Genomic DNA, 53,628 nt, shown 5'->3' with positions numbered 1-53,628 from the left:
TTTGCGCTGCAGAACCTTGAGGAAGCCGTGGGTCTCAAGTGCAAGGTTGAAGGCGCGGGCGGTGCTGGCGATGGCGTGCTCTTTGATAAGGGCGGTGATTGCCTTGGTGGGCATCGAAGAGCCCCCAGCAGCGTCAGAGGCGGCATCAACGGCGTAGCCTGGGAGGAATTTGGCGTCCAGACCGTTGTTGGCGGCGATCTTGGCCAGCATCATCATCTTGCTGGAGTTCGCAGGCTTCAGCAGACGATCAAAGCATTCCAGGATGGCGAGCTCGCCGACGATCTTGGAGTTGTTCGGGCCCTGTGTGGAAAAGGTGCCGCTTTTGCGAATGCTCGGCAGGACCTGGCCCACCACCCACTCTTCAAACTTCTCGGCGGCCGACAGCTTGGACTTCATCACCAGCCGGTAAAGATCGCGCTCAGGAATGATGGTCATGAAACCACCACCCTGTTTCGGGGTAGTGGTCGCGGCCTTACAGTGGCGGGCCACAGCATTCTCCGGCTTGGAGTAACCGAGGGCGTCAGCGACATCGCGGGCGACAAACCACGGATCGCCGAGCTTGTCGGTGATGACCCGGATTGCGGCGCCGTCGAAGTCGAACGGAATCACTGAGGAATTGCGCGCCACGTTTTCAGATTGCGAAAAACGTGGCGCGAGATTGGTAGTGCTATTGATATGTGGCGGGGTTTGCATATAATCGGCCTCACAAAGTGTTATCGAATTAGCCGACCTCGACCGTCGGCTTTTTTGTGCCTGGGTTTCAGATCCGCTTAATTCATAGTGCGAACCCGATGGGCACCGATTTCCGCGCATGCGCGGGAAATCAGGAAACAGATTTCAAATTTCGCTGGACCGAAGCGAGCAACTGCTCGGCACGGCGCCCCAGCTCCCCCGCCTTCGCTTCAACCTGGCGGCACTGCTTGGCGAATGCCGGTAGGTGCGGCAGATCCAGTTCGCACATCACTTGGTCGTCGAACACTTCGCTGCCGGTGTCGATCACATCGCCCAGGGCGCGGATCAGCGCGCCGAAACTTTTGTTCGCGCATTGGTCGCTGGTCATTTGGCGGGCACCGGTCAGACCGTGGCGGCTTGCCAGCTCGTTTACGCAGTGGTCTCGAAATTCAGGCTCAAGGGCGTTGACCCACGACTCTTCCAGCCAGGACGGCATTTCCTGATCGCCAGACAGCCATCGCTGAACACGCTTGAGCCAGCGGCCTGTCGCCTTCACAAAGTCGGACACGTCGTTCTGCAAGGTCAGTGCGGCGAAGTCCGGCACCTCTTTGGCGACGGCCTTCTCTGGGCAGGACAGATGCAGCTCGCGGCTCAACGCCTGGGCGAAATCGTCCTGGCTCAAGCTGGTGCGCGCGACCTGGTTTGCAGCGTGGGCGACCAGCACCTGATCACGGGTTTGTACGGTGTGTCTGGAACTGGACGTTTGCATGGGGACTGCTCTCTTCTAATCTGGCTTCAATGGAACGGCGGATAGGGATGTCGCTTAGGCGGCCTGCGGTCTTTTCACCCTTGGTGGGTAAAGATCAGGCCGAAGCTCAGAGCGATGAACCCCAGTTAATTTCTCGATCTCCAGCACTCGCTCAGCAGGAACGCGCCCGGTGGCGCACATCTTCTGCACTGCTTGTGGCGTGACCTTCAGAGACCGAGCTAAGGCGGATTGACCGCCGGCAGCTTTCGCGGCCTTTTGGATTGCTGACTGCGTCATACGCACCTCAAAGTTACAGCTACAACCTAAGGTTAACCCATGCATGTATTTATCTACAACTCAAATTCGCAATTACATCTACAACCGTTGTTTGTATGATTCGGCGATGAAAAATATCGGTGAGCGCATCGCGCAAAAAAGAGAGTCGGCAGGCCTTAGCCAGTCGGAACTGGCCCGCCGTTTGGGGCTGAGCCCGCAGGCTGTCCAGAAGTGGGAGGCAGGTGTTTCCACGCCGCGAAATAGCAAGCTGGGCGACCTGGCCGAGGTGCTTGGGACGTCGATGGGCTATTTAATAGATGGTGGACCCAGCGAAGCGGTCCGAGCAGCGCCGGATTCAAATGCCAGCCCACTTAAGCCCATCTCGGGCTGGGACGAGAAAACGCCGCTCGACGATGATGAAGTTGAGGTACCGTTTCTCCGTGAGGTCGAACTGGCCGCAGGGTCAGGCCGCTTTGTCATTCAAGAAGACGAAGGCGAGACCCTGCGCTTCCGCAAAAAGAACCTTCGCGAAAACGGCGTCCAGTTCAGCAACGCCAAGTGCGTGACAGTCCGGGGCAACAGCATGAACCCGGTTTTGCGCGATGGTGCGACCGTGGGCATAAACTTGGGCAAGACAAGCCTGGGCGACATCGTTGACGGCGACCTCTACGCGATCAATCACAACGGCCAGATGCGCGTTAAGCAGGTGTTCAGGCTTCCATCGGGCATCAGGCTGCGAAGCTTCAATCGCGACGATCACCCGGACGAGGACTACAGCTTCCAGCAGATGCAGGATGAGCAGATCGGCATCCTGGGGCACGTTTTCTGGTGGGGTATGTACGCCCGCTAACCAAAAGGAGCCGGCTATGTCCCTGACCAAGCCAAATCAAGAACTCAAGCGCGACCTGCAAGGCGTCGCCTCCGACCTCAAGTGGTCAGCCGTAGAGCTGAGAGGATTGCGGAGCGGCTGAGCCTGGCGGGGAATGAGGCGGACGCCCAGGCCGTGCTGAAGATGTGCACGGTGTTTCATGCGGACGAGGATCGGCTGGCTGGGTATGCGGATGAGGTGAAGGCGGGGCAAATAGTCCGGAGCAAGTCCGAATAGGCGCATGGTTCGATGCGGCGAGATGTTGTAATAGTAAACTTATTTCTTATAGCTTTTCGCACAAGAAGGGAATCATAGTGGTCGATACAGTTGAGGAAAGTTTGCCTGATGAGTTGCAAGTTGCTGACGAGCCAGCAGAACACAAAGCTTTGAAGGTGCCCAAAGATGCTTTTGAGGGGTTTCTTGAGCGGATGAGGCCTGGGAGGACGTGCTCATTCTGCTCCTCCGGTAAATATCAGGTTGCACCATCTCCGACAGGGGAAACTGCTGGTGTGGTTGCGACTCCTGTTCCTAATTTACCTAAAATTGGGGTCTGGTTTTTCGCCGCTAGCTGCGATTTTTGCGGCGATACAAGATTTTTCCACACGGGGATATCCTTTAAAGCTATGTCGAGTGACCACCCATGAGCGCTGTTATGGAGTCATCTAGATATTTTGATTTGGTGGAAACTGAAATTCCTACTCAGGGGAAGGTCTCCTTTGCGCATGGTTTTTTCATGACTGTTGAAAACATAGAGGTTTCTCATACAATTAGGTTTTCGCCAGTTGATGAGCGGTTTCGCATGTACACTGAGTGGGTAGCACCCAACGCAGCTATGGAGCGAAAGAAGATGATTAAAGCCTTGCTTCACATTGACTTGATTGATATCCCTGTGATGATTGGGTCGGCTTTTTTCTTCAGCTCGGTGGCCGGTGTCTGCTGGAGCGTTGCGTCAGCGGTGCCGTCTCCAGTCGGCTTGGGAATCGCTGCATCCATCTGTGGCTTAGCGATAGGTAAGTATGTTTCTGCGAAAGCAAGGAATGCTTGATGACCGTTTTTGAAGCCGCGGACATTGTTTTTAAGAATCTACAACCAATAAATTCAGCTGTGGGCTTCTTAGCTGGAATGATCCTGTTCGGCTGCTATAAATGCGATACGTCGCGCGCCTTTGAATGCGTGGCAAAGGCATTCACTTTCACGACTCTGCCAAGCGGTTTCGCATTTGTATTCACCTCTGGCTATCCAGCTTACGTTTCCAAGATTCCAGACGTAACAGCTGCTTTCTTTGTTGGCGGGTGCGCACTGGTCATAATGCCGTTTGTTGTCAGTAAGAAAATTTCCGAGGCAATGAATCGCACCCGATGAAATAGCCTGTTTTTTCTGGAAATGCCCGGCTAAGCGCCGGGCTTCTTGTTTCTACACTTCGTCGTGCCACCATTGAGCTGGCAATCCGCGTGAATGCAGACTGGCAACGCTGAAGGATTGGCAGCCCCAGGTGTTATAGAGAGCCCGCCATCGTGCGGGCTTTTTGTTGTCTGCACGCCCCGCCCCTTTGATGGTGGCTGTACGCCACGAATGGTAAAGTGCGCAATCCATTCAACGGATCAGGTTTTACGATATGGATAGCGGGAGTGCTTGGGCCGGCTTCGTTCTTCTGGTGGCTGGCTTTTTTATATATTTCTTGCCGACGTTTGTTGCTTCGAGTCGCAAGCACGTCAACTTCACCTCGATCTTCCTGGTGAACCTGCTCCTAGGGTGGACATTCCTAGGCTGGGTTGCAGCCTTGGTGTGGGCGTCCTCAGCAAACACAGAAAAACCAGCAGAAAAAAGTGCGCAGGGCCTTGTCGTATCCGGTGATCGCGCCTGCCCTTACTGTGCCGAGACGATCAAATGTGCGGCCATCAAATGCAAGCACTGTGGCGCTGATGTTGAGCCAGTAGCCGCCCCGCGCCTTAAAAATGGATGGGTTGCATCAACTGCCTGCCGTGACGAAGAAGAACAGCAGCGAACCATTGAGGCAATTACCAGCACCGGACTTCCAGTTGTTCCAATGATTGGCCTGGCAGTGGGTGCCGGTCCATTTGAAACGAAGGAAGAGGCAAAGCAGGCCCTGGTCACGATGCGCGACGGCCCAAGGCTGTTCAGCGAGATCATCTATAGAGACTCGGTAAGCGGAAAGTATCCACCCATTACCGACTGACAGCCGATAGTCACCAGAGCCCGCCAAGTGCGGGCTTTTTCATGCCTGCGATTCGGACCTACAACCATGGCGAAACTCATCGACAACTTTAAATCGAAAAATCTACAACCGAAAAGCTTGCATGCTGTAACTTTTGGTTGTAGATTTAATCCATCGCAGCGACACACAGCCACTGCGAAGGGCCTCAGCCCGCCGCTCTTTGGTTTCACCCCTTGCCGGATCACCACCGGCCCAGATTCAAAGGCAGCGATGAACCGGCCTAAACGGTTCAGAGGGTTGGCAACTGACCCGGGCGTGCAGCGTAAAGCGCCAAGAACAGTTATCCAGCGGGAGAACAAGCCGAAAGGCCCGCGGCTGGAAGAACATTTGATTCAAGCCGGTGACCGACGCCAGTAGCGGGTCACGGCGCCACAGATTTACTGATGCCGCTTCTATGAGGCGGCATTGGAAATCAACGGAGGACACCGAAATGCCGAAGTACATGCTCGATTACATCCGGCTTTGCCGGGAGTGCAGCCTGGATCTGCGCACGATCGGCAACATGATCAGCATCGTGATTCCAACTCTGCAGCGTGAGGCAGCCGGGCTGCGCAGCGCGGTGAGCGAATTTGCGGGGGAATTCCCTGAGCTTGAGCAAGACGCCGAACTGCTGGAATCAGCCATACGCGCCGGGCTCCAGCGCTGCACGCCTCAGCCTCACCAGCAAGAGCTGTTCGCAGCATGACGGGCCTTTTCACTGATGCCCATCCAGAGCGGTGGGTATCGGGAAACAACCGGAGCATGACCATGAACAAAGTCATTCACATCACTCTGCGCGGCGAGCTGCAGGTATTTGCCGAAGACAGCCTGGCCGCCTGCATCCAGGAGGCAAACAGGCTCAATGCTGAGCGTGGATACACCAACGGCGTTCACGTCGTTGAATGCGAAGACGGTCATCGAATGACGGCGGCGGATTGCAAGTCCTGCTTAGATATTCCCGTCTAGGGAGTAGATAAGAGGGGCAGTGATCGTAATTGGGCCGTCTTTCATTAAATCGGCTGGTGGTTTTGGCAGTGGCTGGGCTCGACGGATTAATTCTAGAGTGGCCGCGTCCAAGTCCACATTGCCTGAACTTTGTACCAGCTCATAAGAAACGACATTTCCGTCGCCATCTATCGTAAAGCGCAGTTGGTTTGTCCCTTCAATCCCGGCCAATTGCGAGGCGATCGGGTAATTCTTGAATTTATTCAAATGCGCCACGAGCCCGGCGCTCAGTGTTTTTTCTTGTTCGGCAGTGGAAGAGCAACCAGAGATTACGCCGAGAAAAACAAAGGCAAAAATAGTGGTTAGAAAAAATCTGAACATACAAAGGTCTCGCTATTTGGCGGTGCGATTCTCGCACATGGCTGTTTTTAGCCTATCAGTTCACTCAACTGCCCAGCAATAAAAGCGCCGCTTCAACGAAGTTGGATGACCTGTCCTCCCTTCCCCGCCTCTACCCGTCAGCACTCCTCCCCCGCGCCCATCGGCAACCAGCGGGAGACATGAGTGTTGACGAATACAGGTGAACCAACGAATGGAGCTCCCGAAATGCCAAAGATTTTGGATGTGATCAAAACCAAGCAGGGTCAGCTCTTCCTGCTGCTGGATGAAATGCCGCGCCGTGTATACGAGCGCACCGGCAATCTTCTTGTTTCGAGCCACGATGGCTTCTTCGACTTCATGAAGATTGAGCCGGGCACCCGTGATGCGTTTGCGGGCCGTACTTTCACCATCAATCTCGCTGACGGCTCGACACTGGAGTGCAAAGGCCAGGTCTGGGATTGCGGCGGCGATCCTGGTGTCCCCACGCTTCATGCCGGCATTGGCACCCGTGAATCATTGGAAAGTTGCTACGTGTTCAGTGGCACCACCGTCGCGAGGTCGCTGGTAGAGGCTTGGCTTTCCGAGAACAAGCCGAGCAGCCGGTACTACAAGTACGACAAGCGCGAGACCGTCGAGTACTGGGAAGCCATTTACCGCACCGAGGGATGGGGGAATCAAATTTCTCCGGCACGGGCCCGGAAGCTCCGCAAGCGTGGCGCGACCATCTGGCGCGTAGATGGCAGGCCAACCTGGAGCACTCGCTTCGAGAAGCGCAAAGCTCAAATCCTCGCGGACATTGCCTCAGACGCCTAACCCCAAACACTGGAGGTCGCCATGGCTACTCAACTTAGAAGGTCGCACCGACTCAGCAAGCCAAGACTGAAACTTGTCCTGGGCCGCTGGGAGGTGTTTTACGGCTATATCAGCAACATGGCGCTTGTTGACCAAGCTGAGAAGTGGTGCTCGGAGATGAACAGCGGTACGCGCGCACTGACCAGAGCTATGACCAAGATCGCTGCCCAACCCACCGAATAGCACCACCCTGGAGGCAACCATGAACGCAGCATTGAAGATATGCCAAGAGCGTTACGACGCCCAGTTGCCTCCAGAGGTCAGCGAGAGCGATGAGGTGACTGAATGGCTTGAGCATTCGGCGGAGCGCCTGGTGTGCGGCGTCGACATCAAGTGGAAGCGCCGCTACGGCCAGCCGCAGGTTGTGACGTTCGACCGGTTCTGCACTGTCCTGCAAGGCCACCTGAATCAGCGCCAGATCGACGGCCTGGACCAGCGTGATTCGTTTGCCCGACTGCTGCTGTCGGCAATGCTCGGCAGCCAGAGCGATGCCCGCGCCCACGCTGCCGATTTGCTGGGCCAGCAGCGTCCGATTGAGGCGGTCGAGAAGATCGCTGTGGCGCTGCTGAGACCCTATGCCGAAGACGCTGTAGCGGCGGAACGGGAAGAGCGCGAAGACGATGTGGATGCCGACCTATGAGCCCGCACATCCTTATCGATGAGGCACTGGAGGCACTGGAGCATCCCAGCAGTGAACCAGGCGCCCAAGCCGTCGTGGCGCGGATGATCACGAGCATGCTCACCGGCGACGCAATCACCGTCGAAGAATTCAACCACTACTGCCAGCGCCTCCTGAAAGTCACCAGGCAGCGCAAGGAGGCTGCATGACCACCGCACCGGTTAAATCACTGATCGACGAGCAGCTCGACGACGTTGAGTCGAAGCTGATCATGCTGGGCTTCGGCATCCCCTTCAATGAAGTGATTGGCCAACCGCGTGAGCGTGCAGTGGCCACCTTGCCGAAGCGCCTGGCGGCGACCATGAAGGGCGGGCGCATTGCGGTGAGGGTTCGGCCGTGACCACCCGCCAGCGTAACCGGCGTCTACTCATCTGGCGCGGCTCCTTCCCTGCCCTCGCCCTCTTCACCTTCCTGGTGTTGCTCAGCGCCCTCGCTGACCGAATCACTCAATAAATAACACTTTCAATCGCTGCGAGCATCGCGGCAAGGATTCCCCATGTCCGCAGTAATGAAGCAGGACGACAACACGCCTGCGATGTCGGAGGCCGCACTCGTTGAAGTGCTGAGCAGCAGCCTCTACCCCGGCGCAGAAAAGAACTCTGTTGTGATGGTGTTGGCTTACTGCCAGGCCGCGCACCTGGACCCGATGTTGAAGCCGGTGCACATCGTTCCTATCTGGAACTCAAAGACGAAAAAGATGCAGGACACAGTGATGCCCGGCATCGGCCTGTACCGCATCCAGGCTGCGCGCACCGGCCAGTACGCAGGTATCAGCGAGCCTGAATATGGCCCTCCAGTAACTGCGAAGCTGAGCGGCGTAGAGGTCACTTATCCCGAATGGTGTCGTGTGACCGTCAAGCGGCAGATGAGTAACGGCCTGGTTGCCGAATACACAGCCAATGAACGCTGGCTCGAAAACTACGCGACGTCGAGCAAGGACACCGCGGCGCCCAACGCCATGTGGAAGCGTCGAGCATTTGCCCAGCTCGCCAAATGCGCCGAAGCCCAGGCCCTGCGCAAAGCTTTCCCTGAAGTTGGATCGGCGCCAACGGCCGACGAGATGGAAGGCAAAGCATTCGAGGAGCCGGCGCGCGATGTCAGCCCACGACAGCACGCCCAGCCTGAACCGGAAGCGCTGCCCGCCTACTCCGACGAACTGCTGACCGAGAACATCGTGAGGTGGCAGCCATTGATCGACTCGAACCGCACCAGCCCCGAACACCTCATTGCGACCATCAGCAGCAAGTACACGCTGAGCCCGGCGCAGATTGAAAAAATCACCAACCTCAAAGCCCTCGATGGAGATTCAGCATGAAAATTCACAACGTAGCTCAAGGCTCCGCCGAGTGGCTTACCCTTCGCGCTAAGTTCCGCACCGCCTCCGAAGCCCCGGCAATGATGGGCGCCTCGAAGTACCAAACCCGCACAGACCTGCTGGCAGCCAAAAAGACCGGCATCACGCCCGATGTCACGCCGTCTCAGCAGTTCATCTTCGACAAGGGCCACGCTACTGAAGCCCTGGCCCGCCCACTGACTGAAGCGTTGATCGGCGAAGAGTTGTATCCGATCGTCGCGACCGAGGGCAACCTGCTGGCTTCCATGGACGGCGCCACGATGCTCGGCGAGACCCTGTTCGAACACAAGCTGTGGAATGAGTCGGTTGTGGCCCAGGTGAAAGCCGGCGAACTGGCTCCGCACTACTACTGGCAGCTTGAGCAGCAACTCTTGGTCAGCGGCGCTGAGCGGGTGATCTTTGTTTGCTCGGACGGCACGCCGGAGAACTTCGTGCACATGGAGTACCGGCCCGTCGCCGGCCGCGCGGCCCAGTTGATCGAAGGATGGAAACAGTTCGAGGCAGACCTGGCCAACTTCGAGATGGCCGACGCTCCTTCAATCGTCGTCGGCAAGGCACCTGATGAGCTGCCAGCCCTACGCATCGAGCTGACCGGCATGGTCACTGCCAGCAACCTGAAGGTATTTGAAGACTCGGCCCTGGCCGTCATCGATTCGGTGAAAACCACACTCTCCACCGACCAGGACTTCGCTGATGCGAAGAAGGCAGTCAAATGGTGCGGCGATGTTGAAGAGGCTGTCGCCGTCGCCAAGAAACAGGCCCTGTCGCAAACCCAAAGCATCGATGAGTTGTTTTCATCGCTGGATCGCATCAGTGCCCATGCTCGCGAGACTCGCCTGAAAGTCGACAAGCTGGTGAAGGCTCAAGAGCTGCTGGTGAAGACCAACATCAAGCAAAAGGCCGAACTGGCACTGGCAGATCACATCGCTGCAATCAACAAGACGCTGGGCCAAGTCACACTGCCTCATGTTGTTTCGGACTTCGCCGGCGCCATGAAGAACAAGCGCACCATCGCCAGCCTTCAGGACGCGGTAGATACCGAGCTGGCCCGGGCGAAGATCGATGCAAGTCAGGCAGCGGACAGTATTCGCTTGAACCTGACCAGTCTGGCGGAGCTCGCCGTTGATTACGCCTTCCTGTTCAACGACGTGCAGCAGCTGGTGACCAAGGCCAATGATGACCTGGTGACGCTGATCAAATTCCGAATCTCCGAACACCAGAAGGCGGAGAAGATAAAGGCCGAAGCGAAGCGCATCGCCGAAGAGCAGGAAGCCCAGCGGCTGGCAACCATCAAGCCAGAGCCTGTCGTGGAGAAGGTGGCGACACCAGAGCCTGTCCGCACCGCTCCGGTCAAGGCGGCGCCCGTCGGCCAGGCCACAAAGCCTGTGCCGAGCAACACGGTGGAGCAGGTAGCGCTGCAGGCCAACGTGACGGACTTCGAGGCACTGATAAAAGCGGTGGCATATGGTCAGGCGCCGATCACGCTGCTTCTGGTGAACTGGGAAGCGCTCGACTCGATGGTCGCAGCGCAGGGTGCAAACTTCAGCATGGCTGGGGTGACACTCGGCAAGGCGGCAGCATGATCAGCAACCTCAGATCAGATATCGAGTTCCGGCGCGAGAAGGCGCTGGAGCTTTCCAGTCAGGTTCGCCGGCACTTGGCCGCCGGCGGGAAGATCACAATCGGCGAGAGCCCGGCGATCAATCCAGATCCGGCAAAGCGTTCGGAATTCATCGACCCGACAACCATCCTCAAGCGTCGCAAGCCCCCCATCACGCGGGACGAGCGTAAGGCGCTGCGCAAACTTGCGGAGGCTTTATGAGCAAGCGCAAACCCCACAACCTCAAAGCCCGCATTGACCGGTCCTGCCGGTCGCTGCTGGCCGCTAACCACGTCGCAGTGGTCAACATCGACCCCAGTGGCCGCCAGGGCATGATCAATTACAAGTCGCTGAAAAACATCGCGCCGGGGAAGATTGGCCAGGCTGTCTGCGGCATTCCCCACAGGTGGACGATCTACCTCAGCGCCCTCTGCATCGACGCCCGCGGCGACCGATACAGCAAGTCGGTGGAGGTGGCGCCCGATGGCGTTTACCTCTCCGACCACCTGGAAGACGTGATCGAGCATTGCTACAAGAAGCTGCGCGACGAGGCCAACCAGAGCCAGATGGTGGCTTCGGGCTGGATCGCCATACCTGAAGCGATATCGCTGGACGAGGCGCACGCCGCACCGATATTCGAAGCGGTCGGCGCCTGGCGCCAGGTAAAGGTCGACTCATGCGCCGCATAGCCCGCACCCAGCAACGCAAACGTCAAACCTGGCTCGCACTGCCGGCCAGCGGAATTAAAGCCAACCCGGAGAAACAACCATGTCAGTTGCAACCGATACAGCCGAGTTCCTTGAAGAGCTCAACGGTGGCGCCTTCGCCAGCCAGATCGGCCACGCCCTTTCCGAAGTAGCCGCTGGGGTTGTTGACCACGGCAAGGCCGGGAAGGTGGTGATTACCCTGGACTTCAGCCAGATCGGTGAATCGCACCAGGTGAAGATCAAGCACAAGCTCGATTACAAGGTGCCGACCAAGCGCGGTACCCGTAGTGAGAACACCAGCCTCGACACACCGATGCACGTGGGCACCGGTGGCCGCGTGACCCTCTTCGCCGAGAAGCATGACCAGCTTTTCAGTCGCGACGACGCGCCGATTCCTAAGCGCACCTGATCTACCCTGCTCACCCTCCCCCCGCAATCCAAGGAATTATCCAATGTCACTCACCAAAGACGCACTCCAGCTCATCAACGCCAATGCCCTGGACGCCGCCGGAAAGAAGCTTGATACGCTAATCCCTACGGTGGTCCTGTCGGAAGAAGCCAAGATCGTCGATCTGGAGAAGTTCCAGGCCGGCCGTAGCCGCTTCCGTGGCACCTACAGCACCCATTCGCTGGCAGATTTTGGCACCTATATTGTTGAACGCGCAGAACCAGGCGCACGCGGCTTCATTGACCAAGACGCAATGAGCTGTGTTCTGCTGTTCAACCTGGGCACCACCGGCGAACCAGGCCACGCCGATGACCGTGCCGTCCTCAAGCTGAAGCCAACCGCGGGCTACACCGCAGCCCAACAAATCGGCGGACGCGGCATCAGCCAGAAGGACTTAAGCGACTGGATCGAAGACTGGCACCAGTACCTCACGCCGGTTGATGAGGAAGGTAAAGCTATCCCCGTGGCCAAGGCTATTGCAGCCGTTCGAACCATCACGATTAAGGCTTCCAGCGAATCGGAAAGCACGGTAGGCGAGACCAGCGCCAGCCGCAGCGCCATGGATCAAATCGAGGCGCGCAGTAAGGAAACCCTGCCGGTATCTCTGCAATTCAGCACGATCCCGTTCGAAGGCCTGACCGAGCAAGTGATCACTTTGCGTTTGTCAGTCATCACGAGCGGCGCAGTGCCAGTGCTGAAACTGCGCTGGGTAGGTGAAGAAGTGCAGCGCGAAGACATCGCACAGGAATTCAAATCGGTGTTGCAGCTGAATATTGGCGGAGCTGCCGTCTTGTCCCTTGGCGCGTTCGATCCAAAGTAATAATTAGGCCGGGCAACCGGCCTGACTCACACCCTACTGGCTGCAACAGGCGGAGGATTTAATCATCGGTCGGCACGCCCTGTATTTCTTCACGAGAGGGAATCGGTGCACCTGTTGATGCTGCATCTTCACAGGCTCTTACAGCCACAATCAAAAGGCTGGCAATTTCATCGAGCATGCTTGACCACCTTGTGTAGTGATGGTCGCTTTGGCTCGTATCTAAAACTGTCCATGACTGACTCTTGAGGATAGGCCTGGCATCAGCGATTAGCGTCTGAATCAATCCTAGCGCTCTTGATGCTCTTTTAGCAGAATGATTAGGCAGCCTTAGTAGCGTGTACAGGTCGGCCATTGAAATGGAATACGAAAGCCCTTCAAGGTCTTCAAGGCACTTTAGAAAAATTGGTTCTGGATCAGCCGTGCCGGCGCAACGAAAACCTACGACCGCAGAAAGATAAGAAACCTTCCGCTCCAGGGCGGCTAGAGGGCTAAGCATTTTAGCAGCGGCTAGTTCTGAACGATCATTTTCGGACTGTCGGCTTGTATGACCGGCACGAAAAGAAACACCTAACGCAACAACAACAGCGGCCAAAGTACCTACGGCCGACAGCATATCCCACGGCGAATCAGCCACTACTGTCTCCTTGATCCGGCTCCATGCCGGTCACCGGTAATACCCCGACCCAAAATAGATTGCAACTCTAAATCTCATTCGAAAAAGGCTTTCCACGCATCGACAGCGGTGGGTACCAATTGGAGACCAGCCGCAACAGCAGCGCAAAAGGCGCCCCGCGCGCTCAGATCACTTTGTTTCATAGTTGATGCATGCATAGCTATTTTCTGTCCTCGTGATTCAATCCCAATTTCATCTTGATTGGTGGGTACGTCGGCAAACAGAACCACCGCTTTCGAAGATGAATACCAGAATAGGCAAGAGCTGATACCAGCGATCACCGATCCCAGGCCACACAAAGCTTTCAACATCGCTACGTCCATACAACTCGCTCCTTAAAACCCAAATCAAACGACATCCCAAACCAAATTGCCACCACCACTAACGGAGGGCGGCGCCCACTGGAGATAATCCATGGACGAAAACATCAAGATCCTGATCCCGGAGATCCCGGGTGAGTGGACCCAGCGCCAGCGTAACGGCAGCCTCAACGTGTGGAACGGGGCGGATCATCACAGATTTCACCCTACCACTACTGGCCTGCCTGAAGTCAGCCTGCGGCCCCCGGAAAATGGCCTGTACGCCGAGCGAATCGATGGCGCCTGGTACTGGGTTTCTGGTTGCGCCAGGTGCAACGGAAACGGTGAGAAGTACAGCTACTCGGCGTGCGATAAGCACAACGTTTGCCGCCTGTGCAGCACTCACCGCTCGAAGCTCACGGAAACACCATGGGGCCATCCTGACGGCTTCACCTGCAAACCTTGCCACGACGCAGAAGACGCCATTGCGAAAGCCGCCGCGCTGGCCAAGGTCGCCGAGACTGAGTATTACGAGTGGGATTATCGCAGCCAGGACGAATGCAAATGCCCGCATTGCGTCACGGTCATTCACATCGAGTCTGAAGATTACGGCGCCAAGAAAATGACCTGCGACACCTGCGGCGGCGAGTTCGAACTTGTCACCGAGTACACAACTCAGTTCACCACCACTGTAATTGGCGAACGTCTCACCGCCTGATCCGCCTCCATGCCGGTCACCCGTAATACCCCAACATGGACTAAATTGGGACCACTGGTCACAGAGTAGGGGCCGCCTTAAGCTGATCGACGACCAGCTCTGATAAAGGCGCGACTCCATAGTGCGATAACGCCGATTATGAATGGAGGCCAAAAGACCAAGGCGTCCTTGTGGATGTTGGAGATGTCCTCCAGATCTATTTTACTGGAGATTCCAAGTACAAGGATCAGCAGCCCCAAGACCAGCGCAAGCCAACCAACTATCCATAACGTTTTCTCCATTAAATTAAGCTGCGCTTCGTTCATGCCATTCCTTGATCTAACCCTGTACCTTTAACCCCAATACCCCATATCAACGAATCAAGCCAACTTGATCGCCTAGCTGATCGAGCTCTACAGCATCGTACTGATGACGTCTGAATTCCCATAAGAGCTGAAAGTAGATGATTGCCGATTCCATATCGGATCGGCTCTCGAAACGTTCTGCGTGCCTAGGATCGATGCAAAGGCGCCGATTGCCGTCACCACTTTTTGCTTCGCTGTAGAAAACCTCGCTGCCTGGGCTCGTAATTCTCAAAATCCATCTCACACCATACCCCGTTCGTGAGCGCGAATTGCTCATCTCTAACTTCTTCAAGAATGAATAGCTTAGTTCAGCGAGGTTACTCCATGTCCGCACAAAAGAAGAAACACCTCTTCGATTTCAAAACCCAATACTTACTCGGCTTCAACCCTCAGGACGATGAGATCGTTGTCGATTTTTTCTGCGGTGGTGGCGGAGCCGGTACCGGGCTGGAGATTGGCCTGGGCCGCACGGTGAACGTGGCGAAGAACCACAGCCCGCAAGCGATCAGCATGCACACAGTCAATCACCCTGGCGCCCGGCACTTCACCACCGACGTGTTCAAGGGTGATCCGGACACCGAGTGCGGCGGCAAGGCCGTCGGCTGGTTCCACATGTCGCCGGACTGCACCCACCACAGCCAAGCCGCCGGGGGTCAGCCGCGCAAGCGCGAGATCCGCAACCTTTCGTGGATCGGCCTCAAGTGGGCAGGCATGAAACGGCCCCGGGTGATCAGCCTGGAGAACGTGAAGCAGATCCTGCAGTGGGGCCGCTTGGTCGCCAAGCGCGACAAGGCCACCGGCCGGGTGGTGAAACTCGGCGGCGACGTTGCGGCGCCTGGTGAGGTTGTGCCGGTGGGCCAGCAGTTCCTGATACCCGACCCGAAGCAGCGCGGCCGCACCTGGCGCCGCTTCGTGGCCCTGCTCGAGGGCATGGGCTATGTCGTGGAGTGGAAAGTCATCAAGGCCTGCGACTTCGGCGCGCCGACCAGCCGGGAACGTCTGTTCATGATCGCTCGGTGCGACGGCCAGCCGATTGTGTGGCCGGAGGCGACCCACGCCAAGAACCCGGCCAAGGGTCAGCAAAAGTGGAAGACCGCCGCCGACTGTATCGATTTCTCCGACCTGGGCAAGAGCATCTTCGGGCGCAAGAAAGACCTGGCCGAGGCCACCCTGAGCCGTATCCGCAAGGGCATGAAGAAGTTCGTCATCGACAACCCTGCGCCGTTCATTGTCCCGATCGCGAACTGGTCGGGCGAATCGGTGCAGTCAGCCGGCGAGCCGCTGCGCACCATCACCTCCTACCCAAAGGGCGGCGCCTTCTCGGTGGTGAGTCCAATCATCGCGCCGGCAACGCACCAGGGCAGCGATCGCATCAATGACCCGCTTCAGCCGCTGCCCACGGTAACGTGCGCGAATCGCGGCGAGCTGACACTGATCAGCCCGTTGATGGTTGGGGCCGGCGGCCCGGAGTATTCCGGCAAGCCGGTGAGCGTCGACCAGCCGACCGGTACGGTCACGACCCAGAACCACCGCGCGATCGCAGCGGCGCACCTGGTGAAGTTCCGCTTCGACGACGCGGGCAAGGCGCTGGACGAGCCACTGCCAACCATCACCAGCGGTGGCAACTATCAGCGCCCGGCCGGCGCAGCCCACGCCATGGGCATATCCACGGTGTTCATGGCCCAGATGAATGGCGGCTTCAACACCACGGTCGCCAAGAGCATCGAAGAACCGATGACCACGGTGACAAACACTGGCAGCCAGCAGCAGTTGGTCAGCGCGACTTTAATCACGAACACCACGGGCCATGCTCCCAGCGATCTTGCCGGGCCAGTGCCGACGGTGACCACCGGTCAACACCACGCATTGGTTGCAGCTAACCTGGTGCACATGCGCGGCAACTGCGATGCACGGGATGTAAATGATCCGCTGCACACCATCAGCGCCGGCGGCCAGCACCACGGGTTGGTCAGCGCGTTCATGGAACGGGCATTTGGCGGCAGCGTTGGCCAGGGTCTGGAAGAACCCGCGCCGACGATCACCGCCGGTGGCGGCGGTAAGAGTTCCTTGGTGTCGCTCACCCTGTCGCCTGAACACGAAGCCGGCGCCCTGCGCGTTGCCGCCTTCCTGACCAGCTACTACGGCACGGAGAACATCAGCGCATGCGACTCGCCGGCGCCGACCATCACCACCAAGGATCGCCTGGCCATGGTCACCGTGATGGTTAAGGGCACGCCCTACGTAATCGTCGACATCTGCCTCCGGATGCTGAAGCCGTCCGAGCTGTACAAGGCCCAGGGCTTCCCCGCCGACTACATCATCAGCCACGGTGCTGACGGCAAGCCGTTCACCAAGACCCAGCAGGTGCACATGTGCGGCAACAGCGTCAGCCCGCCGCCGATGGCTGCGCTGGCTCGGGCCAATGACCCGTGGCGTGTGGCTGAGCGTCAGGCCGTTGCTGCTTAAACGCCCTCGGCAATCAACCGGGCCCCGACCTCACGCCCGGCAACCTGCGCCAGGCCACGGTCAACATAGGTTTGGTCACCCACAACAACCGGCACTACCACCTCACCACCACGCTTTACCTCGACGTTGATACGCCAGGTCTCCCGGCCTTCCTCGTCCTTGTCGCACTCCATGTAGTTCCAAACCTGAAAGCCTTCGATCTCATCGTAAATATCGTGCTTGGTCATGGTCCAGCCCATTTAGAGGAAGGGGTCATCGTAGCACTCCACCCCGGGCATGGCCCGGCAAGGACTCCCCATACCGACAGAAAAGCAATTCTTCGCCGAGCGTTAGTGAATCTGGTTTACAGATTCATCCAGAGGGTTTTCAGGAGAGTTAAGAAAAGAGTTCCAAGCCTCGAAAGCATCGTGATGGCGCAGAGTTGCGGCTTCCCAGGCAGCCCCTACTACTTCCTTAGCGGAAACCATCATCATCATTTTGCTGGTGGCCGCGTCGAGTTCGATTAAGAGCTGGCGAGATTTGAATCTGAAGTCATCTATTCCGCTCATAAATTCGCCTTGCGGCGGGTATTGCCGGAGGCCCCGGAATGTTCCCACCAAAGCAGTGACATCTAATTACATGTGCGCATTCAAATAGAGCGATGAGCGGTCACGTAGACTACTCAGATATCGACCGAGGGAGCTTTGAAAACTTACGCGTATTCAGAGCTTCTTCCCTGGAGGTAGTCCAGAGTTCTTTTGCTCTGGATATGCCCCACTCCATCGCTTGCGTCATAGTTTGGCCAGGCCGTGAGTCAAACGACTCCTCAAAAATCATAATTCCTTTCGGAGCGTATAACCCAAGAAACAGCTGCACAGCGCCTGTGCTTGAAGTCCGCACCTGAACGTTGACCTGAGCGCCGTCAGCAAGACGCTCATCTTTGGTTCGGCAATGAAGGTGCGGATTTGCCCAAGTCCAAAAGGTTCTACCGCGAGTGAACATTTCCGAGCCCCCCAAAGCGCCGGAGTATGGGCCTATTTCGCGGCTTTGAGTGCGATGTACTTATATATTTCTGCTTATCCCCTCCCCCTTCAAATTCAGCCGCTATAGCGGCAAGGATACCTATGCGCCTGAAGAAAGCTGAGCGCGAGCAAGTGCGCCTGAAGTACGGCGGGCGCTGCGCCTACTGTGGGGTGCTGCTGGGTGACCGATGGCACGCCGACCACCTCGCACCTGTCGTGCGTGAGCTGCTGTCCAAGCAGACCGCCGCTGGCACGTGGAAGCTGGTATCGGGCAAGCCACTGCGACCCGAGCATGACGTGCTGGAGAACATGATGCCTGCCTGCGCGCCCTGCAACATCAGCAAGGGCGGTCAGACGCTGGAAGGTTGGCGCAGCTGGATCTCAAGACACGTCGAGTCGCTGAACAACTACACCCCAATCTACCGCCTGGCCAAGGCATATGGCCTGATCGCCGAGACCGGCGCGCCGGTGGTGTTCCACTTCGAAAAGGAGCAGCAGCCATGATCGCCACCCTCTGGTTCGCCTACGTCTTCATCTACAAGGGGCCGAGGCCATGAAAGAACATCGCGTTTTGATCGGCGACTGCATTGAGTCGATGCGGACGCTTCCGGATAACAGTATTGACAGCGTGGTCACCGATCCGCCCTACGGTATTCGCTTCATGGGCAAGAGCTGGGATGGCGAAGACATCGAGGCTCGAGCCGCTTACCGAGCCAGCATGCCTTCACACGCTTCGACCTGCGGTCCGAATGGTGGTCACAGGTCAGTGGCCGCCGAGGCCGGCAAGTATGACCTGACACCCGAAGGCATGCGCGCTTTCCAGGCCTTCACGCTGGAGTGGGCAACCGAATGCCTGCGAGTGCTCAAGCCGGGCGGTCACCTGCTCTCGTTCGCGGCGGCACGCACTTACCACCATATGGCGGTTGGAATTGAAATGGCCGGGTTTGAGATCCGCGACCAGATCATGTGGGTGTTTGGCTCAGGCTTCCCGAAGTCGCACAACCTGAAGGGCGATCGCGCTGGATGGGGTACCGCACTGAAGCCAGCGCACGAACCAATCTGCATGGCGCGCAAACCATTCTCTGGAACGGTCGCATCGAACGTTGCCGAGCACGGTACCGGCGCCCTGAACATTGATGCTTGCCGTGTTGACCCTACGGGCGAGCGACTCGGCGGCGGAGATGAGAGCGGGAAAGTATCTAAGCCGGAAGGCTGGGTGAGACCCTGGATGCATGACACAGAACACGTAGCGGCCCACGGCAAAAAAGTTACCGCCAACGTCGACAAGGCCAGCCGCTTGGGTAGATGGCCGGCGAATCTGATACATGACGGAAGTGATGCCGTACTGGCCATGTTCCCTGACGCACCTGGTCAGCTCGCCGCTGCCAGCACCAGCGACACACAGCGGGCCGGACAAAACTGCTACGGCAGGATGAAGCGAGGGCGAGCGACGGAGGCGAGTGCAGGCAGCGAGAATGGCGGTATCGTTGGTTTTCAGATGAAGCCCGGCGATCGTCGGCTGGATACCGGCAGCGCTGCCCGCTTCTTCTACTGCGCAAAGACCAGTCGCACCGATCGGCACGAAGGGATGGTCAACCCAGGACCTCAGTTCAAGATGGGCACCACCCTGCGAAAGGTCGAGACGACTGAAACGAAAGGCAACAACCACCCAACCGTCAAACCTACCGACCTGATGGCATACCTGCTTCGACTGGTGACACCGCCCGGCGGTGTAGCGCTGGACCCATTCATGGGGTCGGGCAGCACCGGCAAAGCAGCAATGCGCGAGGGCTTCGAGTTCATCGGCTGCGAGATTGACGAGCAGTACGCGGCGATCGCCCGAGCACGCATCGAATTCGAAGTACTCCGGCAGCAAGAGCAGAAGGTCGAATCAGACCAACTCGATCTGTTCGCAACAGCCTAACCCCAATCCCCCTAAATGCCTGGCGGTGAGCGGCATCAGGGCAACTGGCTGTCTACCCAACGCTCTGCGGCCGCCATCGCATCACCCAGCGCTGCCGGGTAGTCAGGCCACGGCCCCTTCAACTCAGCAGCAACCTCACCTAAGCCATCAATGAGTGCCGGCTCGATGATCTTGGCAGCAACAGGAGAATCATCGTTCGGGCGGCGCCAGTCGAACTTGAGGAACATTACGTGGCAGCGATAGGCGTGCGCTATTGGTGCATCGAAGTTGTGTGACACGTCCATGCCTCATCACGAACTTAGTTGAGCCCCTTTTGTACACAAAACCTCACGCATTTTAAATATCAGCAAAACGCCATCACTCCATTCCCCTACGGGCCTGTCGGTGAGCGGCGGGCGAGGTGCTCACCCAGAAGGTTCAGCCTCGCCATCCGTGGGCCGGTAAAGAGCGTTCCCTTCTGAGTGAGCGTGGCAAAGATACTCCCAAATAACAATCACTATCAAAAAATCCGATAGCCGCCCAGCGCGGCAAGGACACCACATGTTCGCATTCAAAGTCACCCTGATCCTGCTGGGCACTTTGCTGTACCTCGTCGGCAGCGGCGGCTGGCTCTTTTGGATCGCCCCACGCCTTCTGGCGGACGGCGGAACGGCCGACATCCTCTACGCCTTCGCCGGCGCCTGCGGCTGGATGCTGATCACCTTCAGCGTGGTCATTCACTTCATCAAGACAGCGCGGCCCACGGCGGCCAGCGGGAGGTAGATATGTCAGCGGCAGAACAACTCAACGATGGCGTCACCGGTGACAAGGTTCCCGAGGCGCAAATGGCCGAAATCCTCGGCACCACCATTGCGGCGCTGCGCTCAAAGCGAGCCAGGAACCAGATACCTCTTGGCGTCTGGAATAAGCATGGCAGCAGGATCATCTACAGCATCAGGAGATATTACGAATGGCTCGAAAGTCAGTGGGTCTGCCCGCAGGAATGGACCTCCACCACGGATCGATCCGCATCCGGTTTATGTGGAACGGCAGCCGGCGCAGTGAAACGCTCCCCTATCCCGCGACACAGAAAGGAATCAAATCAGCCTCACAGGTTGTTGATCAGGTAAAGGGGCTGATCAAGCTGGGGTTGCTCGACGACGACAAGTACGCCGAGCTATTCCCCAGTTCCAGCAACGTCGCCGGCGGGAAGATCAACTTCGGCGAGTACGCTCAGCTCTGGCTGGATAGCCGCGAGGTAGTGGCCGGCACGAAGGGGAATTACAAGGGAGCGCTAAACAGGTACTGGATGCCTGGGCTGGCCCTGGTGCGGATCGACCTGATCACCACCACGCTGCTCCGCCGGGTTATGGCTTCCAGGGAGTGGAAGTCGCCAGGGGTGAAGCGCAACGCGATCTCGAAGCTGTCGACAATACTGAACTCCGCTGTGTCTGAGGAGTTGATCCCAAAGAACCCGGCGGCGATCCTGGAGCTGCCCAAGCGTATTAAGAAGGAAATCGACCCGTTCACCCTAGACGAGGCAAACCAGATCATCGCCAAAATGTACGAGCACAGTCACTGGCCCAGTACGATCTATGCGGCATTTTTTGAGTTTGTTTTTTTTACGGGGATGCGCCTATCCGAAGCCCTGGCGATGCGCTGGGATGCGGTTGACGAAGAGAAGAGGACGGCCCACGTATGTCGCGGGATCGCCTTGGGGGAAGTGGTGGAGCGCACGAAAACCGGCGGAGACCGATTCGTTTTGTTGAATGACCGGGCCATGCACGCCCTGCAATTTGCCAGGGAGTACGCGGAGCGTCGGAAAAAAGGCAAAGGGAAAGTGCTGGAAACGCCCTTCATTTTCCCGCCGTCAAAGAACTCGGAGTACGTGAAACAGACATCTGACCTGCACAAGCAGTGGATTCCGACTTTGAACGCTCTGAATATCCGTCGTCGGCCGCCATACAACTGTCGTCACACCTATGCGACAATATGCATTATGTCTGGCATGAACCCCGCCTTCATCTCCCAGCAGCTCGGCCATAGTGTGCAGATGCTGCTCTCGACTTATGCGCGTTGGATCAACTCAAGCTCGGACTGGAGCGAAATGGAAAAGCTCCAGATTGGTCCCAAATTGGTCCCAGCTCAAATAAGCGCACCCTAAGCTATTGATAGGTAAAGTAATTGATCTCCACAGCTAACATCACCATGCAGTTCGGCGCCAAGCCGCTCTTCGAGAATGTCTCGGTCAAATTCGGCGCCGGCAACCGTTATGGTTTGATCGGTGCCAACGGTTGCGGCAAGTCGACCTTCATGAAAATCCTTGGCGGCGACCTTGATCCGTCCGGCGGCCAGGTCATGCTCGAGCCGAACGTACGCCTGGGTAAACTGCGTCAGGACCAGTTCGCCTACGAAGAATTCACCGTGCTCGACACGGTGATCATGGGCCACGAAGAGCTGTGGAAGGTCAAGGCTGAGCGCGACCGCATCTACTCGCTGCCGGAAATGAGCGAAGACGACGGCATGGCCGTGGCCGAGCTGGAAACCGAATTCGCCGAAATGGACGGCTACACCGCCGAATCCCGCGCCGGCGAGCTGCTGCTGGGCCTGGGTATTCCGCTGGAGCAACACTTCGGCCCGATGAGCGAAGTGTCCCCAGGCTGGAAACTGCGCGTATTGCTGGCCCAGGCGTTGTTCTCCGACCCTGAAGTGCTGTTGCTCGACGAACCGACCAACCACCTGGACATCAACACCATCCGCTGGCTGGAAAACATCCTGACCCAGCGCTCCAGCCTGATGATCATCATCTCTCACGACCGTCACTTCCTGAACAGCGTGTGCACCCACATGGCTGACCTGGACTACGGCGAGCTGCGCCTGTTCCCGGGCAACTACGACGAGTACATGACCGTGGCGACCCAGTCCCGCGAGCAACTGCTGTCGGACAACGCCAAGAAGAAAGCCCAGATCTCCGAGCTGCAATCGTTCGTCAGCCGCTTCTCGGCCAACGCCTCCAAAGCCAAACAGGCCACTTCGCGCGCCAAGGCGATCGACAAGATCCAGCTGGCCGAGGTCAAGCCTTCGAGCCGCGTGAGCCCGTTCATCCGTTTCGATCAGAACAAGAAGCTGCACCGCCAGGCCGTGATGGTCGAAAAAATGGCCAAGGGTTTCGACGGCAAGCCGTTGTTCAAAGACTTCAGCTTCCAGGTTGAAGCAGGCGAGCGTGTTGCGATCATCGGCCCGAACGGTATCGGCAAGACCACCCTCCTGCGCACCCTGGTCAATGAATTGACCCCGGACGCCGGCAGCATCAAGTGGACCGACGCTGCCGAACTGGGCTACTACGCTCAGGACCACGCGCACGACTTCGAAGACGACGTCACCCTGTTCGACTGGATGGGTCAGTGGACGCAAGGCGAACAAATGATTCGCGGCACTTTGGGCCGCATGCTGTTCTCCAACGACGAGATCCTCAAGTCGGTCAAGGTGATTTCCGGTGGTGAGCAAGGCCGCATGTTGTTCGGCAAGCTGATCCTGCAAAAGCCGAACGTGCTGATCATGGACGAACCGACCAACCACTTGGACATGGAATCCATCGAAGCGCTGAACCTGGCGCTGGAAAACTACCCGGGCACGCTGATCTTCGTCAGCCACGACCGTGAGTTCGTATCGTCGCTGGCCACCCGCATCATCGAGTTGAGCGCCAACGGCGTGATCGACTTCAGCGGCACCTACGACGATTACCTGCGCAGCCAGGGCGTGGTGTTCTAAGTAACGCCACTGTAGTGAGCTGGCTTGCCCTGTGAGCTGGCTTGTTGTGGCGAGCAGGCTTGCCCTGCGTTGGGCTGCGAAGCGGCCCTAAAATCAGACACCGCGTTCTGCCTGGCAGAACGCGGTGTTTTTTATTGGGGCTGCTGCGCAGCCCAACGCAGGGCAAGCCTGCTCGCCACAAGCAGCCCGCTCACCATAATAAACCCAGCCATCAAACAAACTAGTTAGCCTGCTTCCTTTTCCCCCACGCCCTTGCCATCATGCCGTCACCGCCCGCCCGCGAACGAGTGACCATGCCTGCCACTGCCCCCACTTCACTGTCGATCACCCTGCAGATCGTCTCCATCGTCTTCTACACCTTCATCGCCTTTATCTGCATCGGCCTGCCGATCGCGGTAATCCCGGGCTATGTGCATGAAAACCTGGGTTTCAGCGCGGTGGTGGCCGGGATCACCATCGGTTCGCAGTACCTGGCCACCCTGCTCAGCCGGCCCATGGCTGGGCGCATGTCCGATAACGTCGGCACCAAGCGGGCAATTGTGCTGGGCCTGGCCGGTATTCTGGTCAGCGGTGTGCTGACGTTTTTCGCGACGCTGGTCGAGAGCCTGCCCGCGCTGAGCCTGGGCATCCTGATCGTCGGCCGGCTGTTGCTTGGCGTGGCTCAAGGGCTGATTGGCGTGGGCACCATCAGTTGGTGCATGGGCGCGGTGGGCGCTGAACACACCGCGCGCTCGATTTCGTGGAATGGCATTGCCTCCTACGGCGCCATTGCGATTGGCGCGCCGCTGGGCGTGGTGATGGTGGCGGATTATGGCTACACCAGCCTCGGCATCGCCTTGACGGTGCTGGCGGCGTTGGGTCTGGTGCTGATCCGCAATAAGCCTTCGGTGCCCGTGGTACGCGGCGAACGGCTGCCCTTTTGGGCGGTGTTCGGGCGCATTGCGCCGTTTGGCACCAGCCTGTGCCTGGCGTCGATTGGCTATGGCACGCTGACCACCTTTATTACCCTGTATTACCTCAATCGCGGCTGGGCCGGGGCAGCGTATTGCCTGACGGTATTTGGCGTGTGTTTTATCCTGTCGCGCCTGGTGTTCATCTCTGCCATCAGCCGTTTTGGCGGGTTCAGTGCAGCGATTGCCTGCATGACCATTGAAACCCTGGGCCTGACGCTGCTGTGGCTGGCGCCCTCAACCGGGGTTGCGTTGATCGGTGCCGGGCTCACGGGTTTTGGCCTGTCGCTGGTGTACCCGGCGCTTGGCGTCGAAGCCATCAAGCAGGTGCCCAATAGCAGCCGTGGCGCCGGCTTGAGTGCGTATGCGGTGTTTTTTGATCTGGCCCTGGCGATTGCCGGGCCATTGATGGGCGCCGTGGCCCTGAACCTGGGCTACGGCTGGATATTCTTTTGCGCCGCGCTGCTATCGGTCACGGCGCTGGGGCTGACCGTGCTGCTCAAACGCCGCGCTTACTGATCAGCGGTCTGCATACCGGCGCGGGTCGCTTGGCCCAGCGTGTGGGAGAAGAAGCGCCCCGCTTCTGAAATCAGGTCGCGGTGGATGCCTTCGCGGTCGACGCCATCGGCATCGGTGCAGATCGCCGGCATCGCCACCAATTGGTCGCTGTCACACGGCGCCATGAACACGAAATGCCCGGCGCCCGCCAACAGTTTGAAATCCGGCGGCTCCGGCAGTTTGCGCGCCAGGGCAGCGGCGTTCTTGTCCACCGCGACCAGTTTGTCGCCGTCGCCGCTGTAAAGCAGCACGGGCACATGCACATCCGCCAGGGTATGGCGGCCAAACATCAGGCTCAACGGCGCCATCAGCATCAAGGCATGAATGCGCGGGTCGGCCTGTGGCTGCAAGTCGTCGCGATCCACCACCAGTTCGCCTTTGGTGGTGCATGCGTCGCGGTCTTCCGGGCGCTCCTGGCAATAACGGCGCAGGCGGTCGAAATCCGGCTTGGCGCCGGCCAGGATCAACGCGGTTTCGCCGCCGGCGGAGTAACCGATCACGCCCACCTGATCGACGTTGACGAACGGCGACAGCATCGGGTCGCCGAGGGTGGCGGTGATCGCTTCGGAGATCTGAATCGGCCGGCCGTACAGGTTACTCACGGTGCCCAGGCGGCTGTGATCCTTGTAGTTGTCGCCAGGGTGCAACACGGCCACCACGACAAACCCCTTGCGTGCCAAAGACGTGGCCAGGTCGTGCAAGGCCAGTGGCGTACCGGTGTTGCCGTGGGACAGCATCAGCATCGGAAAGCGGCCGATGGCGACCTTGGAGTCTTCGGTGGCGGCGACGTGATAGGCGCCCAACGCAGTGCTGTGCTCATCGTCGGTGGACGGATAAAACGCGATGGCTTTCATCGGCTGCAGGTCCAGCGGGTCGAGAAAGGTCATGCGATGGAACCCCACACTCCAATGCGGGTGCGGCGCTGGGGCGGCGTGCACTGAAATCAGGCCACCGAGCAGGGAGAGAACCAAAACAGCACAAAGACGCATCATGGGGATGTCCACCTTTGCTGCGCGACCACGTTCAACACCCGCGGCAGATCTATATGAAAAGTCCATGGTTCAAGGCGCTCACACCGGGTGATAAACCCATGCGTGCATAACCTGGGCCAAAGTAGTGACAGCGGGTAAACGAAAAAACTCCGTATTCCGGTCGTTTGAGGCGATCAGAATACAGAGTTTAGGCGCCCGGCTTCAGATTGGAACCGAGCAGACGCGAAATTTACACAAGCCTTACGCGGCGGCGAACAATTGTTCGTTGATGACAGCGTTGGCGTCGCTCAGGGCTTTGCTGCGTACTTCTTCACCGTAGGCCAGGCCTTGGGCGCGGACGAACTCGATGTCGGTGATGCCAAGGAAGCCAAACACCAGTTTCAAATAGTCTTCGTGGCCGACGTTGCTTGCCTGACCGGCGTGCAGACCGCCCGCAGTCGAGACGATGATCAGCTTCTTGCCACCGCACAGGCCTTCAGGGCCGGCTTCGGTGTAACGGAACGTCTGGCCGGCGACGGCGATGCGGTCGATCCAGGCCTTGAGCTGGGACGGCACCGAAAAGTTGTACATCGGCGCGCCGATCACCACAGCGTCGGCGGCGATGAATTCAGCCAGGGACGACGCGCTCAGCTCAGCCTCGTGCTGTTGTACCGCGTCGCGCAGTTCAGCCGCGGTGCCCAGGGCGCCCAGGGTCAGGCCCGAAAAGTGGCTGATGCCTTCGCTTGCCAGGTCACGGTAAGTCACTTCCACACCCGGCTCAGCCGCTTGCCAGGCCTTGACCACACCAGCGCTGAGCTGACGCGAAGCCGAGTTGTCGCCGAGGATGCTGGAATCGATATGCAACAGTTTCATGCGGGATCTCCAAGTGAGGATCGCGGCTAGGCGATCGAATGGGGTTGATCCTACACATGAACCCAATAAACGATTAGACAGCTTAAATGCGATTGTTCGTCCTGCCAGCAGGACAATCGATTAAACGCCAACATTCAATCCAACAAGGTTATTGCCTGATGCGCTGACGCACTGGATTTCGCCCGCGCTTGGCTTCATTCTCGCCGGCAGATCCGACAGCCACCGGTCACGCCATGCACCCACCCTCTCCCGTCCTGACCAAGAGCCTGACCCTGATCCTAGCCATCTGCTGCGGGTTTTCGGTCGCCACGATTTACTACAACCAGGCCATGCTGCCGCTGATTGCCGACACCTTTGCGGTGTCGACCGCGCACGTCGGGCAGATCGCGATGCTCACGCAGCTCGGTTATGCCTGTGGCCTGCTGCTGTTCGTGCCGCTGGGCGACCGGATCAGCCGACGCACCCTGATCCTGGCCGTGCTGTGCCTGAACTTCATCAGCCTGCTGGCCTCGGCCACAGCGCCGTCTTACACCTGGCTGCTGGTGGCGAGCGGGCTGCTGGGGCTGTCGGGGATCAGCGCGCAGGTGATCATTCCCGCCGCTTCCGACCTCAGTACTCTCGAACAGAAAGGCGCGGTGCTGGGCCTGATGGTCAGCGGCTTGTCGGCCGGTGGCTTGCTGGCCAGGACCGTCAGCGGCGTGGTCAGCGGCTGGCTGGGCTGGCGCGGCATGTTTGCCGTGGCCGCGGCGCTGGATGTACTGCTGTTTATGGCAATTCTGACGCGCATGCCGGTGTCGATCTCCACCAGCAAACTCGCGTATGGCGCCTTGCTCAAATCCCTCTGGGGTTTGGCCAGGCAATATCCGACCCTGCGCCAGTCGGCGCTCAAGGGCGCCCTGGTATTTGGTGCATTGAATGTGTTCTGGGGCTCGATGGCCGCCTTGCTGGCCTTGCCGCCGTATGGCTTTTCGAGTGCCCAGGCAGGCCTGGTGGGGCTCTCGGCCATTGTCGGCATTCTCTGCGCCTCGACCATCGGCCAACAAACCCGGCGCCATGGGCGCTTGCTCGAACGCGCCGGCATCACCACGGTGCTGGTGGCGTTTATCCTGATCTACAGCCTTGGGCTGAGCGGCTGGTGGTGGCCCATCCTGATCGCGGCCACCTTCCTCGACCTGGGTAACCGGACCAACCAACTGGCCAACCAGACCCGCGTATTGGCGCTGGAACCCTCAGCCACCAGCCGCCTGAACACCGTGTTCATGGTGGTCTACTTTATCGGCGGCGCCCTGGGCTCGGCGGCCGGCGCTTTTGCCTCGCAGCACTACGGCTGGCAGGGTCAGGCCCTCACCGGCGCGGCCTTTGCCGGGCTGGCCTTGCTGATGACCCTGTTCAGTGGGACGACACATAAATCGACGCCGACGTAGGCGCCGGCAACGCATAGGTGCGCTTCATCCACTGGATCTCTGCCTGCGGCGTGCGCCCGAAAAAGCGTTTGAACTCGCGGCTGAACTGCGAAGCGCTTTCATAGCCGACCCTGGCACACGCCGTGGCGGCGGTGATGTCGTTGCGCAACATCAATAAGCGCGCCTGGTGCAGGCGCGTGGACTTGAGGTATTGCATCGGTGAGGTGCCCGTGACCGTGCGAAAGTGCGCATGAAAACTCGGCACGCTCATCACGGCTTCCGCCGCCAGGGCTTCCACGTCCAGGTGCTGGTGGTAGCAGCCGTGAATCTTGCGGATCGCCCGCGCGACCTTGCCGAACTGGCCCTGCTGGTTAAGTGCAGCGCGCATCGAGCCGCCCTGCGCACCCGTGAGGATGCGGTAATAGATTTCGCGCACCAGCGACGGGCCGAGGAGCTGCGCGTCCATCGGCACACGCATCACTTCGAGAAAACGCAGCAACGACTCGCTGAGCGGCTCGTCCATGGGCGATGAATACATGCCGCGGGGCTTGGCCTCAACCAGGTCAGGGAAGTCATCCAGCGCCACCATCCATTCGGCGGCGAGGGTAAAATCCAGCCGCAGGTACACCGCCAGCATGGGCTCCTCTTCGCTGGCCTCGGTTTCCATGGTGAACGGCACGGGTACCGAGACCACCAGGTAATGCTGCGCGTCATACAGGTAAATGTCTTCCCCCAGAAAGCCGCGCTTGCACCCCTGGCAGACAATCACAATGCCGGGATCGTAGAGCACTGGCACCCGATGCAAAGGCCGGTTGGAACGCAAAAAGCGCACATCATCCAACGCGGTCAGGTTATAGCCTTCGACAGGCGCCAGGGTGCCCATCAGTTCGATAATTCGTTGGGCACGGCCCATGGTGCAAGGCTCCTGGCGAAAACCGCACGTTACTGCGCAATCGTCGCCGTGGCTATGCACTCATAGGAATAGGCAATCAGCAGATTGGTTTGGATATTCGCTCAAACCGCCCGTTTCCGTAGCCTGAAACACCACGTTCAGCCCTCGGAGATTCCCTCATGATTATCGTCTACAACCCCGCCACCGGTGAAGAAATCGGCCGCGTTGCCAAGAACACCTCGGCTGAGGTCAAAGCGGCGGTCGACCGCACCTGCGCGGCGTTCCCTGAATGGTCTTCGACGCTCGCCAAGGAGCGCAGCGAGATCCTGCGCCGCTGGCACGACGCCGTTAAGGCTGACAAGGAAGCCTTTGCCGAACTGCTGTGCCGCGAAAACGGCAAGTGCCTCACCGAAGCCCGGGGCGAAATCGATTACGGCCTGGGTTTTATCGAGTGGTACGCCGAAGAAGCCAAGCGCGTGTACGGCGACACCCTGCCCACCCACGACCGCAACGCCAACGTGCTGGTGACCAAGGAAGCCATTGGCCCTGTCGCGGCAATCACCCCGTGGAATTTCCCGTTCATGATGATCACGCGCAAAGTCGCTACAGCCTTGGCGGCGGGTTGCACCATGGTCATCAAACCTGCCGAAGACACGCCGCTCACCGCCTTCAAGCTGCTGGAATACGCGCGCAAGGCCGGTATCGAACCCGGCGTGCTGGAAGTGGTGGTCGGCGATCCCAGGGAGATCGGCCTGATCTTCACCGGCGACCCGCGTATTCGCAAAATCACCTTTACCGGCTCCACCGCTGTCGGCAAATTGCTTGCGGCGCAATGCGCGGCCACCCTCAAGAAAATGACCCTGGAACTGGGCGGCAACGCGCCGTTTATCGTGTTCGAGGACGCCAACCTGGATGAGGCCGTCAAGGGCCTGGTCAGCGCCAAACTGCGCAACAGCGGGCAGGTGTGCATCTCGCCAAACCGGATTTTTGTGCAGCACAGCATCCTCGACGACTTCGTCCAACGGGTGCAGGCGGCGGTTGCCAAAATCGACGTGGATCAAGGCCTGCGCGAAGACTTTGTGGTCGGGCCGCTGGTCAATCAACTGGGTTTTGACAAAGTCGTCCGCCTGGTGGAAGACGCCAAGGCCGCCGGCGCCAGCGTGCTGATGGGCGGCAAGCCCCACGCCAGGGGCGGGTTGTTCTACGAACCCACCGTGTTGACCGGTTTGCGCGACGACTCGCCGCTGGCCACTGAGGAAATCTTCGGGCCGGTGTTCGCCTTCTATTCATTCAAGGATGAAGAGGAAGTCATCGCGCGCGCCAACCAGACCGAGTTTGGCCTGGTAGCGTATGCCTACACCCGCGCGCTGGGGCGTTCGCTACGGCTGTCGCGCCAACTGGAGGCCGGGATGGTCATCCTCAATTCCGGTTCGGTCGGCACCGCGTCGATTCCATTTGGCGGTATCAAGCAATCCGGCTATGGCCGTGAGGGCAGCTATTACGGGATCGAAGAGTACGTGCATGTGAAGTATGTGCTGATGGCGGGCGCGCAGTTCTAAGCGTTTAATCGCGTCCAAAGCGAGTCGCCACACGGCGCTCGCTTTTTTGTAGTGGATTTGCCCTCGCCAGACGCGGATAGTTCGTCCCACTGACAGGACAATAGGTTGACCATGCAAGACCTCAACGACCTCTACTATTTCGCCAAAGTCGTCGAGGCCGGCGGCTTTGCGGCGGCCGGCCGGCTGCTGGGGATTCCCAAGTCACGGCTGTCACGGCGTATTGCCGAGCTGGAAGAACGCCTCGGCGCGCGCCTGTTGCAGCGCACCACCCGCCAATTGACCCTCACTGCGGTCGGCGAGCGTTATTTGCGCCATTGCCAGGCGATGCTGCTGGAAGCGGAAATGGCCGACGAGGCCGTGGCCAGTATGTCCAGCGAACCGCGCGGGCGCCTGCGGGTCAGTTGCCCGGTGGGCATGGCCCAGCACATGTTGCCGGACATGGTTGCCGGTTTTCTCGCCGCCCACCCGCTGGTGCAGCTGGAGATGACGCTGGTGAACCGCCGTGTCGACCTGGTGGCTGAGGGCATCGACGTGGCCCTGCGCGTGCGCGAGTCGGGCGATGAAGACCCGCTGCTGGTGACCAAGCGCCTGCGCCAGGCCCAGACCCTGCTGGTGGCCAGCCCTCAATTCATCCAGGGTCGGCACATCGACAGCCTCGAAGACCTCAAACAACTGCCGGTGCTCGGCGCGCTGGAGGCCGATCGCCTGGTCCACCTGCGCCTGATCGACCCGCAAGGCAACGCTCAGGACCTCGCGCTGGAAGCCCGCCTGGGCATCGACGACTTCATCGTGCGCAAGGCCTGTGCCCTCAAAGGCCTGGGTTTCACCGTCTTGCCGATGATGTACTGCGAAGAGGAATTGGCCAGCGGCCAATTGGTGCAGCTGCTGCCGCAATGGTCGTCGCCGGGCGGCTGGTTGCAGGCGGTGTACCCGCATCGCCGCGGCGTGCTGCCGGCCATTCGTGCCTGGATCGACTACCTGGAAGAAGCCTTCAAGGGCTGCGGAGACCGCTTGTTATGAAAATGACTGAAGCACACGTCGCCGCCTTCTGCCTGAGCCTGCCCGGCGCGCGGGAAGACTACAAATGGGGCGGCGTGCGGGTGTTTTCGATCGCCGGCAACAAGATGTTCGCCCTGCAGAACCTGCGGGGCGAATCGCTGGCGTTCAAGGTCGACAAGGACCTGTTCCTCGGCCATGTCGACCGCCCCGGCATCCACCCGGCGCCTTATCTGGCGCGGGCACAGTGGATCATCATGAATACGCCCTACCCGCTGGGCGCCGAGGAACTGCATGGCCTGTTGCGGCGTTCTCACCAATTGGTGGTGAGCAAACTGCCCAAGCGCACGCAGATCGGGCTGTTGCTAGAAGATTGAAAGCAGCGTGCCGCCCAGGAATAACTGGTCGAGCCAGAACACCTCGTGCAGCAACACGATGACCCAGAACAGCACCTGGTACGACACCTTGCGCGTCTTGTGGCGGAACACCTGCTGGGCGATCAACGCCCCGGGCCACCCGCCGGCCAGTTCCACGGCGTGCAGGATGTTTTCGCGAACGCGCGGGCCTGCTGTCTCAGCCTTGCGCTTGTCACCCCAGTAAAGAAAAAACGCCACCACGCTGACCACGCCATAAGCGGCCAGCGGGATCACTGTCTCACCGCGATGCCACACCAGCGCCGCCCCCAGCAGCGGCGCGGTGCACAGCAGCACAAAGATCAGCGCCTTGAGGCGCGGATGCTGAATGTTCATGGCTTGACCGCCGACCAGTCGATCCAGCCGAACTGCCAGGTCGCCAGGATCAGCACACCGAACGCGATGCGATACCAGGCAAAGGCCGCATAGCTGTGGCTGGCGATGAACTTGAGCAAGGCCTTGACCGCGATCATCGCAAAGATGAACGAGGTGACAAACCCGATGGCAAACACCGGCAGGTCATCGGGCTGAAACAAGTGACGGTACTTGTAGCCCGAATACAGGGCCGCGCCGACCATGGTTGGCATCGCCAGAAAAAACGAAAACTCGGTGGCGGTCTTGCGTGACAGGCCGAACAACAGGCCGCCAATGATGGTGGCGCCGGAGCGTGAGGTGCCCGGAATCATGGCCAGGCACTGGGCCACGCCGACCTTGAGCGCGTCTTTCCAGGTGATCTGGTCCACGGTTTCAGCATGGACCGCATGCTGGCGGCGCTCGGCCCACAACATGATCACGCCGCCCACGACCAGGGCGGTGGCCACGGTGATCGGGTTGAACAGGTAGTGCTTGATCAGGTCGGCAAAAATCACCCCCAGCACGATGGCCGGCGCCACCGCGATGATCAGGTTAGCCGTAAACCGCCGGGCACTGGGCTGGGTCGGCAAGCCGATGACCACGTCGAGGATCTTGCGCCGAAACTCCCAGACCACCGCCAGGATCGCGCCCAATTGAATAATGATGTTGAACGCCTCAAAGCGTTCGCCGCCGAAGCCGATCAAGTCGGCGACGATGATCTGGTGCCCGGTGCTGGAAATGGGCAGGAACTCTGTCAGCCCCTCCACCACGCCAAGAATCAATGCCTGTATGGCGGTCCAAAAATCCATGTATCCCCCAAAGGTCATGCCTGTCGGCATGCCTTGACTGTCTTTTTAATAGTTCACTGACGACAAGCGCACTCAAGTTCCGGTGCTGATTTTCAACATCGGTCTGCAAAAATTTCGTGAAAAATCAGGGAGTACTCAGGTTTTTCAATTACAGGCCGAAAGCCTATCAGACAAGCCGGAAATGTCGATGCAGCGCCCACAATTATAAAAAGCATGGAGTGACAGGACGATGAACAGTTTGCGCAGCATGTCGATCAGCCGCCGCCTCTGGCTGATCCTGATAGTCGCCGTGTTGATGCTGCTGACGTTGGGGCTGTTGATGCTCAAGCAGATCCATGGCGACCTTTACCAGGCCAAACGTCAGCAGACCCAGCACGTGGTGCAGACCGCCAGCGGGGTGCTGGCCTATTACCAGAACCTTGAGAAAACCGGCGTGCTCAGCCGTGAAGCCGCGCAGCAGCAGGCCCTGAGCGCGGTGCGTGGCCTGCGCTACGACCACGACGATTACTTCTGGATCAATGACCTGACGCCCGTGATGATCATGCACGCGGCCAACCCCAAGCTGGATGGCCAGAACCTCTCGGCGATCCGCGACCCGGACGGTTTTGCGGTGTTCAACGAATTCGTGATTCTGGCCAAGGCCAAGGGCGCCGGCATCGTCAACTATCGCTGGCCCAAACCTGGCGCCGAAGCGCCCGTGGAGAAAACCTCGTACATCCAGCTGTTCGAACCCTGGGGCTGGATTATCGGCTCCGGCGTGTACGTGGATGATGTGCAGGCCGAGTTCACGGGCCAGGTGTGGAAGGCTTCGCTGATTGGCCTGGGCATCGCCCTGCTGATGGCCGTGTTGGTCACCCTGATTGCGCGCAGCATCGTGACGCCGTTGCAGGCGGCGGTGAACGCCATGGCCAATATCGCCAGTGGCGAAAGCGACCTGACGCGCAGCCTCGACACCCACGGGCGCGACGAAGTCACCCAGTTGTCTCGGCACTTCAACAGCTTTACCGCCAAGTTGCGCCAGGTGGTTGGCCAGTTGCAGGTGTGCGCCAATGCGTTGGGCCAGTCGTCCACGGAATTGGGCAACAACGCCAGCCAGGCGCATGACCGCAGCCAGCAGCAGTCGCAGCAGATGGAGCTGGTGGCGACGGCGATCAATGAAGTCACCTATGGCGTGCAGGACGTGGCGAAAAACGCCGAACATGCCGCCAGTGAGATGCGCGATGCCCAGGCCCAGGCGCAGCAGGGCCAGGTGAATATTGACGGTAGTTTGCAGCAGATCGACCAGCTCTCCGGCACCATCAGCCAGGCCGTGGAGGTGATTCGCACCTTGTCCAGCGAGAGCACGCAGATTGGTGGTGTGCTGGAAGTGATCCGCTCCATCGCTGACCAGACCAACTTGCTGGCGCTTAACGCGGCCATTGAGGCCGCGCGCGCCGGGGAGCAGGGCCGTGGGTTTGCGGTGGTCGCCGATGAAGTGCGGCTGCTGGCTCAACGTACGCAAAAATCCACTGCTGAAATCCAAGTGATGATTGAGCGTCTGCAGGGTCACTCGGAAGCGGCGGTCAAGGTGATCAGTGACAGCCATAGCGCTTCGCAGCTGACGATTGAACAGGCTGGGCAAGCCGGCGCCAGTCTTAACGCCATTGGCCAGGCGTTGCGTAACCTCAACGGGCTGAATGCCTCGATTGCCAGCGCGACCTTGCAACAGGCGCATGTGGTGGAGGATATCAACCAGAACGTCACCCAGGCGGCCGGGTTGTCTCACAGCACTGCGCTGGCGGCGGAGCAATCCAGCGTGGCGAGTGCGCATTTGCGTGGGTTGAGTGAGGAGTTGGACGGGTTGCTGCGGCAGTTCAAGGTTTAGCTTTTTTTTGGCGGGGGGTGGGTTTACATATCCGTTGTTTGGGTGATGGCCGCTTTGGGTTCCGCCCTTACGGCGGGTCACTTTGGAAAAGCCCCAAAGTAACCAAAGGGCTCTTGCCCCACCACTCGGCACCTCGCCCAGGCTCGGTGTGCCCGAACGAAGGCTTGAATCCGTGGGCCGCCGTGACGGGCCATCCATGGCCCAACACGGCTAACCCGGCGTCCTGCCGGGTTAGCCACGGATTCAAGCCTGCGTTCGGCCAGCGTGGTTTAACGGGGCGCCTGAGATCAAAATCAAAAGCAAAGCACGGCGGCCTAGTAGCCGACCTGAGTGGTAGAAGCCAAAGCAAAGCCGAGGCGGCCTGACAGCCGACCTGATCTTGAGAGCTGAAACCATTCAATGTGGGAGCGGGCTTGCTCGCGAATGCGGTGGTTCAGTCAGCTCATAGGTCACTGGCACAGCGCCTTCGCGAGCAAGCCCGCGCCCACAGTTGATGCTCGAGTGGTAGAAGCAAAAGCAAAACCGAGGCGGCCTGATAGCCGACCTGACCTTGAAGGCTGAACTCAACTAAAGGTGGGAGCTGGCTTGCCTGCGATGGCATCAACTGGTTGTGCCTGATACACCGAGGTGCCTGCATCTCAGGCAAGCCAGCTCCCACAGAAAAGCAAAGTAGCACGGTGCTGGCTGCTGAACTCGGTCAACTTGTGGGAGCGGGCTTGCTCGCGAATGCGGTGGTTCAGTCAGCTCATGGGTCACTGGCACACCGCCTTCGCGAGCAAGCCCGCTCCCACAATTGGTGCTCGAGTGGTAGAAGCAAAAGCAAAACCGAGGCGGCCTGACAGCCGACCTGATCATGAGAGCTGAACCCAATTCAATGTGGGAGCTGGCTTGCCTGCGATGGCATCAACTGGTTGTGCCTGATACACCGAGGTGCCTGCATCGCAGGCAAGCCAGCTCCCACAGAAAGGCAAAGCAGCACGGTGCTGGCGGTCTGTACCCGGTCAAACTGTGGGAGCGGGCTTGCTCGCGAATGAGGTGGTTCAGTCAGCTCATGGGTCGCTGGCACACCGCCTTCGCGAGCAAGCCCGCTCCCACAGTTGATGCTCAGTACATCTGGTGATGGGGTGTTGCTCGACTTCTGCCACGCACGCCGTGCTCTGCTTTTGGCATCAATCTCAGGCACCTCGTCAAACCACGCCAGCCGCCATGACCGCAGCAATGTGTATGCCTCCACATCCGCGTTTAAACATTCCTCACCTCTGGTTACAATTAGCGCCCTCTCCCACTCTCCCAAGGAACCGCCATGTCCGGGCTTGAATTGTTCGCCGCCGCCCTGGGGGTGATCGCTGTCTGGCTGACGGTCAAACAAAACCCTTGGTGCTGGCCCATCGGCCTGGTCATGGTGTTGCTCTACACCTGGGTGTTCTTCGACGTAAAACTCTATTCCGACATGCTCCTGCAAGTGGTCTACGCCGCCTTGCAACTTTACGGCTGGTGGCAATGGACCCGCGCCGGCGAGGTCAAGCAAGGCCGTCAGGTCACGAGCCTCGGCGTGCCCGCGATCATGAGCAGCCTGGCCGTCGGCGCCGTCTTCAGCCTGCTGCTCGGCGCGGCCATGGCCCACTGGACCGACGCCGCCCAGCCGTGGCTCGACGCCGCCCTCACCGGCTTCAGCCTGGTGGCGCAAATGTGGATGGCGCAAAAACGCGTGCAATGCTGGCCACTGTGGATCGCCGTGGACGTGATCTTCGTCGGCCTGTTCCTCTACAAAGGCCTGTACCTCACCGCCGCGCTTTATGCCCTGTTCACCGCGATTGCCGTGCAAGGCTGGCGTGAATGGCGCAGCGACGCGGCGTTGCACGCATGAAAGTGGTGGTACTGGCAGGCCCCGAATCCAGCGGCAAAAGCTGGCTGGCGGCTGAACTGCATGCACACTTTGGCGGACTGATGGTTGGCGAATACGTGCGGTATTTCATCGACCATCACCAACGCGACACCACCCTGGCGGATATTCCGGCGATCGCCCGCGGCCAGCTGGCCTGGGAAGACGCTGCCCGCGCCGAACAGCCCAACCTGCTGGTGCTCGATACTCACCTGTTGACCAACAAACTGTGGAGCCAGACGCTGTTCGGCGACTACCCGGCCTGGCTGGACGACGAACTCCTGGCCCGGCATTACGACCTGCATCTGCTGCTGTCTCCCGAGGATGTGGAGTGGACCGCCGACGGCCAGCGCTGCCAACCGGAACTGGCTGATCGTCGGGCGTTTTTCCAGGGCAGCCTGGCGTGGATCGAACAGCACCATCAGCCCGCCGTGGTGATCGGCGGCCATTGGCAAGCGCGGCGTGACAAGGCATTTGAAGCGGTGGCGCAACTGCTGGCGTAAGGCCCGATCCTGAGTACCGACCATCGGGTCACCGCAGTCCCTTTCCTTCGGCGCCAGTCAATCTTCTAAAGGAGATTGGCCTATGAACATGCGCATTGTTGCTCGCCTGATTAACTTGCCGGAAAACCGTGGCGTTCGCGTCACCGCGGCAAAGCATCCTGTCTTGCTGGTGCGTGTCGGCGACCGGGTGCGCGCCTTCCAGGCCGACTGCCCGCACGCCGGCGCTGCGCTGGAAGAAGGTGTGATCTGTAACGGGCGGATTATTTGCCCCTGGCACAAAGCGGCGTTTGCCGTGGACAGCGGCGCCGTCATCGAACCTCCAGCACTGGTCGGGCTCACGCAATACCCGGTGCAAGTGCACGATGGCGTGGTCAGTGTTGGCGACGAGCCCATCGTCGCCGAAGCCGCGCCAGCGCGGGATGAACACCGCTGTTTTGCGGTCATCGGCGCTGGCGCGGCAGGCACTGCCGCCGTGGCGACGTTGCATCAGCAGGGCTTCAGCGGACGATTGCTGTGGATCGACCGCGAACAAGCTCCGGCCTACGACCGCACCGCCCTGAGCAAATTCGTGATCGCGGGCCAGATGACGCCCGAAGACACGCCGCCACTGCTGGATAAGCAGCCCATTGGCATTCACGGCGAAGTTCAGCGCCTGGACGCCCACGCCAAACGCATCGAACTCGCCGACGGTCGTCACTTCGACTATGACGCGGCCCTGGTCGCAACCGGAGGCGAAGCGCAACCACTGGACATCCCCGGCGCCGTCTTGAGCCACGTGTTTGTGCTGCGCAGCCGCGAGGATGCAGCGCGAATCGATGAAGCAGCGCAGTCGGCAGCGTGCGCGGTGATTGTCGGCGACAGTTTTATTGGCCTGGAAGCCGCGTCCGCCTTGCGCCAACGGGGCCTGGTGGTGCAGGTGGTCAGCCGCCATGACATTCCTCTCGCTGCGCAATTGGGCAAGCGCATCGGTGCGGCCATTCGCCAATTGCACGAAGACAATGGCGTGATCTTTCACTGCAACACCGAGCCCGAACGCTTCGACGGTCACGGCGCGGTGAGTACCGTGCTGCTTAAAAACGGCAAGCGCCTGGCGGCAGACCTGGTCGTAATGGGCGTTGGCGTCACACCCGCCACAGGCTTTATCCAGGGCGTCGACAAAGCCGAGGATCAGTCGCTGAACGCAGACAGTCATTTACAGGTGGCGCCTGGGTTATGGGCGGCCGGCGACAACGTAACTTTTGCCTGGCGTCAGCAGCCGACACGCATCGAGCACTGGCGCGTGGCCCAGCAACTGGCCGTGCTGGCCGCGCGCAATATGCTTGGAGACACGCAGGTGTACGCCGACGTCCCATTCTTCTGGACCTACCACTTCGACAAAACCTTTGAAGTGCTTGGCCACCCGCAGCACTGGAACCGCCTGCACGTAGAAGGTGATGTGAATCGTCACGACTTCATTGCCTTGCTGTGCCGTGATGATCAAGTGGAAGCCGTGATTGCCTGCGAACATCAGCAAGCCATGGCGCGCCTTTCACAACGCATGCAGCACCCCTTGGGCAAAGCCGAGGCCTTGGCCATTATTCGCGCTGATTAGCGCTTTTTGCGGGTGCTCAGTTGAATCCATGTCGGTGCATGGTCGCTGGCGTGCGGCTCGTTGCGCACCCAGGCGTCCACGCCGGCGTCTTTGAGGTAAGGCTTGAGCGCGGGATTGAGCAGCAGGTGATCGATACGCAGCCCGGAATTGGTCTGCCAGTGCTGACGGAAGTAATCCCAGAAGGTGTAGACGCGCTCTTCGGGGTACAGATGGCGCAGCGAATCGGTCCAACCCTGCTCCAGCAGGCGCTGATAACACGCGCGGCTCTCGGGTTGCAGCAAAGCGTCCTTGAGCCAGGAGCGCGGGTTGTAGATGTCGAGGTCGGTGGGTACCACATTGAAATCCCCGGCCAGCAGCACCGGGTGTTCGCTGGCTTGCAGCGCCTGGGCATAGTCGATCAGCCGTTCGAACCAGGCCAGTTTGTACTCGAATTTCGGCCCAGGCTGCGGGTTGCCATTGGGCAGATACAGGCAACCGACCAACACGCCATGCACCGCGGCTTCCAGGTAACGGCTTTGCGTGTCGCTGTCATCGCCCGGCAATCCGCGCCGGCTCTCCAGCGGCTGGGCATCGCGCGCCAAAATGGCCACGCCGTTCCACGAGGCCTGGCCCAGGCAGATCGCACCGTAGCCGGCTGCTTCGAAGTCGGCATAGGGAAACAGGCTTTGCGGCGCCTTGAGCTCTTGCAGGCAGACAATATCGGGCTGCTCGCGCTCAAGCCATTGCAGCAGGTTGGGCAGACGGGCACGGATGCCGTTGATATTGAAGGTGGCGATTTTCAGCGCTTTCATCGGTCCGGTCCTTTCAGGGCTCTTGGGGTAGAACCTGAAAGCGGCGCGGATGTTCAATCCAAACCACGCTCCAGGTTGGCATTCACGCGCAGCAATAACGCCAGCAGGGTGGCCTCTTCCTCAGCGCTGAAGCCCTGCAGCGCCTGCGCCGTGCCCTGCACCATCACGGCGTAGGCCGCAGGCATGCGTTCACGCACCGCATCGGTGAGGGTGATCAGGCGGCTGCGTTTGTCTGCGGGGTCGACCATGCGCTGGATCATTCCATCACGCTCCATGCGCCCCAGCAGCTGCGCCATGCTCGACTGCTCGACACGGGCGATGCGCACCAATTCAGCCTGGGGCAGACCCTCGCTCTGCTTGAGCGCCACCAGCACCGGAATTTGCGCCACGGCAAACCCCAACGCGCGTAGCTGGCCCTCGTAAAGGCGGATAAAACCGCGGTTGGCGAGACCGATCTGTTGCATGGGGTTGGGTGACGGGGTTTGAACATTCATGGGGTCGTTGACTTTCCATAGGAGCCTATGCATCAAATGTATAGGATCCTATAAACATCGCCAAGGGCCATTTCAATGATCATTCCAACGCGTATTGCGATTGTCGGCGCCGGTCCTGGCGGATTGACCCTGGCGCAAATCCTCACACGTCATGGCGTTGCCGTCAGCGTGTTCGAGCGCGAACGCGGGCCGCTGGAACGCCCGCAAGGCGGGACGCTCGACCTGCATGTCGACTCCGGCCAACTGGCGCTGCAACGTGCCGGCCTGGAAGACGCCTTCAACCGGATCGCGCGCTACGAAGACCAAGGCTCACGGTTGATGGATCAACACGCTCGCCTGCTGTTCGAAGCCCCCAACCCTGATGCCGGAGACCGCCCGGAGGTCGACCGCACGGCCTTGCGCCAGATCCTGCTGGAGGCGCTGCCCGCAGGCTGTGTGAACTGGGGCGTCGGCATCAGCGCCATTCGCCCGGCCGAGCACGCACGCTGGACGCTGCACCAGGGCGAGATCAGCCACGGCCCATTCGATCTGGTCGTCGGTGCCGATGGCGCCTGGTCCAAAATCCGGCCGCTGCTGTCGCCTTACGTGCCGCAGTACAGCGGGCTGACGTTTATCGAGTTCGGCATCGATGATGTCGACCGCCAACACCCGCACATCGCCAGGCTGGTCGGTCGCGGCAAGCTGGAAGTCGAAGGCGGCGCCAAGGCGATCATCGTGCAACGCAATGCCAACGCGCACTTGCGCGGCTACGCGATCTTCCGCGTGCCCACCGACTGGGCCGCAGCGCCCCGCAGTGTGTCTGCGCTCAAAGCCCAGTTCGAAGGCTGGCACGCGGACATCCTGGCGTTATTTGAAGCGGCCAACGAAACCGTGCTGACGCGGCACATCTACGCCCTGCCCGTGGGCCATCGCTGGAGCCACCGCCAGGGGTTGACGTTGATTGGGGATGCAGCGCACCTGATGTCGCCATTTGGTGGCGAAGGCGTCAATGCAGCCATGCTCGATGCGGCCGAACTGGCGCAGCATCTGCTCCAGACGCCTGACTGCTCGGCAGCAGTGCAGGCTTATGAAAACCACATGTTCGAGCGTGTGATGCCGGCCGCCAGAGACAGCGCCGAAGGCGCCGCCACCCAGTTATCCCATGACAGCCTGGCGCTGTCCCTGGCACACCTGCATCACCACCTCACGCCTCAGTAGCCCAGGGACAGGCCGGTATTGCGGCGCGGGTCGTTGGCCCCGTAGAAACGGTTGTTGCCCACCGGCTTGCCACCCAGGGACGGCGCGCCCACCAGGATTGCGGCCAGGTGGTTGGCATCCTGAGGCCCGGCAAACTTGTGGCCCCAGCTCTCGAGGATTTTCTGAGTGTCGGGGCTCACCGCGAAGGTCTCCAGGTTGGTGGTTTCAGGCATCCACTGCTGGTGGAAACGCGGCGCATCGACGGCTTCCTGGATGTTCATCTTGTAGTCGATGACATTCAGGATGGTCAGCAAGGTCGCGGTGATAATCCGGCTGCCCCCTGGCGTACCGACCACCATCACGGCCTTGCCGTCCTTGGTCACGATGGTCGGACTCATCGACGACAGCGGCGCCTTGCCGGGTGCGATGGCGTTGGCTTCACCCTGGACCAGCCCGTACATATTCGGCACGCCGACCTTGACGGTGAAGTCATCCATTTCATCGTTGAGGATCACGCCGGTCTTGCTCGCCATCACACCGGCACCGAACCAGTCGTTGAGGGTGTAGGTCACCGACACCGCGTTGCCCCACTTGTCGACGATGGAATAGTGCGTGGTGTTGTTGCCTTCATGCGGCGACACGCCCGGCTTGATCGCCTGGGAATCACCGGCCTTCTGCGGTTCGATGGCCGCGCGCAGCTTGGCGGCGTAGTCCTTGTCCAGCAGGTGGGCGATCGGGTTCTTCACGAAGTCCGGGTCGCCGAGGTAGCTGTTACGGTCCACGTAGGCGTGGCGCATCGCTTCGATCTGGTAGTGCAGGCCTTGGGCCGAGTGATAGCCCAGTTCCGCCATCGGGTAGCCTTCGAGGATGTTCATGATCTGGCAGATCACCACGCCGCCCGAGCTCGGAGGCGGTGCCGAGACCACGTGGTAGCCACGGTAATCGCACTCGATGGGCGCCAGTTCGCGGGTCTTGTATTTGTCGAGGTCGGCCTGGGTGATGATGCCCTTGCCGGCCTGGCTGGAGTCCACCAGAGCCTTGGCGACCCAACCTTTATAGAAGCCGTCGGTGCCCTTGGCGGAGATTTCCTTGAGGGTCTTGGCCAGGTCTTTCTGCACCAGTTTCTGGCCGACCTGCATCGGTTGGCCGTTGTGCAGGAAGATCGCGCGCAGGTCTTTGTCTTTCTCGAACTCACCGGTGGCGGTGTGCAGCAGGTCGATATCGCCCTGCTCCAGTTCAAAGCCGTTTTCCGCCAGCTTGATCGCCGGGGCAATCACTTGGGCGCGCTTGAGCGTGCCGTACTTGCTCAGCGCGGTTTCCATGCCGGACACGGTGCCGGGCACGCCGACCGCCAGGTGGCCCTTGGCGCTGAGGCCTTCGACGACCTTGCCGTCTTTGTCCAGGTACATGTCGGCAGTGGCCGCCAGGGGGGCTTTTTCGCGGAAGTCGAGAAAGGTCTTGCGCCCATCCGCCAGTTGCACGGTCATGAAGCCGCCGCCACCGAGGTTACCCGCCGCCGGGTACACCACCGCCAGCGCATAGCCCACGGCCACGGCCGCATCGACTGCGTTGCCGCCGGCCTTGAGCACATCCACACCCACATGAGTGGCCAAATGCTGGGCGGTGACTACCATGCCGTTTTCACCGGCCACCGGGGCCTGGGAAGCGGCGTGCACACCGCTGACCGTCAGTACCAGAGCGGTGGCGATTAAGGTGCGGCTGAAGGGTTGGTATTTCATCCATGGCTACTCTAGTTATTGGGATGCACCAAAATAGCCCGACTCGGATCCAATCCCCAGCGCAGTGGCGTTTTTATTACAGAACTTGTCGGTCACAGAACGGCCGCGAAAAAGCCCATGCTATATTTCGCGCCCAGACTGGCTGCAAGGCGCGTTGAGATGGTGATTAAGAAGACCGGTATTCGGGCTCAGCAGGCCGACCAGACACGCGCGCGCATCTTGCAGGCGGCGGTCAAGGTGTTCACCCGCGACGGTTACTCCGGCGGGCGCGTCGACACCATTTCCAAGGAGGCCGACTCCAACGACCGCATGCTTTATTACTATTTCGGCAGCAAGGAACACCTGTTCATCTGCGTGCTGGAACACATCTACGAGCAGTTCAACAAAGCCGAAAGCAAACTCAAGCTCAACCTGGAGGCGCCCGTGCAGGCGCTGCAGGACCTGGTTGCGTTTATCTGGAATTACTACGTCAAGCATCCGGAATTCGTGGCGATTCTGAGCATCGAGAACCTGCACCAAGGCAAACACGCTCAACAGTCCGGGGAGATGCGCCGATTGTCGGGCGAAGCGGTTGGGGTGTTGAAACCGATCATTGAGGCCGGCCAGGCCCAGGGTGTATTTCGCCAGGAGGTCGACCTCAAGCACGTGTACTTGATGATCGCTTCGCTGTGCTACTTCTATAACTCCAACCGCCATACCCTCAGTTCGTTTCTGGGTGAAGACCTGGCGGATAAGGGGCAGCAGCAGGATTGGCTGGGGTTTATCACTGATTTGGTGCTGAGGGGCGTCTCCCCTGAATCATTGTAGAAACCGGCTCTAATCCCTGTGGGGGCTGGCTTGCCTGCGATGGCGATGTGTCAGGTAGTATTTTCGGTGCAGACACACCGCTGTCGCAGGCAAGCCAGCCCCCACATTTGATCTTCACCGGTTGTGGAATATCAGTGGGTGCCCGGGTTGGCCCGCAGGTGTGCGACCTTCTGCTCCACCCCTTTCCACTGCGCCGCATTCGGCGCAAATTGCCCGCGCAGGTACTCGACCAAGTCGGCAACCTGAGTGTTCGACAAACTGTCTTTGAACCCCGGCATATACCCCAGGTCCTTGGTCGCCGGGTTGCTGATGCCTTGCAAAATCACCTTGATCAAATTGTCCGGCTGATCACTGTACACATTGGTGTTGGTCGCCAATGACGGGCTGACCCCAAACAGCTTTGGCCCCAGGCCATCAGCATGACAGGCCTTGCACGAGCCATCGAATACGCGTCGACCTTTCGGATTCGGCACCGTCGCTGCCGCCACGGTTTGCGCCTCAGCCGTCGCCTCGCCCTTGAGCGACGCCAGGTACACCGCCATTGCCCGGATGTCGGCCTTGGGCAATTTCGCCAGTTCACTCACCACCGGCCCCATCGGCCCCGCTGCCACGCCATGAGCATCGGAATAGCCGGTGCTCAAATAGGTGAATAACTGGTCCTCAGTCCATGGCGTTGGCGCCTTGGACAAACCCGTCAACGCCGGCGCTTCCCACCCATCAACCATGCCACCGGCCAGGAAGGATTTACCGCCCTTCTGTGCCCCCATCAGGTTGCGCGGCGAATGGCACGCCGCGCAGTGCCCCAAACCATTGACCAGATAATTGCCGCGATTCCACTGCTCGCCGCGCTCCGGTTGCAGCGTGAGTTCACCGCGCCTCAGATTCAGCGCATTCCACCCCGCCATCAACGGCCGGATATTGAACGGGAAGCGCATGGCATTCGGCGTCGGCGCCTGGCTCACTGGCGCTTGCGACATCAAGTAGGCATACAGCGCCTGCATGTCCGCCTCATTGATATTGCGAAACGCCGTATAGGGAAACGCCGGGTACAAATTGCGCCCGTCACGGCCAATGCCGTCGCGCATCGCCCGCTCGAACGCCGGGTACGACCAGGCACCGATGCCGGTGTTCACATCCGGGGTGATATTGCTGCTGTACAGGGTGCCGAACGGCGTTTCCATCGCCAACCCACCGGCATTGGTCGCGCCGCCCGGTGCCGTATGGCACACCGCGCAATCGCCCACCGCCGCCAGCAAGCGCCCGCGCTCCAGGGTGGCCTTGGACCAGGTGCCGGCGCTGGGCGGGGCAATCGGTGCGATCGCGCTGTGAAACGGCCAGGCCGTGGCCATCAAAGCGCCCAGCGTCGCAAACAGCGCGCCGAACCACCATTTTTTGCGTTTCTGTGGCGACGTCGCAGGCTCGCCGAGGGTGCCGGCATTCAGCGCTGCCAACACCCGCTCGGGCGTGATCGGCAACTCACGAAAACGAATGCCGGTGGCGTCATAGATCGCATTGGCAATCGCCGCCGCGCTGGGCACCGAGGCCGACTCACCGGCGCCCATCGGCGGCTGGTCCTGGCGCGGCATCATCAGCACGTCAATCTGCGGCACTTCAGGGAAGGTCAGGATCGGGTAACCGCCCCACTCCTTGCTGGCCACCGTCGATTCCTCAAAGGTCACCCGCTCCTTCAATACGCGGCTGGTGGACTGGATCACATTGCCGTGGATCTGATGCTGCACACCCGCCGGGTTGATCATCATCCCTGAGTCATGGCCGATCACCACCCGCGTCACCGAGACGTCGCCTGTGTGTTTGTCGATGGCCACATCCGCCACCCAGGCGGCCCACGCCGCGCCAAAACCAGGGAACTTACTGTGGATGTAGCGCGCGTAAGCAAAGCCACGGCCGCGCAACAAATGGTCTTCACTGGCGGTTTGCATGGGCGCGGTGCGCGGTGACCAGTTGGCGCGTTCGGCGGTGGATTTGACCAGGTCGATGGCGCGCTCGTCCTTGAGGTAGCGCAGGCGGTACTCCACCGGATCGACGCCGGCGGCAAATGCCAGCTCGTCGATATACGATTCGTGGGCAAAGGTATTGGGCAACGCCGACACGCCGCGCATCCACGAGGCGCGCACGATGGGCGCCATGTCGTTGATAGTCACCCGCATGTTGTCGATGTCATACGGCGGGATCGAGGTGCGGTCGCCCATTTCGAACATCGCCGCCACGGGCTCAACGCGGCCGGTCAGCAACAGCGCCAGGGTCGGCGCGCCATTGGAGGGGTAGCTGGTTTCAAAATCGTACGCGGCAATGCTGCCGTCGGCGTTGAGGCCGCCGTCCACGTCCATCAACTGCGCCGTGCCCTTGGGCTCCCACAGGTGTTCCTGTTCGCGGGTCAGTTGCACGCGCACCGGCTTGCCCACCGCGCGCGACAACAGCAACGCATCGGCGCAGACGTCATCGGCGCAATTGCGCCCATAGCAACCGGCGGCTTCCATGCGAATCACGTCGATCAGCGCTTCATCACAGTCCAGCAACCAGGCCAGGTCGGCGCGCAGCAGATGCGGGTTCTGGCTGCCCGACCACACGCGACTGCCCGCGGCCTGATAGTCGGCCACGGCGCAGGACGGGCCGATTGAGCCGTGCATTTGATAGGGCCACAGGTAGCTGCGCGGCATCCGTTGGCTGGCGCCCGCCAGGGCTGCATCGACATCGCCCTGATCGAGCACCGTGCGGCGTACGCGCGGGTTGTCACGGATCGCCTGCTCGACATCGCTCATGTCCGGCAGGGCGTTATTCCAGGGCTTCCACTGCACCTGCAACTCATGGGCGGCCTTGATCGCCTGCTCTTCGCGCAACGCGACCACGCCCACAAAATCGCGGATCACCACCACGGCAACAATGCCGGGAATATGCGCGATGGACGCTTCATCCACACGCAGCAGGCTATTGCCGACAAAATCCCCGCAGTCCAGACCGGCATACGGCGGGCGCACGACGCGGCCGTGCAGCATGCCCGGCACGCGCATGTCGTGCACGTAGGTCAGCTCGCCCGTGGCCTTGCCGGGAATATCCACGCGCGCGGCGCCCTTGCCCACCAGGCGGTAATCCTCGATGGCTTTCAAGGGGGCGTCGCCGCTGATGCGCAACTGGTCATGCTGGCCGCTGACCAATTCACCGTAAGGGATGGCGCGCCCGTCTGCCGCCTGGATGACGCCCGCTCCGACCTTGAGGCTGGCGGTGCTCACGCCCCAGCGCCCCGCCGCCCGCGCCAGCAAAAAACGTCGTGCTTCGGCGGCCGCGTTGCGCAGCGGGATCGCCGAAATCTGCAAGGTCGCGCTGGCAATCGTCGCGCCCTGGTTCGGCGCGCGCTCGGTGTCGCCCAGCACCATGGATACCTGGTCCATCGTCAGGTCCAGTTCTTCGGCGACGATCTGCGCCAGCGAGGTGCGAATGCCGGTGCCCAGGTCCACATGGCCGTTGAACGCATAGACCAGGCCGTCATCGTTGACCGCGATAAACAGCCCCAGCTCTTTGGGTTTCACAGTCGGCGTGCCGCCCTTGGCCACCGGGCCGGAAGGCGGCAGCACATCGTCGACGATCAACAAGACGCCCGTCTTGGCCAGCCACTGGTCACGGGAAAGTGGGATATCGGTCATGGTCGGCCATCCACGGTCAAGAGGTGAGCAGCACGCAATACGGCGCGCAGGATTTCGATATGGGTGCCGCAGCGGCAGAGGTTGCCCGAGAGTTCGTTGCGGATCTGGGCTTCGCTGGGGTTGGGATTACGGTCGAGCAAGGCTTTGGCCGTCATGATCATGCCGTTGAGGCAGTAGCCGCATTGCGCGGCTTGCTCGTCGATAAACGCCTGCTGCACCGGGTGCGGCGCCTGGCGAGTGCCGAGGCCTTCGAGGGTGACGATTTCACGCCCTGCCGCGCCCGCCAGCGGGAACACACATGAGCGTGCCGCGACACCGTCGATGATCACCGTGCAGGCACCGCACTCGCCCAGGCCGCAGCCGTACTTGGGGCCGTTGAGTGCCAGGTCATTGCGCAGCACCAGCAACAGCGGCGTGTCCGCCATGGCGCTGACTTCGCGGGTGCGGCCATTGACCTCTAGTGCAACCGTGATGGAGGGACTGATCATTCGCTTCGCCTGTGTCAGTTGGTGAAGTGGCTACTACACGAAACAGTCAAAAAAAAGCATCGCGGACCTGGGGTCTCGCGACACACTTGAATCGTGAAGTGGCTACTACATCAACACCGAGCAAAAACGATGCCAAGGGGTTGGGGTTGGGCTTACTCTGACGTACGCAGGTTTGTGATGGTTGTGGCGAGCAGGCTTGCCCCGCGTTGGGGCGCGAAGCGGCACCTTGCTCAGGTAATGGGTTCATTCAGGTGAACCTCATGGCAGGGTTTGGGGCTGCTTCGCAGCCCAACGCGGGGCAAGCCCGCTCGCCACTACAAGCCCGCTCGCCACTACAAGCCCGCTCGCCACTACAAGCCTGGTCGCCACATCAAGCCGTTGGTCGTTACGAGCCGGCTGGCTACGGGGCGCCCACTATTGCTGCGGGTCGTCGATCATCTTGCGCAGCAGGAACAACACCGCCACGCGCTCGGCCGGGTTGAGGTTGCTCAGGGTCAGTTCGCTGATCTGCGCGGCGCGCGGCGCGGTTTGCGCGACCAGGTCGGCGCCTGCGGCAGACAAATCCACCACCACCTTGCGCTTGTCCTGCGGGTCCGGCTCCAGCGTGATCAGTTCCTTGGCCTTGAGCCGCTCGACAATGCCGCGAATGGTCGCCTGGTCAACGGCCGTGGCCTTGACCAGTTCGGTGAGAGAACTTGCTCCGTGATCGCGCAGGGCACACAGGGTAACGAACTGCACGGCGGTGAGCTGGGAGTCGCCGACATTCTGCTGAAAGATCGCCAGGTGGCGCTGGTAGGCCTTGCGCAGCAGGTGGCCAACTTGTTCAGAGAAAACGTAGGAATCAGGCACGGCGGGCTCGGTGGGTGATTGGCGATGGGGAGGCATGATGGCTGGCTTACCGGATCGACTCAAGTTTCTCATCGAGGAAACACGGTTAGAACGGTGGGAGCGGGCTTGCTCGCGAAGGCGGCGTAGCAGTTAAAGATGCATTGACTGGCACGCCGCATTCGCGAGCAAGCCCGCTCCCACACAAGCCCGCTCCCACATTGGGATCTTCAGCGGGCCAGAGAGGCTGGCGGGGCGACTACGTCACCGGCGATAACCACCGCCTCGTCATCCAGGTACACATCGCAATGACGCAGCGGGATGTCCATGTGGCACGGCGTCTTGCGCGTGCCGCCCACTTCGGTATTCGGCCCGGTGGAGAACAGGAAATTGCCATAGAACGCCCGCGCGTCCATGCACATGCCGTCGTTCTTGTCATGCAACCCCATGGCGGTCCACTGCGCTTTTGGCTGCAAGCCCCAGCCGATATGGGAGATGCCGTACACCTCCGGATCATTGAAGTACTTCATGTAATCACGCAGGTACTCGGCCTCGAAACCACCGTGGATCCTGGTGATAAAGCCCTTCTCGATTTCCAGCGTGATCTTCTCGCGGGTGTAGGTCTTGAATGGCAGGAGGATGTCGCCGACGTCCAGCACCAGCACGCCCTCGGCGGTTTCCTCGTTGGGCCAGGAGAACAGGAAGCCGCTGGGCCAGTGGTCCCAGCGCCCAGGCTCATCGGCAAAACCGTATTCGGTCACCGACGGGTACTGCCCCAAGGCGGCGCGAAAATCACTGCCGGCGCGGGATTTGACCTGAATCGAACGCGCCTTTTTCAGCAATTGCTCGGCCGCCAGCACACGCACCTTGTCTTCTTCGGTGGGCAGCATGCGCGCCAGCACTTCCGGCGGCTCCACGGCCAGCAGGATGCGCGTGCCGGTCTTGAGGATCTGCTCCTGTTCCGGCGAATGCAGCAGCATCATCGTGTCAACCACCAGGTCGGCGGCTTCCAGCGCACGCTGGGCGGCAATGTTGCCGGTGAGCGCGGTGTCGCCGCAGTAGGCGGTCATGTCATTGCCCATCGCACGCGGGTGATTGAACGACGGCAGCTCCACCGCATACACCTTGGCCCCCAGGCGCTGCGCCGCGTCCATTGCCGCGCGCACGGTGCGTGCGTCGGAGTAATGGCTCTTGAGCACGGCAACGCTCTGGGTCGGGTCGACCTTCGACAGCCTCAGCACGTGTTCAAACATCTGGGTCAGTTCGCAATCGCTTACCGGCATTTTCCTGTCTCCTGTGGGGCTGCACCAAGTTCAAGCACCGCGCTTCACTCTAGTGCACTTTTATAGCGTATACGCCAATTAATAACGATAAGACCTGAATTGCAGGCGGACTGCAAGCGGCGCGCCAATTCGTTACCAATCGACACATACCGATCATTTACGGACTTTAACGCGTTACACAGGATAAATATGGCCAAAAAATAAATTTGCGAAAGTGGGCTTCCCATTTCAAAAAATGAGCGTATACACTTTAAAAACCTTGCAGACAGACGCTGCCGACAATCACAAAGAAAGAGGATTACGCCCCATGGGAAGCACTCAAAAAATCGCCATCGTCGGTGCCGGCCTGGGCGGTGCCGCCGCCGCCACCCTGTTGCAGCAAGCCGGTTTTGACGTAGATATCTACGAACAAGCGCCGGAGTTTTCCCGGTTGGGCGCAGGGATCCACATGGGCCCCAACATCATGAAAATCTTCCGCCGCATGGGCATCGAACAGCAGCTGGACCTGATGGGCTCGCACCCCGAGCATTGGTTCAGCCGTTGCGGCGAAACCGGCGACTACCTCTCGCGCATCCCGCTCACCGGCTACGGCGCCTCGTATGTCACCGTGCACCGCGGCGACTTGCATGCGCTGCAGATGTCCACCCTCAAGCCCGGCACCCTGCACTTCAACAAGCGCCTGGAGACTCTCGAAGAAACCGACACCCAGGTGCGCCTGACTTTCGCCGATGGCGAAGTGACTTATGCCGACATCGTGATCGGCGCCGACGGCATCAACTCGAAGATTCGTGAAGAACTGCTCGGCGTGGAAAAACCCCTGTACAGCGGCTGGGTCGCGCACCGCGCATTGATCCGTGGCGACCAGTTGGCCAAGTACGACCTCACGTTCGAAGACTGCATCAAATGGTGGACCGAAGACCGCCACATGATGGTGTATTACACCACCGGCAAACGCGACGAGTACTACTACGTGACTGGCGTGCCGCATGCCGAATGGGACTTCCAGGGCGCGTTCGTCGACAGCAGCCGCGAAGAGATGTTCGAGGCGTTCAAGGGCTACCACCCCACCGTGCAGGCCCTGATCGAGTCCACCGAAAGCGTGACCAAATGGCCGCTGCGCAATCGCAACCCGCTGCCACTGTGGAGCCGAGGTCGCCTGGTGCTGCTCGGTGACGCCTGCCACCCGATGAAACCGCACATGGCCCAGGGCGCCGGCATGGCCATCGAAGACGCCGCCATGCTCACCCGCTGTCTGCAGGAAACCGGCATCAGCGATTACCGCACCGCGTTCCAGCTCTACGAAGCCAACCGCAAGGAACGCGCCTCCCGCGTGCAGGCAGTGTCCAACGCCAACACGTGGCTGCGCACCCAGGAAGACCCGGACTGGGTGTACGGCTATGACCTGTACGCGCAGCCACTGAAATCGGGGGTGGCCGCGTGAGCACCTTTCTCTATGGCGGCAATGTCCAGGCCAACGGCATTCGCCAGCACTACCTGCGCTACGGCGGCAACGGCCCGGCGCTGATTTTGATTCCGGGCATCACCAGCCCGGCGGTTACCTGGGGGTTTGTGGCCGAACGCCTCGGCGCGCACTTCGACACGTACGTGCTGGATGTACGCGGGCGCGGCTTGTCGTCCACCGGACCCGAGCTGGATTACAGCGCCGAGACCTGCAGCGATGACATTGGCGCATTCGCCGATGCACTGAAGCTGGACCGTTACCACCTGGTCGGCCACTCCATGGGCGCGCGCTTTGCCGTGCGCAGTGCGGTCAAGCATCCGCAAGGCGTAAACCGTGTGGTGCTGATCGACCCGCCAGTGTCCGGCCCCGGTCGTCGTGAATACCCGAGCAAATTGCCGTGGTACGTCGATTCGATCCGCCAATCCCTGGTTGGGATGGATGCACAGGCCATGCGCGCCTTCTGCGCCACCTGGACACCCGAGCAACTGCAACTGCGCGCCGAATGGCTGCACACCTGCTTTGAGCCCGCCATCGTGCGCGCCTTCAATGACTTTCACACGGTGGATTTCCACCAGGACCTGCCCCACCTCAAGGCCCCTGCCCTGTTGATGGTGGCCGGGCGCGGCGGCGTGATCCTCGATGAAGACATCGCCGAAATCCAGGACCTGCAACCGGCCATCCAGGTCGTGCGCGTGCCCAACGCCGGGCACATGATTCCGTGGGATGACCTCGAGGGCTTCTTCGACGCCCTCGGCGACTTCCTCACCCACTAAGAACGGAGACCACCATGCAGAAGCTTTACCGCATCGGCCAGATCGTGCCGAGTTCCAACACCACCATGGAAACCGAGATCCCGGCGATGCTCAACGCGCGCCAGGCCATCCGCCCGGAGCGTTTTACTTTCCACTCCAGCCGCATGCGCATGAAGCAGGTGCGCAAGGAAGAACTGGCGGCAATGGACGGCGAGTCCGACCGCTGCGCCATTGAGCTGTCCGACGCCAAAGTGGATGTGCTGGGGTACGCCTGCCTGGTGGCGATCATGGCCATGGGCTTGGGTTATCACCGCAAATCCGAGCAGCGCCTGCGTCAGGCCACTGCCGATAACGACGCCAACGCCCCGGTGATCACCAGCGCCGGCGCACTGATCGAAGGCCTCAAGGTCATGGGGGCTAAACGTATCGCCATCGTCGCGCCGTACATGAAGCCGCTGACCGAACTGGTGGTGAATTACATCCGCGAAGAGGGCTTTGAGGTGGTGGACTGGCGGGCGCTGGAAATCCCCGACAACCTCCAGGTTGCGCGCCACGACCCGGCCAACCTGCCGGCCATCGTCGCGGGCATGAACCTGGAAGGCGTCGATGTGATCGTGCTCTCGGCCTGCGTGCAGATGCAGTCGTTGCCAGTGGTCGCCAAGGTCGAGGCGCAAACCGGCAAGCCGGTGCTCACTGCCGCCATCGCCACTACTTACGCGATGCTCAAGGCCCTGGATTTGGAGCCTATCGTGCCCGGTGCCGGCGCCCTGCTCTCCGGTGCGTACTGAACATGC

Annotated in this window: 61 protein-coding genes and 2 pseudogenes (1 of these 63 cut by a window edge); 40 read left to right on the top strand and 23 right to left on the bottom strand. The window is 60.1% G+C overall.

The window, feature by feature from the left end; genetic code table 11:
• From AACV02_RS11635 to AACV02_RS11625, 3 genes are all read right to left on the bottom strand, one after another.
• A protein-coding gene (locus tag AACV02_RS11635; RefSeq protein WP_119739692.1) for a BRO-N domain-containing protein crosses the window boundary here: on the bottom strand, nucleotides 1-693 show its 5' portion. It extends 156 nt beyond the left edge of the window; the window shows 693 of its 849 coding nt (coding positions 1-693); its start codon is at nucleotides 691-693; its stop codon lies off the left edge, out of view.
• A 130-nt stretch (nucleotides 694-823) separates the two neighbouring features.
• Nucleotides 824-1,441, bottom strand: a complete 618-nt coding sequence (locus AACV02_RS11630) for a hypothetical protein (RefSeq protein WP_119739690.1) — start codon at nucleotides 1,439-1,441, stop codon at nucleotides 824-826.
• 54 nt (nucleotides 1,442-1,495) lie between these two features.
• Entirely contained in the window at nucleotides 1,496-1,717 is a 222-nt protein-coding gene (locus AACV02_RS11625) for a transcriptional regulator (protein WP_119739688.1), read from the bottom strand.
• A 43-nt stretch (nucleotides 1,718-1,760) separates the two neighbouring features.
• On the opposite strand from AACV02_RS11625, the gene AACV02_RS11620 reads away from it, so the two are divergent.
• The 8 genes and pseudogenes from AACV02_RS11620 (at nucleotide 1,761) to AACV02_RS11585 (ending at nucleotide 5,745) form a co-directional block, all read left to right on the top strand.
• On the top strand, nucleotides 1,761-2,546 hold the full coding sequence (locus AACV02_RS11620; RefSeq protein WP_177413692.1) for an XRE family transcriptional regulator: 786 nt from the start codon (nucleotides 1,761-1,763) through the stop codon (nucleotides 2,544-2,546).
• 16 nt (nucleotides 2,547-2,562) lie between these two features.
• Nucleotides 2,563-2,801, top strand: a pseudogene (locus AACV02_RS11615) (hypothetical protein).
• Between the two features lie 403 nt (nucleotides 2,802-3,204).
• Nucleotides 3,205-3,609: a hypothetical protein gene (locus tag AACV02_RS11610; protein ID WP_157986830.1), complete on the top strand. Its 405-nt coding sequence runs from the start codon at nucleotides 3,205-3,207 to the stop codon at nucleotides 3,607-3,609.
• Nucleotides 3,609-3,926 carry a hypothetical protein gene (locus AACV02_RS11605; RefSeq protein WP_119739681.1) on the top strand — a complete coding sequence of 106 codons (318 nt, stop codon included), beginning with the start codon at nucleotides 3,609-3,611 and terminating at the stop codon, nucleotides 3,924-3,926. The genes AACV02_RS11610 and AACV02_RS11605 overlap by 1 nt, the downstream gene beginning before the upstream one ends.
• A gap of 253 nt (nucleotides 3,927-4,179) precedes the next feature.
• Complete coding sequence (locus AACV02_RS11600; protein ID WP_256680488.1) at nucleotides 4,180-4,761, top strand: superinfection immunity protein; 582 nt, start codon at nucleotides 4,180-4,182, stop codon at nucleotides 4,759-4,761.
• A gap of 66 nt (nucleotides 4,762-4,827) precedes the next feature.
• The gene (locus AACV02_RS11595; RefSeq protein ID WP_157986829.1) at nucleotides 4,828-5,157 is read left to right on the top strand and encodes a hypothetical protein; all 330 of its coding nucleotides are present in this window, start codon (nucleotides 4,828-4,830) and stop codon (nucleotides 5,155-5,157) included.
• Between the two features lie 73 nt (nucleotides 5,158-5,230).
• Entirely contained in the window at nucleotides 5,231-5,485 is a 255-nt protein-coding gene (locus AACV02_RS11590) for a hypothetical protein (protein ID WP_119739678.1), read from the top strand.
• Nucleotides 5,486-5,547: 62 nt separating this feature from the next.
• Nucleotides 5,548-5,745 (top strand): hypothetical protein, encoded by a 198-nt coding sequence (locus tag AACV02_RS11585; protein WP_119740809.1) that lies wholly within the window; start codon nucleotides 5,548-5,550, stop codon nucleotides 5,743-5,745.
• Here AACV02_RS11585 and AACV02_RS11580 read toward each other — a convergent pair.
• Nucleotides 5,728-6,003, bottom strand: a pseudogene (locus tag AACV02_RS11580) (energy transducer TonB family protein); the annotation flags it as partial. The gene AACV02_RS11585 and the pseudogene AACV02_RS11580 sit on opposite strands and share 18 nt — an antisense overlap.
• A gap of 327 nt (nucleotides 6,004-6,330) precedes the next feature.
• On the opposite strand from AACV02_RS11580, the gene AACV02_RS11575 reads away from it, so the two are divergent.
• From AACV02_RS11575 to AACV02_RS11525, 11 genes are all read left to right on the top strand, one after another.
• A complete protein-coding gene (locus AACV02_RS11575) occupies nucleotides 6,331-6,918 on the top strand; it encodes a hypothetical protein (protein ID WP_119739676.1) in 588 nt (195 codons plus the stop codon).
• 21 nt (nucleotides 6,919-6,939) lie between these two features.
• A complete protein-coding gene (locus AACV02_RS11570; RefSeq protein ID WP_119739674.1) occupies nucleotides 6,940-7,140 on the top strand; it encodes a hypothetical protein in 201 nt (66 codons plus the stop codon).
• 19 nt (nucleotides 7,141-7,159) lie between these two features.
• On the top strand, nucleotides 7,160-7,597 hold the full coding sequence (locus AACV02_RS11565) for a hypothetical protein (protein WP_119739672.1): 438 nt from the start codon (nucleotides 7,160-7,162) through the stop codon (nucleotides 7,595-7,597).
• Nucleotides 7,594-7,785, top strand: coding sequence for a hypothetical protein (locus tag AACV02_RS11560; protein ID WP_119739670.1), 192 nt, complete (start codon nucleotides 7,594-7,596; stop codon nucleotides 7,783-7,785). The genes AACV02_RS11565 and AACV02_RS11560 overlap by 4 nt, the downstream gene beginning before the upstream one ends.
• Complete coding sequence (locus AACV02_RS11555) at nucleotides 7,782-7,976, top strand: hypothetical protein (protein ID WP_119739668.1); 195 nt, start codon at nucleotides 7,782-7,784, stop codon at nucleotides 7,974-7,976. Before AACV02_RS11560 ends, AACV02_RS11555 begins: the two co-directional genes overlap by 4 nt.
• 168 nt (nucleotides 7,977-8,144) lie before the next feature.
• Nucleotides 8,145-8,951 carry a phage recombination protein Bet gene (bet, locus tag AACV02_RS11550; protein WP_119739666.1) on the top strand — a complete coding sequence of 269 codons (807 nt, stop codon included), beginning with the start codon at nucleotides 8,145-8,147 and terminating at the stop codon, nucleotides 8,949-8,951.
• Complete coding sequence (locus AACV02_RS11545; protein ID WP_106577999.1) at nucleotides 8,948-10,573, top strand: YqaJ viral recombinase family protein; 1,626 nt, start codon at nucleotides 8,948-8,950, stop codon at nucleotides 10,571-10,573. Before bet ends, AACV02_RS11545 begins: the two co-directional genes overlap by 4 nt.
• Nucleotides 10,570-10,812 carry a hypothetical protein gene (locus tag AACV02_RS11540; protein WP_017254546.1) on the top strand — a complete coding sequence of 81 codons (243 nt, stop codon included), beginning with the start codon at nucleotides 10,570-10,572 and terminating at the stop codon, nucleotides 10,810-10,812. The genes AACV02_RS11545 and AACV02_RS11540 overlap by 4 nt, the downstream gene beginning before the upstream one ends.
• A complete protein-coding gene (locus tag AACV02_RS11535; protein ID WP_119739664.1) occupies nucleotides 10,809-11,279 on the top strand; it encodes a hypothetical protein in 471 nt (156 codons plus the stop codon). Before AACV02_RS11540 ends, AACV02_RS11535 begins: the two co-directional genes overlap by 4 nt.
• Before the next feature lie 79 nt (nucleotides 11,280-11,358).
• A complete protein-coding gene (locus AACV02_RS11530) occupies nucleotides 11,359-11,706 on the top strand; it encodes a hypothetical protein (protein ID WP_119739662.1) in 348 nt (115 codons plus the stop codon).
• Between the two features lie 43 nt (nucleotides 11,707-11,749).
• Nucleotides 11,750-12,565 carry a DUF2303 family protein gene (locus AACV02_RS11525; protein WP_119739659.1) on the top strand — a complete coding sequence of 272 codons (816 nt, stop codon included), beginning with the start codon at nucleotides 11,750-11,752 and terminating at the stop codon, nucleotides 12,563-12,565.
• 58 nt (nucleotides 12,566-12,623) lie between these two features.
• On the opposite strand, the gene AACV02_RS11520 is transcribed toward AACV02_RS11525, so the two are convergent.
• Both AACV02_RS11520 and AACV02_RS11515 read right to left on the bottom strand, forming a co-directional pair.
• Nucleotides 12,624-13,199 (bottom strand): hypothetical protein, encoded by a 576-nt coding sequence (locus tag AACV02_RS11520; protein ID WP_119739657.1) that lies wholly within the window; start codon nucleotides 13,197-13,199, stop codon nucleotides 12,624-12,626.
• 74 nt (nucleotides 13,200-13,273) lie between these two features.
• On the bottom strand, nucleotides 13,274-13,561 hold the full coding sequence (locus AACV02_RS11515) for a hypothetical protein (RefSeq protein ID WP_119739655.1): 288 nt from the start codon (nucleotides 13,559-13,561) through the stop codon (nucleotides 13,274-13,276).
• 91 nt (nucleotides 13,562-13,652) lie between these two features.
• Here AACV02_RS11515 and AACV02_RS11510 point away from each other — a divergent pair, with 91 nt between their 5' ends.
• Nucleotides 13,653-14,255, top strand: a complete 603-nt coding sequence (locus tag AACV02_RS11510; RefSeq protein ID WP_119739653.1) for a hypothetical protein — start codon at nucleotides 13,653-13,655, stop codon at nucleotides 14,253-14,255.
• A 77-nt stretch (nucleotides 14,256-14,332) separates the two neighbouring features.
• Here the strand turns inward: AACV02_RS11510 and AACV02_RS11505 are convergent, their stop codons facing one another.
• A complete protein-coding gene (locus AACV02_RS11505; protein WP_106577992.1) occupies nucleotides 14,333-14,560 on the bottom strand; it encodes a hypothetical protein in 228 nt (75 codons plus the stop codon).
• 363 nt (nucleotides 14,561-14,923) lie between these two features.
• On the opposite strand from AACV02_RS11505, the gene AACV02_RS11500 reads away from it, so the two are divergent.
• Nucleotides 14,924-17,065, top strand: a complete 2,142-nt coding sequence (locus AACV02_RS11500; protein ID WP_119739651.1) for a DNA cytosine methyltransferase — start codon at nucleotides 14,924-14,926, stop codon at nucleotides 17,063-17,065.
• Here the strand turns inward: AACV02_RS11500 and AACV02_RS11495 are convergent.
• The 3 genes from AACV02_RS11495 to AACV02_RS11485 all read right to left on the bottom strand — a co-directional run bounded on the left by AACV02_RS11495 (nucleotide 17,062) and on the right by AACV02_RS11485 (nucleotide 18,046).
• Nucleotides 17,062-17,292, bottom strand: coding sequence for a hypothetical protein (locus AACV02_RS11495; protein ID WP_119740807.1), 231 nt, complete (start codon nucleotides 17,290-17,292; stop codon nucleotides 17,062-17,064). The two genes, AACV02_RS11500 and AACV02_RS11495, sit on opposite strands and share 4 nt — an antisense overlap.
• Nucleotides 17,293-17,394: 102 nt before the next feature.
• Entirely contained in the window at nucleotides 17,395-17,613 is a 219-nt protein-coding gene (locus AACV02_RS11490; RefSeq protein WP_119739649.1) for a hypothetical protein, read from the bottom strand.
• 109 nt (nucleotides 17,614-17,722) lie between these two features.
• A complete protein-coding gene (locus tag AACV02_RS11485) occupies nucleotides 17,723-18,046 on the bottom strand; it encodes a hypothetical protein (protein ID WP_080752909.1) in 324 nt (107 codons plus the stop codon).
• Between the two features lie 122 nt (nucleotides 18,047-18,168).
• Here AACV02_RS11485 and AACV02_RS11480 point away from each other — a divergent pair, with 122 nt between their 5' ends.
• Together AACV02_RS11480 and AACV02_RS11475 are read left to right on the top strand one after the other, a co-directional pair.
• The gene (locus AACV02_RS11480) at nucleotides 18,169-18,570 is read left to right on the top strand and encodes an HNH endonuclease (RefSeq protein ID WP_119739647.1); all 402 of its coding nucleotides are present in this window, start codon (nucleotides 18,169-18,171) and stop codon (nucleotides 18,568-18,570) included.
• Nucleotides 18,571-18,619: 49 nt separating this feature from the next.
• Entirely contained in the window at nucleotides 18,620-19,990 is a 1,371-nt protein-coding gene (locus AACV02_RS11475; RefSeq protein ID WP_106577984.1) for a DNA-methyltransferase, read from the top strand.
• Between the two features lie 35 nt (nucleotides 19,991-20,025).
• Here the strand turns inward: AACV02_RS11475 and AACV02_RS11470 are convergent, their stop codons facing one another.
• Nucleotides 20,026-20,274: a hypothetical protein gene (locus tag AACV02_RS11470; protein WP_250212143.1), complete on the bottom strand. Its 249-nt coding sequence runs from the start codon at nucleotides 20,272-20,274 to the stop codon at nucleotides 20,026-20,028.
• Between the two features lie 256 nt (nucleotides 20,275-20,530).
• Between AACV02_RS11470 and AACV02_RS11465 the strand changes: the two genes are divergently transcribed.
• From AACV02_RS11465 to AACV02_RS11450, 4 genes are all read left to right on the top strand, one after another.
• Nucleotides 20,531-20,752, top strand: a complete 222-nt coding sequence (locus AACV02_RS11465) for a hypothetical protein (protein ID WP_106577983.1) — start codon at nucleotides 20,531-20,533, stop codon at nucleotides 20,750-20,752.
• Nucleotides 20,753-20,939: 187 nt separating this feature from the next.
• The gene (locus tag AACV02_RS11460) at nucleotides 20,940-22,133 is read left to right on the top strand and encodes a tyrosine-type recombinase/integrase (RefSeq protein ID WP_119739645.1); all 1,194 of its coding nucleotides are present in this window, start codon (nucleotides 20,940-20,942) and stop codon (nucleotides 22,131-22,133) included.
• A gap of 20 nt (nucleotides 22,134-22,153) precedes the next feature.
• Complete coding sequence (locus AACV02_RS11455; protein WP_106577981.1) at nucleotides 22,154-23,740, top strand: ABC-F family ATPase; 1,587 nt, start codon at nucleotides 22,154-22,156, stop codon at nucleotides 23,738-23,740.
• Nucleotides 23,741-24,033: 293 nt separating this feature from the next.
• Entirely contained in the window at nucleotides 24,034-25,209 is a 1,176-nt protein-coding gene (locus AACV02_RS11450) for an MFS transporter (protein ID WP_119739643.1), read from the top strand.
• On the opposite strand, the gene AACV02_RS11445 is transcribed toward AACV02_RS11450, so the two are convergent.
• Both AACV02_RS11445 and AACV02_RS11440 read right to left on the bottom strand, forming a co-directional pair.
• Nucleotides 25,203-26,240 (bottom strand): alpha/beta hydrolase family protein, encoded by a 1,038-nt coding sequence (locus tag AACV02_RS11445; protein ID WP_106577979.1) that lies wholly within the window; start codon nucleotides 26,238-26,240, stop codon nucleotides 25,203-25,205. The genes AACV02_RS11450 and AACV02_RS11445 overlap by 7 nt on opposite strands.
• Nucleotides 26,241-26,480: 240 nt before the next feature.
• Nucleotides 26,481-27,092 carry an FMN-dependent NADH-azoreductase gene (locus AACV02_RS11440; RefSeq protein WP_106577978.1) on the bottom strand — a complete coding sequence of 204 codons (612 nt, stop codon included), beginning with the start codon at nucleotides 27,090-27,092 and terminating at the stop codon, nucleotides 26,481-26,483.
• Nucleotides 27,093-27,325: 233 nt separating this feature from the next.
• Between AACV02_RS11440 and AACV02_RS11435 the strand changes: the two genes are divergently transcribed.
• Nucleotides 27,326-28,516 (top strand): MFS transporter, encoded by a 1,191-nt coding sequence (locus AACV02_RS11435; RefSeq protein ID WP_119739641.1) that lies wholly within the window; start codon nucleotides 27,326-27,328, stop codon nucleotides 28,514-28,516.
• Here the strand turns inward: AACV02_RS11435 and AACV02_RS11430 are convergent.
• Nucleotides 28,482-29,408 carry an AraC family transcriptional regulator gene (locus AACV02_RS11430; protein WP_119739639.1) on the bottom strand — a complete coding sequence of 309 codons (927 nt, stop codon included), beginning with the start codon at nucleotides 29,406-29,408 and terminating at the stop codon, nucleotides 28,482-28,484. The two genes, AACV02_RS11435 and AACV02_RS11430, sit on opposite strands and share 35 nt — an antisense overlap.
• Before the next feature lie 158 nt (nucleotides 29,409-29,566).
• Between AACV02_RS11430 and AACV02_RS11425 the strand changes: the two genes are divergently transcribed.
• From AACV02_RS11425 to AACV02_RS11415, 3 genes are all read left to right on the top strand, one after another.
• Nucleotides 29,567-30,946, top strand: coding sequence for an NAD-dependent succinate-semialdehyde dehydrogenase (locus tag AACV02_RS11425; protein WP_119739637.1), 1,380 nt, complete (start codon nucleotides 29,567-29,569; stop codon nucleotides 30,944-30,946).
• A gap of 111 nt (nucleotides 30,947-31,057) precedes the next feature.
• Entirely contained in the window at nucleotides 31,058-31,966 is a 909-nt protein-coding gene (locus AACV02_RS11420; protein ID WP_119739635.1) for a LysR substrate-binding domain-containing protein, read from the top strand.
• Entirely contained in the window at nucleotides 31,963-32,319 is a 357-nt protein-coding gene (locus AACV02_RS11415) for an MmcQ/YjbR family DNA-binding protein (RefSeq protein WP_119739632.1), read from the top strand. Before AACV02_RS11420 ends, AACV02_RS11415 begins: the two co-directional genes overlap by 4 nt.
• On the opposite strand, the gene AACV02_RS11410 is transcribed toward AACV02_RS11415, so the two are convergent.
• Together AACV02_RS11410 and AACV02_RS11405 are read right to left on the bottom strand one after the other, a co-directional pair.
• Nucleotides 32,308-32,691 (bottom strand): DUF1294 domain-containing protein, encoded by a 384-nt coding sequence (locus AACV02_RS11410; RefSeq protein WP_119739630.1) that lies wholly within the window; start codon nucleotides 32,689-32,691, stop codon nucleotides 32,308-32,310. The genes AACV02_RS11415 and AACV02_RS11410 overlap by 12 nt on opposite strands.
• A complete protein-coding gene (locus AACV02_RS11405) occupies nucleotides 32,688-33,518 on the bottom strand; it encodes an undecaprenyl-diphosphate phosphatase (protein WP_106577971.1) in 831 nt (276 codons plus the stop codon). Before AACV02_RS11405 ends, AACV02_RS11410 begins: the two co-directional genes overlap by 4 nt.
• A gap of 229 nt (nucleotides 33,519-33,747) precedes the next feature.
• Between AACV02_RS11405 and AACV02_RS11400 the strand changes: the two genes are divergently transcribed.
• From AACV02_RS11400 to AACV02_RS11385, 4 genes are all read left to right on the top strand, one after another.
• Nucleotides 33,748-35,382 carry a methyl-accepting chemotaxis protein gene (locus tag AACV02_RS11400; RefSeq protein ID WP_106577970.1) on the top strand — a complete coding sequence of 545 codons (1,635 nt, stop codon included), beginning with the start codon at nucleotides 33,748-33,750 and terminating at the stop codon, nucleotides 35,380-35,382.
• Nucleotides 35,383-36,685: 1,303 nt separating this feature from the next.
• Nucleotides 36,686-37,249, top strand: a complete 564-nt coding sequence (gene pnuC, locus AACV02_RS11395) for a nicotinamide riboside transporter PnuC (protein ID WP_119739620.1) — start codon at nucleotides 36,686-36,688, stop codon at nucleotides 37,247-37,249.
• Nucleotides 37,246-37,767, top strand: coding sequence for an AAA family ATPase (locus AACV02_RS11390; RefSeq protein ID WP_119740805.1), 522 nt, complete (start codon nucleotides 37,246-37,248; stop codon nucleotides 37,765-37,767). The genes pnuC and AACV02_RS11390 overlap by 4 nt, the downstream gene beginning before the upstream one ends.
• Before the next feature lie 82 nt (nucleotides 37,768-37,849).
• Nucleotides 37,850-39,358, top strand: a complete 1,509-nt coding sequence (locus AACV02_RS11385) for an FAD-dependent oxidoreductase (RefSeq protein WP_119739618.1) — start codon at nucleotides 37,850-37,852, stop codon at nucleotides 39,356-39,358.
• Here AACV02_RS11385 and xth read toward each other — a convergent pair.
• Together xth and AACV02_RS11375 are read right to left on the bottom strand one after the other, a co-directional pair.
• Entirely contained in the window at nucleotides 39,355-40,149 is a 795-nt protein-coding gene (gene xth, locus AACV02_RS11380; protein ID WP_119739616.1) for an exodeoxyribonuclease III, read from the bottom strand. The two genes, AACV02_RS11385 and xth, sit on opposite strands and share 4 nt — an antisense overlap.
• A gap of 53 nt (nucleotides 40,150-40,202) precedes the next feature.
• Nucleotides 40,203-40,643 (bottom strand): MarR family winged helix-turn-helix transcriptional regulator, encoded by a 441-nt coding sequence (locus AACV02_RS11375; RefSeq protein WP_119739614.1) that lies wholly within the window; start codon nucleotides 40,641-40,643, stop codon nucleotides 40,203-40,205.
• A 75-nt stretch (nucleotides 40,644-40,718) separates the two neighbouring features.
• Here AACV02_RS11375 and AACV02_RS11370 point away from each other — a divergent pair, with 75 nt between their 5' ends.
• Nucleotides 40,719-41,840, top strand: a complete 1,122-nt coding sequence (locus AACV02_RS11370; RefSeq protein ID WP_119739611.1) for an FAD-dependent oxidoreductase — start codon at nucleotides 40,719-40,721, stop codon at nucleotides 41,838-41,840.
• Here the strand turns inward: AACV02_RS11370 and ggt are convergent.
• A complete protein-coding gene (gene ggt / locus AACV02_RS11365) occupies nucleotides 41,834-43,558 on the bottom strand; it encodes a gamma-glutamyltransferase (protein ID WP_119739609.1) in 1,725 nt (574 codons plus the stop codon). The genes AACV02_RS11370 and ggt overlap by 7 nt on opposite strands.
• A gap of 159 nt (nucleotides 43,559-43,717) precedes the next feature.
• Here ggt and AACV02_RS11360 point away from each other — a divergent pair, with 159 nt between their 5' ends.
• Entirely contained in the window at nucleotides 43,718-44,365 is a 648-nt protein-coding gene (locus tag AACV02_RS11360; RefSeq protein ID WP_119739607.1) for a TetR/AcrR family transcriptional regulator, read from the top strand.
• A 131-nt stretch (nucleotides 44,366-44,496) separates the two neighbouring features.
• On the opposite strand, the gene AACV02_RS11355 is transcribed toward AACV02_RS11360, so the two are convergent.
• From AACV02_RS11355 to AACV02_RS11340, 4 genes are all read right to left on the bottom strand, one after another.
• Complete coding sequence (locus AACV02_RS11355) at nucleotides 44,497-48,024, bottom strand: molybdopterin cofactor-binding domain-containing protein (protein ID WP_119739605.1); 3,528 nt, start codon at nucleotides 48,022-48,024, stop codon at nucleotides 44,497-44,499.
• The gene (locus AACV02_RS11350; protein WP_106577957.1) at nucleotides 48,021-48,512 is read right to left on the bottom strand and encodes a (2Fe-2S)-binding protein; all 492 of its coding nucleotides are present in this window, start codon (nucleotides 48,510-48,512) and stop codon (nucleotides 48,021-48,023) included. The genes AACV02_RS11355 and AACV02_RS11350 overlap by 4 nt, the downstream gene beginning before the upstream one ends.
• A 414-nt stretch (nucleotides 48,513-48,926) precedes the next feature.
• Nucleotides 48,927-49,361: a MarR family winged helix-turn-helix transcriptional regulator gene (locus tag AACV02_RS11345; protein ID WP_106578155.1), complete on the bottom strand. Its 435-nt coding sequence runs from the start codon at nucleotides 49,359-49,361 to the stop codon at nucleotides 48,927-48,929.
• 206 nt (nucleotides 49,362-49,567) lie between these two features.
• Nucleotides 49,568-50,620, bottom strand: a complete 1,053-nt coding sequence (locus tag AACV02_RS11340; protein ID WP_119739602.1) for a 2,5-dihydroxypyridine 5,6-dioxygenase — start codon at nucleotides 50,618-50,620, stop codon at nucleotides 49,568-49,570.
• A 307-nt stretch (nucleotides 50,621-50,927) separates the two neighbouring features.
• Between AACV02_RS11340 and AACV02_RS11335 the strand changes: the two genes are divergently transcribed.
• Genes AACV02_RS11335 through AACV02_RS11325 form a run of 3 tightly spaced genes read left to right on the top strand, consistent with a single transcriptional unit; the run spans nucleotide 50,928 to nucleotide 53,622 of the window.
• Nucleotides 50,928-52,061 (top strand): FAD-dependent monooxygenase, encoded by a 1,134-nt coding sequence (locus AACV02_RS11335; protein ID WP_119739600.1) that lies wholly within the window; start codon nucleotides 50,928-50,930, stop codon nucleotides 52,059-52,061.
• Nucleotides 52,058-52,855 carry an alpha/beta fold hydrolase gene (locus AACV02_RS11330; RefSeq protein WP_119739598.1) on the top strand — a complete coding sequence of 266 codons (798 nt, stop codon included), beginning with the start codon at nucleotides 52,058-52,060 and terminating at the stop codon, nucleotides 52,853-52,855. Before AACV02_RS11335 ends, AACV02_RS11330 begins: the two co-directional genes overlap by 4 nt.
• A 14-nt stretch (nucleotides 52,856-52,869) precedes the next feature.
• Entirely contained in the window at nucleotides 52,870-53,622 is a 753-nt protein-coding gene (locus AACV02_RS11325) for a maleate cis-trans isomerase family protein (protein ID WP_119739596.1), read from the top strand.
• The last annotated feature ends 6 nt before the right edge of the window (nucleotides 53,623-53,628 follow it).

The sequence above is a fragment of the Pseudomonas sp. Larv2_ips genome (genome assembly GCF_963879675.1).
Lineage (GTDB): Bacteria > Pseudomonadota > Gammaproteobacteria > Pseudomonadales > Pseudomonadaceae > Aquipseudomonas.
This window is presented reverse-complemented; position numbering and strand designations above follow the sequence as displayed.

Excerpts from the sequence above, each read along its gene's own strand:
- AACV02_RS11630 (WP_119739690.1), bottom strand. The coding sequence starts at position 1,441 with ATGCAAACGTCCAGTTCCAGACACACCGTACAAACCCGTGATCAGGTG.
- AACV02_RS11625 (WP_119739688.1), bottom strand. The coding sequence starts at position 1,717 with ATGACGCAGTCAGCAATCCAAAAGGCCGCGAAAGCTGCCGGCGGTCAA.
- AACV02_RS11620 (WP_177413692.1), top strand. The coding sequence starts at position 1,761 with ATGTATTTATCTACAACTCAAATTCGCAATTACATCTACAACCGTTGT.
- AACV02_RS11610 (WP_157986830.1), top strand. The coding sequence starts at position 3,205 with ATGAGCGCTGTTATGGAGTCATCTAGATATTTTGATTTGGTGGAAACT.
- AACV02_RS11605 (WP_119739681.1), top strand. The coding sequence starts at position 3,609 with ATGACCGTTTTTGAAGCCGCGGACATTGTTTTTAAGAATCTACAACCA.
- AACV02_RS11600 (WP_256680488.1), top strand. The coding sequence starts at position 4,180 with ATGGATAGCGGGAGTGCTTGGGCCGGCTTCGTTCTTCTGGTGGCTGGC.
- AACV02_RS11595 (WP_157986829.1), top strand. The coding sequence starts at position 4,828 with ATGGCGAAACTCATCGACAACTTTAAATCGAAAAATCTACAACCGAAA.
- AACV02_RS11590 (WP_119739678.1), top strand. The coding sequence starts at position 5,231 with ATGCCGAAGTACATGCTCGATTACATCCGGCTTTGCCGGGAGTGCAGC.
- AACV02_RS11585 (WP_119740809.1), top strand. The coding sequence starts at position 5,548 with ATGAACAAAGTCATTCACATCACTCTGCGCGGCGAGCTGCAGGTATTT.
- AACV02_RS11575 (WP_119739676.1), top strand. The coding sequence starts at position 6,331 with ATGCCAAAGATTTTGGATGTGATCAAAACCAAGCAGGGTCAGCTCTTC.
- AACV02_RS11570 (WP_119739674.1), top strand. The coding sequence starts at position 6,940 with ATGGCTACTCAACTTAGAAGGTCGCACCGACTCAGCAAGCCAAGACTG.
- AACV02_RS11565 (WP_119739672.1), top strand. The coding sequence starts at position 7,160 with ATGAACGCAGCATTGAAGATATGCCAAGAGCGTTACGACGCCCAGTTG.
- AACV02_RS11560 (WP_119739670.1), top strand. The coding sequence starts at position 7,594 with ATGAGCCCGCACATCCTTATCGATGAGGCACTGGAGGCACTGGAGCAT.
- AACV02_RS11555 (WP_119739668.1), top strand. The coding sequence starts at position 7,782 with ATGACCACCGCACCGGTTAAATCACTGATCGACGAGCAGCTCGACGAC.
- bet (WP_119739666.1), top strand. The coding sequence starts at position 8,145 with ATGAAGCAGGACGACAACACGCCTGCGATGTCGGAGGCCGCACTCGTT.
- AACV02_RS11545 (WP_106577999.1), top strand. The coding sequence starts at position 8,948 with ATGAAAATTCACAACGTAGCTCAAGGCTCCGCCGAGTGGCTTACCCTT.
- AACV02_RS11540 (WP_017254546.1), top strand. The coding sequence starts at position 10,570 with ATGATCAGCAACCTCAGATCAGATATCGAGTTCCGGCGCGAGAAGGCG.
- AACV02_RS11535 (WP_119739664.1), top strand. The coding sequence starts at position 10,809 with ATGAGCAAGCGCAAACCCCACAACCTCAAAGCCCGCATTGACCGGTCC.
- AACV02_RS11530 (WP_119739662.1), top strand. The coding sequence starts at position 11,359 with ATGTCAGTTGCAACCGATACAGCCGAGTTCCTTGAAGAGCTCAACGGT.
- AACV02_RS11525 (WP_119739659.1), top strand. The coding sequence starts at position 11,750 with ATGTCACTCACCAAAGACGCACTCCAGCTCATCAACGCCAATGCCCTG.
- AACV02_RS11515 (WP_119739655.1), bottom strand. The coding sequence starts at position 13,561 with ATGGACGTAGCGATGTTGAAAGCTTTGTGTGGCCTGGGATCGGTGATC.
- AACV02_RS11510 (WP_119739653.1), top strand. The coding sequence starts at position 13,653 with ATGGACGAAAACATCAAGATCCTGATCCCGGAGATCCCGGGTGAGTGG.
- AACV02_RS11505 (WP_106577992.1), bottom strand. The coding sequence starts at position 14,560 with ATGAACGAAGCGCAGCTTAATTTAATGGAGAAAACGTTATGGATAGTT.
- AACV02_RS11500 (WP_119739651.1), top strand. The coding sequence starts at position 14,924 with ATGTCCGCACAAAAGAAGAAACACCTCTTCGATTTCAAAACCCAATAC.
- AACV02_RS11495 (WP_119740807.1), bottom strand. The coding sequence starts at position 17,292 with ATGACCAAGCACGATATTTACGATGAGATCGAAGGCTTTCAGGTTTGG.
- AACV02_RS11490 (WP_119739649.1), bottom strand. The coding sequence starts at position 17,613 with ATGAGCGGAATAGATGACTTCAGATTCAAATCTCGCCAGCTCTTAATC.
- AACV02_RS11485 (WP_080752909.1), bottom strand. The coding sequence starts at position 18,046 with ATGTTCACTCGCGGTAGAACCTTTTGGACTTGGGCAAATCCGCACCTT.
- AACV02_RS11480 (WP_119739647.1), top strand. The coding sequence starts at position 18,169 with ATGCGCCTGAAGAAAGCTGAGCGCGAGCAAGTGCGCCTGAAGTACGGC.
- AACV02_RS11475 (WP_106577984.1), top strand. The coding sequence starts at position 18,620 with ATGAAAGAACATCGCGTTTTGATCGGCGACTGCATTGAGTCGATGCGG.
- AACV02_RS11470 (WP_250212143.1), bottom strand. The coding sequence starts at position 20,274 with ATGGACGTGTCACACAACTTCGATGCACCAATAGCGCACGCCTATCGC.
- AACV02_RS11465 (WP_106577983.1), top strand. The coding sequence starts at position 20,531 with ATGTTCGCATTCAAAGTCACCCTGATCCTGCTGGGCACTTTGCTGTAC.
- AACV02_RS11460 (WP_119739645.1), top strand. The coding sequence starts at position 20,940 with ATGGCTCGAAAGTCAGTGGGTCTGCCCGCAGGAATGGACCTCCACCAC.
- AACV02_RS11450 (WP_119739643.1), top strand. The coding sequence starts at position 24,034 with ATGCCTGCCACTGCCCCCACTTCACTGTCGATCACCCTGCAGATCGTC.
- AACV02_RS11445 (WP_106577979.1), bottom strand. The coding sequence starts at position 26,240 with ATGATGCGTCTTTGTGCTGTTTTGGTTCTCTCCCTGCTCGGTGGCCTG.
- AACV02_RS11440 (WP_106577978.1), bottom strand. The coding sequence starts at position 27,092 with ATGAAACTGTTGCATATCGATTCCAGCATCCTCGGCGACAACTCGGCT.
- AACV02_RS11435 (WP_119739641.1), top strand. The coding sequence starts at position 27,326 with ATGCACCCACCCTCTCCCGTCCTGACCAAGAGCCTGACCCTGATCCTA.
- AACV02_RS11430 (WP_119739639.1), bottom strand. The coding sequence starts at position 29,408 with ATGGGCCGTGCCCAACGAATTATCGAACTGATGGGCACCCTGGCGCCT.
- AACV02_RS11425 (WP_119739637.1), top strand. The coding sequence starts at position 29,567 with ATGATTATCGTCTACAACCCCGCCACCGGTGAAGAAATCGGCCGCGTT.
- AACV02_RS11420 (WP_119739635.1), top strand. The coding sequence starts at position 31,058 with ATGCAAGACCTCAACGACCTCTACTATTTCGCCAAAGTCGTCGAGGCC.
- AACV02_RS11415 (WP_119739632.1), top strand. The coding sequence starts at position 31,963 with ATGAAAATGACTGAAGCACACGTCGCCGCCTTCTGCCTGAGCCTGCCC.
- AACV02_RS11410 (WP_119739630.1), bottom strand. The coding sequence starts at position 32,691 with ATGAACATTCAGCATCCGCGCCTCAAGGCGCTGATCTTTGTGCTGCTG.
- AACV02_RS11405 (WP_106577971.1), bottom strand. The coding sequence starts at position 33,518 with ATGGATTTTTGGACCGCCATACAGGCATTGATTCTTGGCGTGGTGGAG.
- AACV02_RS11400 (WP_106577970.1), top strand. The coding sequence starts at position 33,748 with ATGAACAGTTTGCGCAGCATGTCGATCAGCCGCCGCCTCTGGCTGATC.
- pnuC (WP_119739620.1), top strand. The coding sequence starts at position 36,686 with ATGTCCGGGCTTGAATTGTTCGCCGCCGCCCTGGGGGTGATCGCTGTC.
- AACV02_RS11390 (WP_119740805.1), top strand. The coding sequence starts at position 37,246 with ATGAAAGTGGTGGTACTGGCAGGCCCCGAATCCAGCGGCAAAAGCTGG.
- AACV02_RS11385 (WP_119739618.1), top strand. The coding sequence starts at position 37,850 with ATGAACATGCGCATTGTTGCTCGCCTGATTAACTTGCCGGAAAACCGT.
- xth (WP_119739616.1), bottom strand. The coding sequence starts at position 40,149 with ATGAAAGCGCTGAAAATCGCCACCTTCAATATCAACGGCATCCGTGCC.
- AACV02_RS11375 (WP_119739614.1), bottom strand. The coding sequence starts at position 40,643 with ATGAATGTTCAAACCCCGTCACCCAACCCCATGCAACAGATCGGTCTC.
- AACV02_RS11370 (WP_119739611.1), top strand. The coding sequence starts at position 40,719 with ATGATCATTCCAACGCGTATTGCGATTGTCGGCGCCGGTCCTGGCGGA.
- ggt (WP_119739609.1), bottom strand. The coding sequence starts at position 43,558 with ATGAAATACCAACCCTTCAGCCGCACCTTAATCGCCACCGCTCTGGTA.
- AACV02_RS11360 (WP_119739607.1), top strand. The coding sequence starts at position 43,718 with ATGGTGATTAAGAAGACCGGTATTCGGGCTCAGCAGGCCGACCAGACA.
- AACV02_RS11355 (WP_119739605.1), bottom strand. The coding sequence starts at position 48,024 with ATGACCGATATCCCACTTTCCCGTGACCAGTGGCTGGCCAAGACGGGC.
- AACV02_RS11350 (WP_106577957.1), bottom strand. The coding sequence starts at position 48,512 with ATGATCAGTCCCTCCATCACGGTTGCACTAGAGGTCAATGGCCGCACC.
- AACV02_RS11340 (WP_119739602.1), bottom strand. The coding sequence starts at position 50,620 with ATGCCGGTAAGCGATTGCGAACTGACCCAGATGTTTGAACACGTGCTG.
- AACV02_RS11335 (WP_119739600.1), top strand. The coding sequence starts at position 50,928 with ATGGGAAGCACTCAAAAAATCGCCATCGTCGGTGCCGGCCTGGGCGGT.
- AACV02_RS11325 (WP_119739596.1), top strand. The coding sequence starts at position 52,870 with ATGCAGAAGCTTTACCGCATCGGCCAGATCGTGCCGAGTTCCAACACC.